The sequence below is a fragment of the Clostridium sp. DFI.1.208 genome, assembly GCF_024463855.1.
Taxonomy (GTDB): domain Bacteria; phylum Bacillota_I; class Bacilli_A; order Erysipelotrichales; family Erysipelotrichaceae; genus Clostridium_AQ.
Genome location: NZ_JANGCA010000027.1, coordinates 1 through 57,671, shown reverse-complemented (window position 1 = coordinate 57,671; position 57,671 = coordinate 1). Strand labels below are relative to the sequence as shown.

Annotated in this window: 49 protein-coding genes, 1 CRISPR repeat array and 1 other annotated feature (1 of these 51 running past the window's edge); of the genes, 10 read left to right on the top strand and 39 right to left on the bottom strand. The window is 45.5% G+C overall.

Going from position 1 to position 57,671, the window contains the following annotated elements; all coding sequences use genetic code 11:
- Nucleotides 1-261, bottom strand: partial view of an aminotransferase class I/II-fold pyridoxal phosphate-dependent enzyme gene (locus NE665_RS14360; RefSeq protein WP_117442452.1) — the 5' end (the start) only. It extends 909 nt beyond the left edge of the window; the window shows 261 of its 1,170 coding nt (coding positions 1-261); it begins with the start codon at nt 259-261; the stop codon falls past the left edge of the window.
- A gap of 364 nt (nt 262-625) precedes the next feature.
- A CRISPR array of direct repeats spans nt 626-1,818; the repeat unit is 34 nt; unit sequence GTCAAGCTCTTTCGCGGAGCTTGTGGATCTAAAT.
- A gap of 116 nt (nt 1,819-1,934) precedes the next feature.
- On the opposite strand from NE665_RS14360, the gene NE665_RS14355 reads away from it, so the two are divergent.
- Entirely contained in the window at nt 1,935-3,335 is a 1,401-nt protein-coding gene (locus tag NE665_RS14355; protein ID WP_117442451.1) for a glutamate synthase-related protein, read from the top strand.
- Between the two features lie 95 nt (nt 3,336-3,430).
- Here NE665_RS14355 and NE665_RS14350 read toward each other — a convergent pair whose 3' ends face one another.
- The 14 genes from NE665_RS14350 to NE665_RS14285 form a co-directional block, all read right to left on the bottom strand.
- The gene (locus tag NE665_RS14350) at nt 3,431-5,437 is read right to left on the bottom strand and encodes a S9 family peptidase (protein ID WP_117442450.1); all 2,007 of its coding nucleotides are present in this window, start codon (nt 5,435-5,437) and stop codon (nt 3,431-3,433) included.
- A 293-nt stretch (nt 5,438-5,730) separates the two neighbouring features.
- Entirely contained in the window at nt 5,731-6,663 is a 933-nt protein-coding gene (locus tag NE665_RS14345) for a hypothetical protein (RefSeq protein ID WP_233104829.1), read from the bottom strand.
- 741 nt (nt 6,664-7,404) lie between these two features.
- Entirely contained in the window at nt 7,405-9,723 is a 2,319-nt protein-coding gene (locus tag NE665_RS14340) for an EAL domain-containing protein (RefSeq protein WP_233104730.1), read from the bottom strand.
- A gap of 697 nt (nt 9,724-10,420) precedes the next feature.
- Complete coding sequence (gene rlmD, locus NE665_RS14335) at nt 10,421-11,731, bottom strand: 23S rRNA (uracil(1939)-C(5))-methyltransferase RlmD (RefSeq protein WP_117442448.1); 1,311 nt, start codon at nt 11,729-11,731, stop codon at nt 10,421-10,423.
- Between the two features lie 22 nt (nt 11,732-11,753).
- Nucleotides 11,754-12,572 (bottom strand): YhjD/YihY/BrkB family envelope integrity protein, encoded by an 819-nt coding sequence (locus NE665_RS14330; RefSeq protein WP_117442447.1) that lies wholly within the window; start codon nt 12,570-12,572, stop codon nt 11,754-11,756.
- Between the two features lie 53 nt (nt 12,573-12,625).
- Entirely contained in the window at nt 12,626-13,111 is a 486-nt protein-coding gene (locus tag NE665_RS14325) for a DUF4358 domain-containing protein (protein WP_117442446.1), read from the bottom strand.
- A 277-nt stretch (nt 13,112-13,388) separates the two neighbouring features.
- Entirely contained in the window at nt 13,389-13,778 is a 390-nt protein-coding gene (locus tag NE665_RS14320) for an inorganic diphosphatase (RefSeq protein WP_002608173.1), read from the bottom strand.
- A gap of 17 nt (nt 13,779-13,795) precedes the next feature.
- The gene (locus NE665_RS14315; protein ID WP_117442445.1) at nt 13,796-14,821 is read right to left on the bottom strand and encodes an alpha-hydroxy-acid oxidizing protein; all 1,026 of its coding nucleotides are present in this window, start codon (nt 14,819-14,821) and stop codon (nt 13,796-13,798) included.
- Between the two features lie 329 nt (nt 14,822-15,150).
- Nucleotides 15,151-15,588: a bacteriocin gene (locus NE665_RS14310; RefSeq protein WP_117442444.1), complete on the bottom strand. Its 438-nt coding sequence runs from the start codon at nt 15,586-15,588 to the stop codon at nt 15,151-15,153.
- A gap of 210 nt (nt 15,589-15,798) precedes the next feature.
- On the bottom strand, nt 15,799-18,399 hold the full coding sequence (locus tag NE665_RS14305) for a heavy metal translocating P-type ATPase (RefSeq protein WP_117442443.1): 2,601 nt from the start codon (nt 18,397-18,399) through the stop codon (nt 15,799-15,801).
- A 66-nt stretch (nt 18,400-18,465) separates the two neighbouring features.
- Nucleotides 18,466-19,140 (bottom strand): class I SAM-dependent methyltransferase, encoded by a 675-nt coding sequence (locus NE665_RS14300; RefSeq protein WP_117442442.1) that lies wholly within the window; start codon nt 19,138-19,140, stop codon nt 18,466-18,468.
- A gap of 1 nt (nt 19,141) precedes the next feature.
- Nucleotides 19,142-19,501 carry a metalloregulator ArsR/SmtB family transcription factor gene (locus NE665_RS14295; protein WP_117442441.1) on the bottom strand — a complete coding sequence of 120 codons (360 nt, stop codon included), beginning with the start codon at nt 19,499-19,501 and terminating at the stop codon, nt 19,142-19,144.
- Nucleotides 19,502-19,721: 220 nt separating this feature from the next.
- A complete protein-coding gene (locus NE665_RS14290; protein ID WP_233104729.1) occupies nt 19,722-20,876 on the bottom strand; it encodes a glycerate kinase in 1,155 nt (384 codons plus the stop codon).
- On the bottom strand, nt 20,877-22,223 hold the full coding sequence (locus NE665_RS14285) for a sodium:alanine symporter family protein (RefSeq protein WP_117442439.1): 1,347 nt from the start codon (nt 22,221-22,223) through the stop codon (nt 20,877-20,879).
- A gap of 112 nt (nt 22,224-22,335) precedes the next feature.
- On the opposite strand from NE665_RS14285, the gene NE665_RS14280 reads away from it, so the two are divergent.
- Complete coding sequence (locus NE665_RS14280; protein ID WP_117442438.1) at nt 22,336-22,869, top strand: DJ-1 family glyoxalase III; 534 nt, start codon at nt 22,336-22,338, stop codon at nt 22,867-22,869.
- A gap of 324 nt (nt 22,870-23,193) precedes the next feature.
- Here the strand turns inward: NE665_RS14280 and NE665_RS14275 are convergent, their stop codons facing one another.
- The gene (locus NE665_RS14275; RefSeq protein WP_117442437.1) at nt 23,194-24,081 is read right to left on the bottom strand and encodes a GNAT family N-acetyltransferase; all 888 of its coding nucleotides are present in this window, start codon (nt 24,079-24,081) and stop codon (nt 23,194-23,196) included.
- 225 nt (nt 24,082-24,306) lie between these two features.
- On the opposite strand from NE665_RS14275, the gene NE665_RS14270 reads away from it, so the two are divergent.
- Together NE665_RS14270 and NE665_RS14265 are read left to right on the top strand one after the other, a co-directional pair.
- Nucleotides 24,307-25,251, top strand: coding sequence for a magnesium transporter CorA family protein (locus NE665_RS14270; RefSeq protein WP_117442436.1), 945 nt, complete (start codon nt 24,307-24,309; stop codon nt 25,249-25,251).
- A 277-nt stretch (nt 25,252-25,528) separates the two neighbouring features.
- The gene (locus NE665_RS14265) at nt 25,529-25,984 is read left to right on the top strand and encodes a hypothetical protein (RefSeq protein ID WP_147324005.1); all 456 of its coding nucleotides are present in this window, start codon (nt 25,529-25,531) and stop codon (nt 25,982-25,984) included.
- 279 nt (nt 25,985-26,263) lie between these two features.
- Here the strand turns inward: NE665_RS14265 and NE665_RS14260 are convergent, their stop codons facing one another.
- The 16 genes from NE665_RS14260 to NE665_RS14185 form a co-directional block, all read right to left on the bottom strand.
- Entirely contained in the window at nt 26,264-27,142 is an 879-nt protein-coding gene (locus NE665_RS14260) for an AraC family transcriptional regulator (protein ID WP_117442434.1), read from the bottom strand.
- 115 nt (nt 27,143-27,257) lie between these two features.
- Nucleotides 27,258-27,878 (bottom strand): DUF308 domain-containing protein, encoded by a 621-nt coding sequence (locus NE665_RS14255; protein ID WP_117442433.1) that lies wholly within the window; start codon nt 27,876-27,878, stop codon nt 27,258-27,260.
- Between the two features lie 145 nt (nt 27,879-28,023).
- Nucleotides 28,024-29,061: a YeiH family protein gene (locus NE665_RS14250; protein ID WP_117442432.1), complete on the bottom strand. Its 1,038-nt coding sequence runs from the start codon at nt 29,059-29,061 to the stop codon at nt 28,024-28,026.
- Between the two features lie 207 nt (nt 29,062-29,268).
- Complete coding sequence (locus tag NE665_RS14245) at nt 29,269-30,120, bottom strand: helix-turn-helix domain-containing protein (RefSeq protein WP_117442485.1); 852 nt, start codon at nt 30,118-30,120, stop codon at nt 29,269-29,271.
- Between the two features lie 165 nt (nt 30,121-30,285).
- Entirely contained in the window at nt 30,286-30,609 is a 324-nt protein-coding gene (gene hisE / locus NE665_RS14240) for a phosphoribosyl-ATP diphosphatase (protein WP_117442431.1), read from the bottom strand.
- The gene (hisI, locus tag NE665_RS14235; protein ID WP_117442430.1) at nt 30,606-30,932 is read right to left on the bottom strand and encodes a phosphoribosyl-AMP cyclohydrolase; all 327 of its coding nucleotides are present in this window, start codon (nt 30,930-30,932) and stop codon (nt 30,606-30,608) included. Before hisI ends, hisE begins: the two co-directional genes overlap by 4 nt.
- Nucleotides 30,929-31,690: an imidazole glycerol phosphate synthase subunit HisF gene (gene hisF / locus NE665_RS14230; RefSeq protein ID WP_117442429.1), complete on the bottom strand. Its 762-nt coding sequence runs from the start codon at nt 31,688-31,690 to the stop codon at nt 30,929-30,931. Before hisF ends, hisI begins: the two co-directional genes overlap by 4 nt.
- Nucleotides 31,690-32,409, bottom strand: a complete 720-nt coding sequence (gene hisA, locus NE665_RS14225) for a 1-(5-phosphoribosyl)-5-[(5-phosphoribosylamino)methylideneamino]imidazole-4-carboxamide isomerase (protein ID WP_117442428.1) — start codon at nt 32,407-32,409, stop codon at nt 31,690-31,692. The genes hisF and hisA overlap by 1 nt, the downstream gene beginning before the upstream one ends.
- The gene (gene hisH / locus NE665_RS14220; protein ID WP_117442427.1) at nt 32,406-33,029 is read right to left on the bottom strand and encodes an imidazole glycerol phosphate synthase subunit HisH; all 624 of its coding nucleotides are present in this window, start codon (nt 33,027-33,029) and stop codon (nt 32,406-32,408) included. The genes hisA and hisH overlap by 4 nt, the downstream gene beginning before the upstream one ends.
- Before the next feature lies 1 nt (nt 33,030).
- Nucleotides 33,031-33,615 (bottom strand): imidazoleglycerol-phosphate dehydratase HisB, encoded by a 585-nt coding sequence (hisB, locus tag NE665_RS14215; RefSeq protein WP_347285929.1) that lies wholly within the window; start codon nt 33,613-33,615, stop codon nt 33,031-33,033.
- Between the two features lie 23 nt (nt 33,616-33,638).
- On the bottom strand, nt 33,639-34,673 hold the full coding sequence (gene hisC, locus NE665_RS14210) for a histidinol-phosphate transaminase (RefSeq protein WP_117442425.1): 1,035 nt from the start codon (nt 34,671-34,673) through the stop codon (nt 33,639-33,641).
- Entirely contained in the window at nt 34,670-35,953 is a 1,284-nt protein-coding gene (gene hisD / locus NE665_RS14205; protein ID WP_117442424.1) for a histidinol dehydrogenase, read from the bottom strand. The genes hisC and hisD overlap by 4 nt, the downstream gene beginning before the upstream one ends.
- Nucleotides 35,947-36,579, bottom strand: coding sequence for an ATP phosphoribosyltransferase (hisG, locus tag NE665_RS14200; protein ID WP_117442423.1), 633 nt, complete (start codon nt 36,577-36,579; stop codon nt 35,947-35,949). The genes hisD and hisG overlap by 7 nt, the downstream gene beginning before the upstream one ends.
- Nucleotides 36,576-37,700 (bottom strand): ATP phosphoribosyltransferase regulatory subunit, encoded by a 1,125-nt coding sequence (hisZ, locus tag NE665_RS14195; RefSeq protein WP_117442422.1) that lies wholly within the window; start codon nt 37,698-37,700, stop codon nt 36,576-36,578. Before hisZ ends, hisG begins: the two co-directional genes overlap by 4 nt.
- Nucleotides 37,701-37,745: 45 nt before the next feature.
- Nucleotides 37,746-37,983 (bottom strand) — a binding site (T-box leader).
- A 617-nt stretch (nt 37,984-38,600) separates the two neighbouring features.
- The gene (locus NE665_RS14190; protein ID WP_233104728.1) at nt 38,601-38,762 is read right to left on the bottom strand and encodes a hypothetical protein; all 162 of its coding nucleotides are present in this window, start codon (nt 38,760-38,762) and stop codon (nt 38,601-38,603) included.
- Between the two features lie 204 nt (nt 38,763-38,966).
- Entirely contained in the window at nt 38,967-39,323 is a 357-nt protein-coding gene (locus NE665_RS14185; RefSeq protein WP_117442421.1) for a helix-turn-helix transcriptional regulator, read from the bottom strand.
- 197 nt (nt 39,324-39,520) lie between these two features.
- On the opposite strand from NE665_RS14185, the gene NE665_RS14180 reads away from it, so the two are divergent.
- Nucleotides 39,521-40,249, top strand: coding sequence for an SIS domain-containing protein (locus NE665_RS14180; RefSeq protein ID WP_117442420.1), 729 nt, complete (start codon nt 39,521-39,523; stop codon nt 40,247-40,249).
- 311 nt (nt 40,250-40,560) lie between these two features.
- On the opposite strand, the gene NE665_RS14175 is transcribed toward NE665_RS14180, so the two are convergent.
- From NE665_RS14175 to NE665_RS14165, 3 genes are all read right to left on the bottom strand, one after another.
- Complete coding sequence (locus NE665_RS14175) at nt 40,561-41,886, bottom strand: replication-associated recombination protein A (protein ID WP_117442418.1); 1,326 nt, start codon at nt 41,884-41,886, stop codon at nt 40,561-40,563.
- A 17-nt stretch (nt 41,887-41,903) separates the two neighbouring features.
- Nucleotides 41,904-42,719, bottom strand: a complete 816-nt coding sequence (locus NE665_RS14170) for a purine-nucleoside phosphorylase (protein WP_117442417.1) — start codon at nt 42,717-42,719, stop codon at nt 41,904-41,906.
- A gap of 323 nt (nt 42,720-43,042) precedes the next feature.
- Nucleotides 43,043-43,654, bottom strand: coding sequence for a sugar O-acetyltransferase (locus tag NE665_RS14165; RefSeq protein ID WP_117442416.1), 612 nt, complete (start codon nt 43,652-43,654; stop codon nt 43,043-43,045).
- Nucleotides 43,655-44,098: 444 nt separating this feature from the next.
- Here NE665_RS14165 and NE665_RS14160 point away from each other — a divergent pair, with 444 nt between their 5' ends.
- Together NE665_RS14160 and NE665_RS14155 are read left to right on the top strand one after the other, a co-directional pair.
- Nucleotides 44,099-46,003: an acyl-CoA dehydrogenase family protein gene (locus tag NE665_RS14160; RefSeq protein WP_117442415.1), complete on the top strand. Its 1,905-nt coding sequence runs from the start codon at nt 44,099-44,101 to the stop codon at nt 46,001-46,003.
- A 22-nt stretch (nt 46,004-46,025) separates the two neighbouring features.
- A complete protein-coding gene (locus NE665_RS14155) occupies nt 46,026-47,231 on the top strand; it encodes an FprA family A-type flavoprotein (RefSeq protein WP_117442414.1) in 1,206 nt (401 codons plus the stop codon).
- A gap of 584 nt (nt 47,232-47,815) precedes the next feature.
- On the opposite strand, the gene gnpA is transcribed toward NE665_RS14155, so the two are convergent.
- A complete protein-coding gene (gene gnpA, locus NE665_RS14150; protein WP_117442413.1) occupies nt 47,816-49,990 on the bottom strand; it encodes a 1,3-beta-galactosyl-N-acetylhexosamine phosphorylase in 2,175 nt (724 codons plus the stop codon).
- 263 nt (nt 49,991-50,253) lie between these two features.
- On the opposite strand from gnpA, the gene NE665_RS14145 reads away from it, so the two are divergent.
- Nucleotides 50,254-51,117, top strand: a complete 864-nt coding sequence (locus NE665_RS14145; protein WP_178760214.1) for a helix-turn-helix domain-containing protein — start codon at nt 50,254-50,256, stop codon at nt 51,115-51,117.
- Between the two features lie 619 nt (nt 51,118-51,736).
- On the opposite strand, the gene NE665_RS14140 is transcribed toward NE665_RS14145, so the two are convergent.
- The 3 genes from NE665_RS14140 to NE665_RS14130 form a co-directional block, all read right to left on the bottom strand.
- Nucleotides 51,737-52,891, bottom strand: coding sequence for a D-alanine--D-alanine ligase family protein (locus NE665_RS14140; RefSeq protein ID WP_117442411.1), 1,155 nt, complete (start codon nt 52,889-52,891; stop codon nt 51,737-51,739).
- Between the two features lie 72 nt (nt 52,892-52,963).
- Entirely contained in the window at nt 52,964-54,466 is a 1,503-nt protein-coding gene (gene murF, locus NE665_RS14135) for a UDP-N-acetylmuramoyl-tripeptide--D-alanyl-D-alanine ligase (RefSeq protein ID WP_233104727.1), read from the bottom strand.
- Between the two features lie 65 nt (nt 54,467-54,531).
- Nucleotides 54,532-55,242 (bottom strand): alpha/beta hydrolase, encoded by a 711-nt coding sequence (locus NE665_RS14130; protein ID WP_117442409.1) that lies wholly within the window; start codon nt 55,240-55,242, stop codon nt 54,532-54,534.
- Nucleotides 55,243-55,378: 136 nt separating this feature from the next.
- Here NE665_RS14130 and NE665_RS14125 point away from each other — a divergent pair, with 136 nt between their 5' ends.
- Together NE665_RS14125 and NE665_RS14120 are read left to right on the top strand one after the other, a co-directional pair.
- Nucleotides 55,379-56,899, top strand: coding sequence for an FAD-dependent oxidoreductase (locus NE665_RS14125; protein ID WP_233104726.1), 1,521 nt, complete (start codon nt 55,379-55,381; stop codon nt 56,897-56,899).
- A 536-nt stretch (nt 56,900-57,435) separates the two neighbouring features.
- The coding region (locus tag NE665_RS14120; protein ID WP_256302559.1) for a hypothetical protein at nt 57,436-57,671 on the top strand (236 nt) is incomplete at its 3' end.

Below are 57,671 nucleotides of genomic sequence, written 5' to 3'. Positions count from 1 at the left end.
TTCTACCTGATATCGTTTTCTGTACCAGGCTTGTATCGTTTCTTTTAATTCTTTTGTATCATGAAGTGAATACATATAGCTTTCAGGCTGCTGTGCAGCAGTGATTAGTGCATCCATGACTTCTTTACTTGGTGCTATGTTAGGAGATCCTATCGTAAAGTCATACACTGCTTTCCCATCAGCCAGCATGTTTTGTTTTTCTTCATCAAGTCTGCTGAAAACACCTTCTGCAAGTAAATCCATTCGCTTGGAAAATTTCATATTCTCCCTCTTTCCTGATATTTCATATTTCTCTCATTATAAAAGAAAAGACCGTTCCCTTCAATAGCTGATGGGTGAATTTTACAACCTTCGTATGGTTTACACGAACAGATTCTAAAAACTGACCTCAATTACATTTTTTTTAGCACTTTGTAAAGTTTCTGTTATAATAAAAGTAGAGATGTCATATCCACTCACATGTTCTTTGCGCGAACCCCTAGCTCACATGATTTTCCAGGAAGGTTCGCGCCACATAATTGTGTTTTTAGACATAATGTAACAATTTTCAGCAAAAGCACAGTAAATAATAAAATGTAAATAATGTTTTTTGTTACATTTGGAGTGGTTTATCACAAATCTCACGGTCAAGCTCTTTCGCGGAGCTTGTGGATCTAAATTGTCTACGTCCATCGCTTATAGTTGTGGTACGATCGTCAAGCTCTTTCGCGGAGCTTGTGGATCTAAATTCGGTTGAAACACGAAAAGTATTTAAGGAATGGGTCAAGCTCTTTCGCGGAGCTTGTGGATCTAAATAGCTTTTTAAGCGTGGTTGTATAATCAGCAGCATGTCAAGCTCTTTCGCGGAGCTTGTGGATCTAAATATAGCAGTGACCGTCGATTGAGCATTTCTTTTCCAGCGTCAAGCTCTTTCGCGGAGCTTGTGGATCTAAATAACCGGTTGGCAAACACAGAGGAAGAGGACTGGGTCAAGCTCTTTCGCGGAGCTTGTGGATCTAAATGATCTGGAATGATGACGACCTTTATACGATTCAGTCAAGCTCTTTCGCGGAGCTTGTGGATCTAAATGGTAGTGGAATAATCTTCGCTTAAATGATCGTTGTCAAGCTCTTTCGCGGAGCTTGTGGATCTAAATTGGCTTATATACTGATGATATGAAAAAAGGAATTGATGTCAAGCTCTTTCGCGGAGCTTGTGGATCTAAATCAATTGGTGCCATCGTGGTATTACAAAAATGTAAAGTCAAGCTCTTTCGCGGAGCTTGTGGATCTAAATATGTATACTGGGATGCGTCCGATGGAACTAATTGGTCAAGCTCTTTCGCGGAGCTTGTGGATCTAAATTGCCTACACTCGATTTATAGACTGTTGTTTCAGTCAAGCTCTTTCGCGGAGCTTGTGGATCTAAATATCATCATAATCTGAAACATCGATGAACTTATTCCGTCAAGCTCTTTCGCGGAGCTTGTGGATCTAAATTCTATATTGGCCATAAATTCACGGACTGCATAAGTCAAGCTCTTTCGCGGAGCTTGTGGATCTAAATAAGCTCGTTTATGATTGCATATGCTGTGTCCTTGGTCAAGCTCTTTCGCGGAGCTTGTGGATCTAAATAAAGACTAGCGGGTGGTATCGTAAATGGTCTGATGGTCAAGCTCTTTCGCGGAGCTTGTGGATCTAAATAAGTAATTCGCAATATCCATGATGCACCTCTCGGTCAAGCTCTTTCGCGGAGCTTGTGGATCTAAATCTTTAGTAGAAATGAAGTTAGAAAGAAAAGATAATGTCAAGCTCTTTCGCGGAGCTTGTCGATCAAACATCTCAGTATTTTGCATCCCTCCACACTACTTCCCATCCAATACTATTTGCAATCCTCTTCCAAACAGCGTACAATAAACACATAAAGTAAACGCTTACAGGAAGGAGATTTTTTATATGAAATATGTATGCGAAATATGTGGCTACATGTATGATGAAGCAGTTGAAGGCACCCTCTGGATCAACCTTGATAGCACATGGAAATGCCCGCTATGCACCGCACCAAAGGAATGCTTTAAAAAAGAAGCCTTGGAGGAATCCGCATCAGTAGCATCTGCTGAAAATGATGTCGCCTCACTTGCCATACAGAGAAATGCCAAAAAGGAAGACACTCTGGAACCCAGCATGTCGCTCATCCATGAAATGGCTATCCACAACGCCAGCCGTATCGAAGCGATGCGCACACACAAATCCGTACCCGGATGGGATGACATTCTCCTATTAGGAGGTCAACTTGCCCACCCGCCACTTGCTGATCAAGCGAATATTGATACAACGACCATCATCGGTAAAAACGCACGCAAGCCAATGGTTCTTGATCATGCCGTCTACGTATCCCACATGTCCTTCGGCGCCCTCTCCAAAGAAGCAAAAACCGCACTGGCAAAAGGCACAGCAGCTGTACATACCGCGCAATGCAGTGGAGAAGGCGGCATCCTTCCGGATGAAATCGATCATGCCTACAAATACATTTTTGAATATGTCCCTAACAAATACAGTGTGACGGATGAGAACCTGAAGCGCAGTGATGCTATCGAAATCAAAATCGGTCAGGGATCAAAACCAGGCATGGGCGGTCATCTTCCTGCAGAAAAAGTCACGGAAGAAATATCCGCCATACGTGGAAAGCCACTGCATCAGGACATCATTTCCCCATCGAAATTTGAAGAAATCAAAACAAAGGACGATTTAAAGCAACTGGTCACCTCTCTTAGAGAACGCAGTGATGGACGGCCGATCGGCATAAAAATAGCAGCCGGGCATATCGAAGCAGATCTGGAATGGATAGCATATGCACAGCCTGACTTCATTACCATAGACGGTCGAGGTGGCGCAACCGGAGCATCTCCAAAATACCTGAAAGACAATTCTACAGTGCCTACCGTATATGCTCTGGCCCGTGCCCGCGCATATATGGATCAGCACCACATGACACAGGAGCTCATCATTACCGGAGGCTTTCGTACAAGTGGTGAAATGATCAAGGCACTTGCAATGGGTGCGGATGCCATCGCAATAGCAAGTGCTGCTATGATAGCAATCGGCTGTCAGCAGTACCGCATCTGCCACAACGGAAAATGCCCGATGGGCATTGCCACGCAAGATCCAAAGCTGCGCAAGAATTTTTCCATAGACAAAGGAGCAAAGCGCCTGGAAAACTATCTGCATGTACTACGGGAGGAATTGAAATCCTTTGCAAGAATCAGCGGGCATGCCTGTATTCACGATCTCAGCAGGGATGATCTATGTACAACCAGCTCAGAAATATCCAATCATACCGACATTCCACACTGCTAAACCGCAGTATTTCCCTTTCTTATGTAACATCCAGACCACAAAGAAACGAGCAGACTTCGTATCCTAACAACTACAGCCTGCTCGCTTTTTCTATTCTATTTTGTATGCTCCAGCAGATAGGTATCCATCCATGCTGTGATTTCCTTTAGACGCTTAACTCTGTGTCTTGGCTTTCCACTTCTGGACAACTCATGATTCTCTCCCTTGAACATGCACAAACGTGTCGCAACACCATGCTCACACAAGGCACTGTACATCTGCAGTCCCTCACTATATGGACAACGGAAATCCTCATCACTGTGAATAAACAGGGTTGGAGTCGTACACTGATTCGCATATTTCAAAGGCGAGTGCCACCACAGCTTATCTACATTCCTCCATGTATCTGCCCCCTGCTGATCAGCTCCGAACATTTCACCGATATCGGACGTGTGCGCAAAGCTTACCCAGTTGGAGATAGAACGCTGACTTGCCGCAGCCTTAAACCGATCTGTATGTCCGATGATCCAGTTTGTCATAAATCCCCCATAGCTCCCCCCTGTCACACCGACACGATTTGCGTCAATCGCCGGATATTTCTTCAGCACCTCATCTGTGAATTTCATCAAATCCTCATAATCAATCGTACCATATTTACCGCGGATGTCCGCAAAGCGATTCCCTCTGCCATCCCCTCCGCGTGGATTCATAAAAAACACAAAATATCCCTGATTAGCCCAAACCTGCATTTCATGATAATAGACCTCACCATACACCGTCTTCGGTCCGCCATGGATATCCAGAATTGCCGGATATGATTTCTTTGGATCATACCCCTTTGGCTCCAGCACCCAGCCATACAGCTCCATACCATCCTGTGTGAAATTGCATGGAACACACGGGCGTATATCCTTTCCTGCAAAGAATTCCTCATTAAACCCGGTCAACTGCCGGCGATTTTCCCCGTGAATATCACAAACATACAGCTCCTGTAAACGCATATCCTGCATACCTGCAAAGAACAAACGATTCTTCGCCAATCCAATGACATCCACACTTCCCTCTCTGTCATATACAGGTGTGATGCTTCCATCACTATGCAATGCATATACACTGCTTCTATTAAACAGCGTTGTAATAAAATATACCGTATCCTTATACAGACAAATGCTCTTTCCACTGCCATAACGACAGTCACTACCTACGCTGGAGCCGATTGCATCCTCATAGGAGGCGAACAGCTCCACCGCTCCGCTTTTTGGATCCAGCTGATAAAACATTCCATTTTCATTCAAACCGTAGCACTGCTGATCACTCGCCAGCATCAAAATGTTGTCGTTCCATGGCAGAATCTTTCCAATCGACCACTGTCTTGCAGGAAGAATTTCGCGATGCTGTCCGGTTTTACGGTGATATGCATATACCCCTTCCTTATTTATGGGTTTGCACGCATAGCTCTCACCTGTGTAATACACAACCTCATGATTATCCGAAAGCTCTACGTCATATACATTGCAGATGTCTTCACTGATGCGTATAATTTCTGCATTATGCTCCCGATACAGAAACAGGCTGTTGCGCTTCTTATTCGTATACCCCCTGCCATTTCCATAAAAGGGCAGCTCATCCAGAACCTCATAGTCCTGCATGTCCTTCTTTTCCTGAAGGATTTTTTCCTTCTCTTCGGCATCCATTTCATACATACGGGAATACGCTAAATGATAATCCGCACAGAATATATATTCTCCATCTGCTGCCTTTCTGATGGAAGTCACCTGCAACGGTATGGTAAATGCCTTTACAGCCTCTCCCCCATGAATGCTGATGCGATAGAAGCAGGTTCTCTCCTCTCCGTTTTCAACAGCCTTGCGATCCTCCTCATCCCGCATATTGGCGAACAGAACAGTCTCATTATCATCCCATAGATACAGCTGTTCCTGTCCATGGCTGGTCAGCTGCCGCACGGTATCGCCATCCGTCAGATACAGCATCATCTGATAGCTGTTATCCTTCTCCACACATTTGCTGCCGACAAAAACACCATGCTCCTCATCCGGCGCAAAGGACAGATTACTCAGATATGTAAAATCCAGAAAATCCTTCAAGTTGATCGTTTCTTTCATAATACCCTCCTCTTATGTTCTTCCTTTATTCTAGTACAAATCCCCTGAAATAAAAAGCTTTTTAGAGAAATCCGTTCCCCTTTCCCAAGACATGCGCAGGAAGCTGAAAGAACCGATTCTTTTTATTTTATCATTTTGACTATTTTCCCTAAACGATATTATATAAAAACAACTATACAATACCTGTTTCATCGAAAAAAAGGAAGCATATCTTTCCTCCTTATAAGGGGGCAGCTATGCTATCCTATCGTTACGTGATTGCTTTCAATCTGCCTTGCAGAAAAGAAAGACCATCAACATACAGCGTTGCCTGTTTCTTCTGCAAATGTCTCATACAGCATCAGCTTCTGCATGGTAACACTGCTCTTCCACCAGTTTGCACTCAGGCGATATGCGCTCTCATACTCCTGCCATACCCAATTGATATCCCAGCATCCGTCGGCATCTCTGGTTTCCATAAGCCGCTGGACTTCCAGCTTCAGAAGCTCTCTGTATTCCGGATATAGGGGATGAAGACGGTCGTGTATGAAAAAAGACGGGGTAATGCAGTATGCAGTCCAAGTATCAGGGTTTACTTCAATCAATCCCCGCATCAGCTGGATTCCATGCGCAGTGGCAGCGTCTTCCAGCTGTCCACAAGAGCTGTCTGTTTTCTGCAGCTCACGCAGTAGAAACATCATAGACTCCAGAGAATGCGGTTCAACCTCGTTCTGTGAAAGGAACAAATTCAGCATACGCTGTACCATCGATACTGCTCTGTCATACAGCGGACTGTCTTTTTGTGCAAATTTTAAAATGAACCAGCATATATCTGCATTCGGCATATAGACATCAAACGTTTTTCTATCTGTCTTCGTCCACCATGGAGCATGTGGATACTGGTTATTGGAGGGCAGGATGCTAACCCAGAAGCCATCCACCATATCCTTACCGCTCTCTAGATAGCGCAGCATATTCTGTATCACCGGATGTGTAGTATCCTGATATGCAAGCTCATGAAGAATATGTATCGCATAAAACATCTGGGATGGGGCAGAGGCAGGATTCCAGCAGTCTGCCTCCAAAGCATGACCGAATCCGCCATCTATATTTTGATAATATTGTAATTCGTCAATCACAGACTCTGCATCACCGCCCTCAAAATAAAAACGCCATTTTGCCAGCTCCAATCCTCTGGCATTGCGATGTATCCATCGGCCTGTATTTGTTATATCCAATTTTGTCATTGTCTAATCCGCGCAGTGCTTTTTCTGCTGCGCTTCCTTTCCTTTATATAAAATATCATATACCCTGCTCGAAGGATTGTAAGAACAGGACATGGTTTTCTTATCCTGATATGCTGCTCAATCACAGACTCCGGTTTCCCCAGAACAAGGGTACACAGGCAAGCAGTGCGTTACGCTCCTGTTTATCTGTGCTTGAAACAAGACATTATGTAAGTCTTCGCGATACTATACGGATATATTGAAAGAAAATCCTTGCGTACAAAGCACATAACCTATACACGTGATCAGTAAGTCTTCCCTAAATCAAACGGATATATTAAAGGAAAATCCTTGCGTACAAAGTACATATCCTATACACGTGATCAGTAATTCTTCCCTAAATCAAACGGATATATTAAAGGAAAATCCTTGCGTACAAAGTACATATCCTATACACGTGATCGGTAAGTCTTCCCTAAATCAAACGAATATATTGAAAGAAAATCCTTGTGTACAAAGCACATATCCTATACACGTGAATTGAACTCTGAAAACAGGCTAAAGAAAAAGAGGAATCAACTGTGAGAAGCTGCATTGCCTCATATTCCTCTTGTGCCTGTTCTTGCACCCATGATTCATGCGCAGGTCTTTATCGATTCCATCTTTTCATAGCCTTAGTTTTTATGTGTGATGCTTACGTCCATATGACGCAAAAGCCGGTTTTCAGAAGGATAGCCTTGCTGTTTGATGCAGCTGCTTTATTTATCCGTTTGAATCTTGCCCCGCCTTGCCTGATTCAGATTTCTCTTCCGCCGTTGTTCTTTTCGCTGAAAACGCCAGAATTTCAAAATTCTCAATCGACAGTGGTTTGGAGAATACATACCCCTGTACCATATCACAATCTGCATTCCGCAAAAACTCTACCTGCGTAAAGGTTTCCACACCCTCAGCAACGGTCTTCATCCCTAGTTTTCTTGCAAGCTCAATAGCGGTTTCCACAACATCATTTCCTCTTGGATCACCTTCCTTATCAAAGAATGCACCATCCAGCTTCAATATATCTACCGGTATTTCCTTTAATACATTCAGGGAGGAATAGCCGCTTCCAAAATCATCCATCGAGCACTGAAAGCCTGCCGCATGAATCTGTTCAATAACATTTTTCAACAGCTCCAGATTTTCAAAGACTACTGTTTCCGTAAGCTCAAATTCCAGCAGACACGAAGCAATGCCATATTTCTTCTGAATCGCCTCATACCTCTTTAAAAACTGCGGATCCAAAAGATGATTTCTTGAAAGATTTACAGAAATCGGTATCGGAGCAATTCCCCGTCTTTCCCAATCCTGTAAAAGACGGCAAACACAATCAAACACATACAGATCCAGCTTGACAATGAAGCCGTTCTTCTCAAAGAATGGAATAAATTCTCCAGGTGAAATCAGGCCATCCTGTGAATTCCAGCGAACCAGTGCCTCTGCACCGACAATTTCACTCTTCTCAAGATTGATTTTCGGCTGCAGATATACGATAAATTCCCCATTCTCAAGAGCCTGCTGCATGGAATTTTCCATTTTCTTTTCTTTCAGCATCTGCACGCGGTCAAGATCATCATAGAACACACAGGAGCACATATGCCGTCCGATCAGATCCTTGTTGTTTTTTCTGGCAGTGTTCGCACGATTGCGTATATTGACAATATCAATCCTGCTGTCCGTCACAATATAGATGCCGCAATCCAATGGCAGATAATAGGTCTGTTCCTTACTCTGGTTATAGGAATTCACCTTGTCCGTCATCGCTTCCAGACGATTGCGTATCTCTGCCGTATCCGTCGTCAACAATACCAGATTATATGTATCTGATGAGATTCTGGCGAGAAATTCACGCTCCTTCAAAAAGGACTGCAAGCATACATGCACATACCGTAATACCCGGTCTCCGTCCCGACTGCCAAAGGAATCATTGATCAGCTTAAATTTACGAATATCCATGGATACGAAGGCAAAGGGCTGAAAATCATTCAGAATTTCCTGCAGCTGCTTTTCAAACCGCGGTGCAGTAAAGCCTTTCGTTACCGGATCCACATAGGCGACTCGGTAGATTTCCTTATTGAATTTATTATTGGAAAATAGGATATAGAGAATAAGGATGCCGAAGACCAGAAAGATAAATACATTGATCATAACGGAGAAATTCGTGTAATCCTGTATATTTTCCGCATAGATCATGCTTGGCGCAATTGACAACAGATACCAGTTTCCCTCCTGCAGCGGTGTATAGTACAAAGTCCGCTCCTCCGATTCTCCCCGAACATCCGGATGCACCGTATAATGCATGGTTCCGCTTTTTCTGGAATGGATATCTGTCTTCATTTTGGAAAGTGAGCTTCCGCTGTTGATATCTGCCACATCCTGGATACTCTCATAAAACCCATTTTCCTGAAACACAGCATATGGATTACTGGAATGCATAATAAAATCGCCGTCCTGCGAAATTATGTAGCTGAAGCCAACGCCGTTGAAGGTATCGGTATCTGAAAGCAGCTGCAGTTTATCCGTGTTGCTCCAGGCAACCATTGCACCCTCCATATGGCCCTTTACCGGGAAGGGGACAGCGTACAGGATTCCCGTTTCCCCGTACAGTGTTTCCAGCTGCTTACTCACTCCGCTTTTTTGTTCATGAAGTGCATCCAGCACAACCGCAAGCTTTCCGACGGGGACTGTTTTATGATTTTTAACATGTAAAAGACCTTCCATATCCACATAGCCGATCCAGGAGAAGTCATTTTCCTTTAGAACACTGTCTATAATAGTCTGCCCGATCGCATCGGATGTGGCAAGCTCTGACAGATTTGCGCTGACCTCTCGCAGCTGTGCAATATTTTTTGTGATGTTTTGATCTACTCTGATTGAGGTCTGTTTTGATAATTCAGAAAGATAACGCTGTGTTTCATTCATTATCAGCGATTTGCTCTGTCGAATCATAAGTGAACTCAACCCGGTCATCGTTACAATCATGAGAAACAGAATACCAATGGTCAGCTTTGCATGCATTTTCTGCTTTTTTCCCAGGGAATACATATGCGCCCCCCTCTCAACATTCAATTATAGGTATTATACTATAGATTGTTGAAAAGAGGAACTCTCTTTGAGGTAAAGTGCTGTAAAACAGAAGCGAAAGCCGTATACTTTACAAATTGTTAGATGGAATAGGTAAGGCTGCATGTATAGGATTCATCTGTCCGCTATATTTGTCCCCATGGTGAACAACGCCAGACGCATACTGCCTTATGTATTCGAGAATTCTAAGAGATGGCTTTGTCTATTCCATATCATGTAGCTTACCTCTGCTTGCATCAGGCTGAGCATCAGATAATTTGCAAAATGGATTATATAAACCAAAAACAGCAATGTACAGTTTTATCATACTTGCTTCCACTCTTTGTATACATTGCCATATGACTCATCCATCATACGTTCCAGTGTCTTTATTATACTCGATTTTATCTTGTTTTTATCTATTTCCGTGGGTTGCACTCTTACATAAGATGGATACCAGCTTATATCCTTATTTTTTTGCATTTCAAATACTTTCTCTTTCTAAATAAACTCCATCACCTGTCAGTGCATCTATTTCTGTTCGCATGACAAATGAATTCAATATGAATCATCACCGTTTCATTCACAATTTTTATAGTATATCAGCTTGCCCCTGATTTTGTATAAAAATAAAGGAAGAGGCCATATAGATAGCATGACCTCACTCTAAATCTTTCAATTATTTTCTACATAACAATGCGATTGCTTCTGTATGTGGAGTATGAGGAAACATATCGATCGGCTGAATCCTGTCCACGTTATAACGTGAACTTAGCACAGCCAGATTCTTTCCAAGCGTTGCCGGATTGCAGGAAACATAAATGATGCTTTTAATTTTACTTCGCAGAATGCAATCCAGCATAGCATCGTCCAAACCGCTTCTTGGTGGATCCACAACCAGCACATCAATACTGCGCTTCTTTGACAGATAGGTCAGCTTATTCGCCGCATCGTCACACAGAAAGGAAACATGCTCACAGCCATTCAGCGCCGCATTTTGATTGGCATTTACGACCGCATCCTTAATGCTTTCAATTCCGATAATTTCCTTCGCCTTATCCTTCAGATACAAGGAAATTGCACCGATTCCACTGTAGGCCTCGACAATCAGCTCATTATCCTCCTTCACCATGGATGCAATCGTTCGATACAGCTGTACCGCCTGTTTGCTGTTCAGCTGAAAGAATGACCGTGGTGAAATTCGTAGCTTTAAGCCGTCCAGCTCCATTGCCAGACTGGTTTCTCCTGCCAGATGTATCATTTTATTTCCAAACACCTCCGGTGTCTTTTTAATGGTATGTATGCTCTGCCACAGACTCGTAAGCCCTTTTATCCGCATCAAATCAGAAATCAGGCGTTCATCAAGCTCATCATTTCCTGTAACAAGCGTGCACTGATAGCGATTGTCAAAGCCTCGAACGACCAGATTACGGATTCCTTTTTTATCATGCGGATTATAGGATTCACAGCCATGTGTATTCAACACACGCATAATATCCATACGGATCCGTTCCAGACCATCCTCATGTATCCAGCATTTCTTTACATCGATAAAGTAATTGGAATTCGGCATAAACAAGCCGCTGACCAGACGTCCTTCCTCCATGGCACAGGGCAGCTTAAATTGATTCCGGTAACCGAACACATCCTCACTCGCCTTTACACGGGCAACCTTTCTGGGATCGATTTGCGCATATTTTATCAGAGACTGCTTCAATAGATCCTGCTTGTATTCCAGCTGTGCCGGATAACGGGCAATCATCAGTGGGCAGGCACCGCAGGTATTCTGAATAAAACATTTCGGACGGATGCGGTTCTTACTGCTTTTAACCACCCGCAATAGCTCCGCTGTCGCATAGCGCTTTTGTTTATCCACTATGCGGATTTCCACTTCCTCCCCAATCAGCGCCTGCGGTACAAATACAGGCATACGATCAATATAACCGATTCCTTCCCCGTTGATTCCTGTTTTCTTTATTGTTACTTTCATAAAATTCTTCCTCTTTCTTCTTCTAAAAACGGCTGCGTATTCTCTTCGTCAGCTCACTGCATAATATGAAAAATCTCTCATTCTTTAACGGTAGTGCTTCCTCTCTGCCATAATCCTCCTCACAAATCAGATTCAGACAGAATCCCAGATAAATGATGCAGGATATCAGATAAATGGCCAGCAGCAGAGTAACCAGAGATGCAAGAGGGCCGTAAACATCCTTATAGGATGTAAAATGACTGACAATCGTTACAAATAAAGCAGCCAGACCCAGGATACAGATGGTCGAAAACATCGCACCGATGATGCCGAAGGACCAGTTGCGCTTCCGAAAGCTCAATGCCCGATACATCATGGTGAACAGCAGCAGCATGATAACCGCAGATACGATTGGCAAAAACTCATTCAGCCTTGTCGCTATGAATATGGATAAGACCAGCAGCAGAACAAGGGATACAAACAGCACCACTGACTTAATGCGAATCGACCACTTGGGCACCTCAACACTCTCATGAGAGGCACTGATCAGCAGAAAGGAGAAAATACTTCTGCTTGCCAGATAAAAGGAAACACACATCGTCACGATAAAGGAGGTAATGTTGTAGTTCTGATTTGCAAAGAACTGAAATACTTGATCCAGACCGTCCATACTCATATCCGGCATAAAGCTGATCAAAAATTTCATAATGATATCCATCGGCAGATACGCAAAGCGAAACAGCATCGCAATCAGCAGCAGACTGGGAGCTAGTGCCAGCAGCAGAGAAAAAGACAGGGAGTATTTGAAGAGACTCCCTTCAAAGGATGTAAATTCCCGATACAGATCCATGATCCACTTCATACCTTCACCTGCCTTGCTTCATTAACTGCTCTACTATACCATAAATACATGCATTATGCATCCATCTTCTGCATATAGTTTACCACCTTTTCACTGTCTGAACCAAGAACAAAGTAATAATACTGTCCAATTCTGCCCTCTTTCGCCTGATACAGCAAATCTGCCGCCTCCGGGACATAAGCGCCCCATTGTTTTTTCAATGCTTCCTTACGGCTTTTGATCGCCTTCTTCACTTCCCCCTCATTCTCCTTCTTCACCTTAAACAATGCGATTTCTCCAAGCTGTGCCTGTACAGCAGCGGTTTTCACCATACATCCATCTATTTTCGTCATATCCAGATGATAGAGCGTCTCCACTTCCCGCTCACTCAGCGCGTTATCCTTTAACAACGCAATCGAAAAAGCTCCATCAGCAATCTGTTCATTGATATCCGAAAATACGCTGGAAAGATTTTTATCCCCTTGGGCAAAGGTTCCGTTGTTCTCTCTGCAGCCACACAGCAGACATAGCAGTATTCCTATAAGCAATCGTTTTTTCATGCAAAGACCTCCTTTTCTACTGTATGGAAAAAAAGAGGAATTCATGCATGGTACGATTCAAAAAAACAGTCTGTCCTATATAACTTATGAGTATCTCAGGGAAGCTCTATCGCATACAAAAAGGCTTCCTGCAAGGTGTCAAACCAAAAATAGCCTGTCCTACATACCATACAAGAAGCCGCAGGGAGGCTCTATCCACATACAAAAAAGGATCCTTTTCTATATTGACAGGTAACGCAAAGCCGCTGTTGCACAAAAAAAGCTGAATTTCTTCAGCCTAATCGTTCTGTGCCCATTCCGGAACTTCATTTCCGCGACGGATCAAAACCGCCTTCTGAAATTCTGTCTGATTCAGAAATTCCAGAATATCATTTTCGTCTTCCTCTGTACAGCCAACCAGCAATTTGACCTCGCAGTCCTTTTTCAAAATATCTGCACTGATTACAACGGACTGTACGAGATTGCTTTTTTCACTGCCTCTGAACACATCGATCGGTGCCTGATCAGAGCCTGTGGTGTCATTCAGGTATCCGTAATCTACCGGATATACCAGGTTGCTGTATTTGTAATGACAGGTATTTCTGGGTCTGTCGATTACGAGCTTGCTCGATAAAAACAAAGTATCCAGCTTCTGCCAGAAAAATGCATTGTTCTCAAAAGAATTCATAATGATCATCTCCTCCTTTAGAATTTTACGCTGACGCAATCTCTGGTTATATCCTGAATCGTCTTACAACCAGCCATTGCCATCGCCTCTTTTAACTCCAGTCTGATTTTTTCCAAATAGGTCACAAGACCGTCACTGCCATCTCCAATAACCGCCTGGGAAACCGGCCTGCCAATCAGTACGCCGTCTGCCCCCAGTGCAAGTGCTTTGAAAACGTCATTTCCTGTGCGGAATGCGCCATCCACAAAAATTTTCATACGCCCGTCTACTACCTTCACGATGTCCTCCAGTACCTCAATACCGGACAGACAGTCATCCAGAACACGGCCGCCATGATTGCTTACAATAATACCGGATGCTCCTGCTTCCAGCGCCTTGCGGGCACCCTTCACGCTGAGTATCCCTTTTAGAATAAAAGGAACCTCTCCACAGATTTCCGTAATTTCCTTTAGCTCCTCAACATTTTTGAATCCGACTGGTGTAATGCTTGTTCTCAAATTTGTCAAACCGCTGGCATCAATATCACTGGCAATCGCCAACGCATGTCCTTCTTTTGCCAGTTCGATTCGCCAGGCCATATGCTCCCTGCTCCACGGCTTGATCGTTGGTACACCACAGCCGTCATGCTGCTGAACGACAGACATCGGACCTTTGAACATTTCATCATGCATACCATCTCCGGTAAAGGCCAATGTTCCCGCACGCCGACAGCCTTCCACAAGTGCTCTGGTATAGCTCATATCATCCAGCTCTGCTCCATAATTCTGCAATATCCCGCTAATCGGTGCCGCATAAACCGGCAAGGATACCTTATGTCCAAAAAATTCGGAAGCCGTATCGATTTCCGTATTGTCACTGATTGTATCCATGGTAATGAATACCTTTTTCAGCATTTCAGCATTTCTTACAAATGCACTCCCACTGCCCTTTCCTCCGGGACCGGGTGTTTCGCCCCGACATGCCAATCCATTGCATACCGGACAGCATCTGCATTTTGCGCACAGAGTTTTTGCGTTTGCATAAACCTCCTGCCACGTCTTCATATCAACACATCACTTTCTTCAACTTTCGTAAAAAGCCTTCCACTCACTTTACTATTATAGCGGTTATGAAAAAAATTATCAATCCTTTTAAAAGATTTTCATAAGTTTTTTCATTTTGCATCATTCCACTGTCATAAAAAACATGCCAGCGTCATAAAATAAGAGAATACACTGTTTCTGATGATACTCAAAAAAGGATTAGAATCATACTTATGAGCAGCAAAAGGAATCAATTTCATTTTGTTAAATCAATGAAACTGATTCCTTATTCTCCTATTGCTTCTATACTACCTTACAGCGCGTAACCTTACCTTATCATTCTCCTGCTTTTATTTCAGAGTTTCAATGTTATGCTCTTTCACCCAGTCCCAGAATTCCAGCGGATTTTCTTCGTCGAAGCCGGTGATGTCATCCTTGACCACCCCATCCTTAATATAATAAACATGCGGTGTAGTGCCTGGCTTTTTCAGTCTGGTTTTCAACAGGTCGTTATCCGCATACAGATTTTCAGTTGTGGAATCATCCATTTTTACATTATAGATGATCGTAGGATGATCTTCTATCGTATCCTCCAGCATCTTGTGCATCAGCTGGCAGTAATAGCATTTATCTCTTGTAATCATAAGCAGAAACGTCTCTTTTTTATCCATCTTGGAAAAAGCATCCTCGATTCCAATCTGTTGAACCTTTCCCTTTTCCTGCTCCTTGTCACTGCAGCCGGTAAGCAGAAGCATACAACAGAACATAGACAGTATAAATTTTTTCATAATATCACCTCATCCTTCCGGAATATTCCCTATTATACCCATTTCCCTTAAATTATTCAACTACAAACAAACACCTGCAGACATAGCAACACTTCCTGGCAGCGAATTAGCTGAGCGATAAGCAGAAAATGCCGTGTTTCCTGAAGAAAAGAAGAGCAGCTCCCGTTTTTAAAAGCTACCCTTCCTGTGTAGAAATGCAATACATCTAAATTATCGTATCTTCAAAGCCCGCATGGAATTCAGAATGGCAATCAGAGTCACACCGACATCCGCAAAGACACCCATCCACATATTCGCCATACCAAATGCTGTCAGGATTAGGATAATAGCCTTAATTCCCAAAGAGAATACAATATTCTGCCATAATATCTGCATGGTTTTTCTTGCGATATGAATTGCCGCACTCAGTGCAGAGGGATCATCCTTCATCAATACGACATCTGCCGCCTCGATTGCTGCATCACTTCCGATGCCCCCCATTGCGACACCGATATCCGCTCTTGCCAGTACCGGCGCATCATTGATACCATCACCGACAAAGGCCAGCTTGCCATGCTCACTCTCCTGCTTCAAAAGCTCCTCGACCTTTTCCACCTTATCTGCGGGAAGCAGCTGCATGTGAACCTCATCTAATCCCAGAACAGCTGCAACATGCTCTCCTACCTTATAGCGGTCACCACTCAGCATAACGCACTTCTTAACACCACTGCGTTTCAGTGAAGCAATAGCCTCCTTACTTGTTTCCTTAATTTCATCATCAATAACGATATAGCCCTCATACGCACCATCCATCGCGATATGCACAATAGTACCCAGTGCTTCACTTTCCTCATAAGGAATAGCATTTGCCTGCATCAGCTTATAATTTCCCACCAGCAGCTCGTGCTGATCCAGCTGTACATGGATTCCATTTCCGGCAACCTCTTCATATCGGCTCAATCTTTCCGCATCGATTGGCTTTGCATACGCCTTGCGAATGGAAAGTGCGATTGGATGCGTTGAGTAATTCTCTGCATAGGCAGCCATTTCCAGCAGCTCTTCCTCACTGCGTGCAGCAGCATGTATTTGTGTTACGGTAAAGACTCCCTTTGTCAGAGTACCGGTTTTATCAAACACAACGGTGTCTATATCCTTTAATGCCTCCAGATAGTTACCGCCCTTGATCAGAATACCGGATTTACTGGCTGCTCCGATTCCTGCAAACATTCCCAGCGGTACACTGATTACCAGTGCACACGGACAGGACACAACAAGGAAGGTCAATGCCCGATACAGCCATTCGGAAAAGACGGCATCCGGGACAAACAGCATTGGCAGCACGGCCAGTGCGATGGCCAGAAATACAACCGTTGGCGTATACACCTTCGCAAAACGGGTGATAAATTTTTCCATCGGCGCCTTTTTACTGCTTGCATTCTCGACCAGCTCCAGAATACGGGACACGGTAGATTCCCCATACTCCTTGCTGACCTCTACCTTCAGCACACCACTCAGATTGACAACTCCTGCAAGTACCTCATCCTGCTGTTCGACATCCCTTGGCAGGGATTCTCCGGTCAATGCAGAGGTATCAAGAGAACTGCTTCCCTCCACAATTACACCGTCCAGCGGCACACGCTCTCCCGGCTTAATCACAATCATATCATGAAGTCCAACCGCTTCCGGTGATACCCTTACCTCTTTTCCGTCCTTCAACAAATTGGCATAATCCGCACGGATATTCATTAAAGAGGAAATTGATTTTCTGGAACGATTCACTGCATAGGACTGAAACATTTCTCCGATTTCATAAAAGATCATAACAGCAACCGCTTCCTTATAGGAGCCAGTAGCCAGTGCTCCGATTGTCGCAACACTCATCAGGAAGTTTTCATCAAAAACCTCTCCCTTGCATATATTGCGCAGAGCAACATAAACTACCTTGCCACCGGCCATCAAATAGGCAGCCAGAAACAGCCATACAGACCAGTCCTGCGCTTCAAATACAATAGCAGCTGCAAACAGAAGTATTCCCAGATACAAGCGTGCATTCTCCTGAAAGGAAAACATGCGGGCGGGCTTTTCCTCTTCTGTAGATTTCTCCATTTCAACTGTCACACCATCCTCCAGCGTCGGTATAACCGCCATAATCGCTTCGATGGTTTCCTCACTGCGGGCTGCATCCTGCAGCTCTACAAATAGAACCCCCTGTGAGAAGTTCATGCTGGCATCCCTTATATTCTCCATTTTGCGAACATACGCTTCGATTTTATTGGCACAGTTTGCACAATCGAGATTTTTAACATACAGCTTGATTGCGCCCTGAATTTCACGATCCTCATGTGCTTCATGAGCGTGGTCATGCCCGCAGGCGCAGTCTTCATGATGGTGATGGCCACCGTGCTTCTGCACGCCGTCTTCCTGCATAGGTCCTTCCATGCAGCCGCAGTGATCGTGGTGTGCATGTGCAGCCGTGTGTGCACAGCCGCAGCCCTCATGGTCATGAGCATGCACTTCCCCACAATCACAGCCCCCCTGTGTATGCGCGTGCTCATGTACCTCATGGAGATGATCGGATTTTCGTCCTTCCTCCTGCTTTGCCTCTTTTGCTTTTTTAGCATCCCTGCGGCGCATAATTACATCCGGCTCAACCGCCTGTACAGTTTCTCTGATCGCAGCCTCTATTCCCTCATGCTCCATATCTACAAGCATTCGCTTGCTTACAAAATCCACGGAGCATTCCTTTACACCCTTGATTTTACTTACATGCTTTTCAATCTTCATTGCACAGTTTGCACAATCAAGCTCATCCAATATATACATTCGTTCCATATGCTGCCTCCTTACCTTATAATTACTTGCGTTATTGCTTGCTCTGCATCAAATCGTACAGCGGCTTTATTTTCCACGTTCCCGCGCATCCCCGCGCTTTGCACGAATACAATAGGATTTTTTCTTTTTCACCACATGAATCTCAATAGACGTATATCCGTTCCGCTTCAATGCCGCCTTCACATCCATTGGCTCGTACAGCTGAAAGCCGTATTCATTTAAGGGAAGGCGCGACATAAAAGATGGTTCATAGAAGGCCAATAGCAGTGTCCCTCCCGGCCTGAGTATACGCGCTATCTCATGTAAGCCCATATCCAGTGTTTTCCAGAAATAAATCGTATTGATGCTGTATACCGTATCCATATAGGCATCTGCATATGGCAAAGACTCTGCACGGCCCATAGCAAGCTTCAGATATCCCTTCTGCAGGCTGGGCAGCAGCTTCCCTTCCACCGCTGTCATACAGCTATCACTGATTTCCGTCCCATAAACACTGCGACAGCCCTTATTCAACACGCGCTGCAGCATTTTCCCGTTTCCAAATCCAATATCCAGAATACGCCCCTGCAGCGGCAGCTCTTTTAGGACCTGCTTATACTGTGCACGATTCATGAAATTCATGATTCGCGTCGCTAGGCGTCCGCCAAAGCCTTCCGGCCTGCGAAACTGCGACACGATCCTACACGGAAACAAGGCTCCAGAGGCCATACGCTGTGCCATCCTGAACCACAACCTTTTCATATCAGTCCTCCATGATATGTGATAAGCCTGCATCAAATATGAGCTGAATATGCTGATCATCCAGAGAATAATAGATATTCTTCCCGCTTCTGCGGTATTTTATCAGGCGATTCTGCCGAAGAACACTCAGCTGATGGGAAACCGCGGAGTGTGTCATTTCCAGCAGCTCCGACAAATCACATACACATAATTCTTCCTGAAACAACGCACTCAGTATTTTCAGTCTAGTCGGGTCCGAGAACATTTTAAACAGGGTCCCCAGATGTTGAAACTGTTCCTGCGTCAGCAGTGTATCCTTTACTCTTGCCACGGTATCCGCATGCACCTCAGTTACTTCACATTCCATTGCTTCCTTTGTCATTCGCAATCCCTCATTCCTTTAACATATGAACATCTGTTCATATGTATTATATGTGATAGATTGCCATTTGTAAATAGAAAATTAAAAATCTTCTCATACTTCGTAAAAAAGTCCCCAACCAACAAAAAATATCATACGAAATCACAGGATACTGTCGGGCACATACGATGCCTGCAAATCCTGACTGGATTCGCTGCTCGAAGAACAAAAAAAGAACAGATCATCCTCTGTTCCCGTTTATGCGATTCATATAATACATGACTGTCTTCATAATCCCATAGGTCGTGGCAGTCAGCTTTTCCGGAGCATGATCCAATGCCTGCTGGAACGTCATTGCACGATCTGCAATACTGTATATCCCGATAAATCCAAGATCATAGAGCTCCTGATATCCGATTCCCAAGGCGCCGCTGATACAGATACATGGTTTCTCATAGCGGTTGGCAACCTTCAAAATTCCCACCGGCACCTTCCCAAACATCGTCTGCCGATCACTTTGTCCTTCTCCGGTAATCACAAGATCACAATCCTTTACCTGCTCCTCCATATCACTGAAGGACAGCAACAGCTCAATCCCGGGAATCATAGTCGCATGCAGAATCCCAATGAGTACAGCACCGATTCCTCCTGCCGCTCCCCCACCTTCAAAGGAATCGATATCCACATGCAGATACCGCCGCACCTGATTGCGGAAATTCTCCATTCCCAAATCAATTTTACGAATCTGATTCGGGAAGAAGCCCTTTTGTTTTCCAAATACATAGGTTGCCCCGTTTTCTCCCAGCAGATGATTCTTCACATCACAGGCCGCAATCAATTCGATTCCCTCCAGCTTGTTCAGCCGATTAAAATCAATATAGCGAACCTTGTCCAGATTCATCGCCTGCGGTGAAAGATATTTATGGGAGCTGTCATAAAAACGACACCCCAGCGCCTGCAAAAGTCCCATACCGCCATCATTGGTGGTACTTCCACCCAATCCGATAATGATTTTTTCGCAGCCCTGTGCAGCCGCATCCAACAGGACCGTGCCCACACCGAAGCTGCTGCCGAAAAACGGTGCACGCTTGTCACGCTCATGCATATTGAGCCCTATGATATTTGCTACCTCAATCACTGCTGTTTTCCCATTATCAATAATCGTATACTCACTCATGATTTTCTTTCCATAAGCATCCGTGGTACTTACCGGCTGTTTTCTTCCGTGACAGGTCTCATGAAATGCCTCTACGGTCCCTTCCCCGCCGTCACCGATGACATAGGACGTCGTAATAACAGCATCGTCCACCTGCCGAATTCCCATTTCAATACGCCCGGCAACCTCTCTTGAAGTCATACAGCCTTTGTAAGAATCACAGGCAATTACAACCTTCATCTAATCACTCCCATGTTCTTCCATATACTCTTTCGTTAATTTTACCACAACTCGACATAAAATTACCAGAGAAATCAGGTTGGGTATCGCCATGAGTCCGTTCAGCGTATCCGCAACATCCCATACAAAGGTCAGCTGCAGCTGTGCTCCAAAAACCAGCAGTACCAGAAAAATCCCCTGATAGATATATAGCATTAGGTTTCCCTTAAACAGATACCGTAAACACTCCCGTGCATAATAATACCAGCCGAGAATGGAGGGAATCGCAAAGGCGACGATGGAGCAGGAAAAAATTATGCCGCCGAGCGGACCGAAGCCGGAGGTGAAGCAGGCAACCGTCAATGCCACACCCTCCATCCCGCTGTCGAGCAGTCCACTGGTCAAAATCATCAGACCGGTAATCGTACAGACGACAATCGTATCGAAGAACACCTCAAAGATTCCCCAGAAGCCCTGCTCGATTGCATTGGCATGAGAAACACAGGCATGGGAGATCGGTGAGCTTCCCATCCCCGCTTCATTGGAAAATACACCTCTGGATATACCGAAATGCATCGCTCGGCTGATGGCAAAGCCTCCGATACCGCCAACCCCGGCCATAGGACGCATAGCATCCTCCCATACAAGCCGCAGCGCATGCGGCAGTGCATCGGCATGCAGCAAAATCAGATACAGACAGGCACCGATATACAGGATGGAAATCACAGGAATCGTAATCTCATTGAACCGCATGATAAGATTTCCCTTTCCGAATATGATCCAGGCGATGAAAACGGCCATGATGAGTCCGATGATCCAGGAGGGAATGAAAATATAAGATGTAATCGTATGTGCTATCGTATTCGCCGGTGTGACATTTCCAATGCCGAAGGACGCAAATATGCAAAGCACGGCAAATACAATACCGAGAAAGCCCATATGACAGCCGTTCTCCAGTGTCGTCATCGGTCCGCCGATAAAGGTACCGTCTTTTTCCTTACTGCGATAATGGATGGCAAGGACGACCTCTCCGTATTTGGTCATCATGCCGAAGATAGCACTGATACACATCCAGAGCAGTGCACCCGGTCCTCCCATCGTCAAAGCCGTCGTGACCCCCACAACACTGCCGACTCCCAGTGTCCCTGCCAGTGCAGTCGCTACTGCCTGAAAGGGGGTAACCCCATCTCCCTTACTGCTTTTTCCCAGTGAGCCCAATGTTTTGCGCAGAATCAGCCGTGCATGGGTAAAGGGAAGGAATCTGGTACGCAGCATAAGCCAGAAGCCTGTAAACAATAAAAAAAAGATCATGTACTTTCCCCATACGACCGCATTGATTTGATCATTCATCAGCATCAGTTTATCCATAACCTCACACTCCTGTTATACTATATTCTTATACCTCTATAAAAAGAATGAAATACAGAGAAGTGAGCAGGAAAAAGGTGATATAATGGTGTCGTTAAGGAGGGCTTGTATTATGAATGTTATGTGTATACTAACGGATGGCTTTGAAGAACTGGAGGCAGTCGGTACGATTGCATTGCTTCGCAGAGCGGGCATCAGAATAGATGTCTATGCGCTTGATCATACAGTGGCAACAGGACGCTTTGATATCACAATCGATAAGCTGGCGGATATAAAGGATGTGAATACAGCAGACTATGATATGCTGTTTCTGCCGGGCGGACCGCACTATCAGAAGCTGGAAGCCGATGACCGTGTGCTTTCCATATTGAAAGAATTCATGGAGCAAAGAAAGCTGGTCAGTGCTATCTGTGCAGCTCCGACGATTTTAGGAAGACAGGGCTATCTCAAGGACAAGAAGTACACCTGCTTTACAAGCATGAATGAGGATTTCGGCGGAACGTATGTGAATCAGTATGTGGTGAGTGATGGAACAATCATCACCGGAAGGAGTGCGGCCGCTGTGATTGATTTTGCTTTCGCCATCATTGAAAAGCTGGAGGGAAGCAAAAAAGCAGAGGAAGTTAAGGCATCGATTTATTATTAACAGCGTGCAGATAAAAAGAAGCCTGTGAAATGCAAGGCTGCAAACAACATAGGAAATGTCAAAAAATGGGAGAACTATGAAAATAGCTTCCCATTTTTTTAAATATATGGCAATGGTGTTGATTTCATCCATTTGTTTGTGTGGATATAGAATAATGGTGAGCACGTATAAGATATGATTTTCAAAACCTAAAAACGCTTCTACTTTTTAAGCGGTCTTTGAAATGCGGCTTCTTTACTTTATCTATTGGCTTTTTGGTTATGCTCCGCTATACCTTCCTTCCAGACCCGACTGGATTCTTTTTAAAAGATACTATCCGGCAAGCTAGTGCTTCTCTGCAATGTACTTCACCATGAGCTGACACGGATTCCATTCATCCCACAGCGGCAGAACCTCCAGCGGACAGAATCCACAGTTTTCATAAAAGGCATAGGTTTTCAGATAACTGGGATCCTGCACCTTTGGAGACAGCGTTTTCACCTGCAGATACTGCATTGCCGCATGTTTCGCCTCCTGCTCTGCCATACGCATCAGCTGGGTACCGATTCCCATACGATGCAGCTGCGGCAGAATGCCCATAACATAAACCTCCATCGCCTGCGGACTGGTCTTTTTGAGTGACAGAAACCCGACCATATCCTCCTTGAAGAAACAGCGGATGGTTTTCATATCCCTGCTTTCTTGTACATACTCCTCCAAGGACTCGGGAAGTCCAAACCAATCCGGAAGTGCCTTCAAAATTGCACGGGAGCGCTCAGGCTCACAGCCATCGCAAATCTCATAGCGCAGACAGCTTTTTACCACCATATGGAGAAGGAGCGGCTGAATTGCAGGATATGTCCAAGCCTTTGGTAATGCTGTCATGCACCTTACCTCCGCAATCTCACTCTCCAGCAGCTCTTTGAAAGCGCAAGCCTCTGTCCGATACAGCATGCCAAAGCTTTCCTCCCCTGTTTCATTCACCCTTGTTTTGCCTTCAACCGAATACACACAGACACGCTCCATACGGGCATCCGCAATTCCCGTTTCCTCAAGCAGCTCTCTTTGCGCACAGGCATCAATGCTTTCTCCGGCCTCCCGATGTCCCCCGGGCAGCTCCCATGTATCGCGTTCCCTGTGGCGAACAAACAGCCATCCACTCCTGCACCAGACAGCAATCACGGCAAATTTCAGCTTTGCATCCGGTACAGAATCATAAAATCGAACCTTCATATCCTATCCATCTCCTCATTTATCCCTATTGTACCATATTTCTGTCAAATTTCTGTTTTTTCCTTCCCGCACACACTCCCACAATCCCATTTTTATGATATAATAGCTAAGTTGAGAAAGAAGGTGTTTGTATGTCTCCTGAGCCCGAAAGTCCATGTCGAAGTTGTATAAATCATAATACAGGAGGCGTATCTACATCCCTCCTGTAAGAAGGAGGTCTTTTTTATGTTGGAATTTTACAAGACATATGGAACTGTCACAAAAAAACTGGAACAGCCGGAACCAGGATGCTGGATCAGCGCTGTTGCGCCTACACAGGAAGATATTGATTTCCTGACAAATAAAATCGGTGTGCTGCCGGAGTTTATCAAATCCTCACTGGATGAAGAGGAAAGCTCCCATATCGATTATGACGATGATGAAAACCAGACCCTGGTTATTGTCGATTACCCGAGTGCGGAGGAAGATGACAATCTGGATGAAAATACCCTGCTGTATACCACGCTGCCGTTGGGTGTTGTTATCATGAAGGGATATGTGATTACGATTTCCCTATATGAGAATCTCAGCATCGAGGATATGGCAAATGGCAGAATCAAGGGGATGAATACCGATATGAAAACCCGTTTTCTGTTGTTGCTGCTGCTACGTATTTCCCAGCGCTTCCTGATATATCTACGTCAAATTGACCGGATTTCCTCCCGCACCGAGCAGCGTCTTCATCAGTCAATGAAAAACAAGGAGCTGATTCAGATGCTGGGGCTGGAAAAATCGCTGGTATATTTCAGCACCTCACTGAAAACCGATGAGGTTACCTTAAATAAAATCATGCGCGGAAAGCTAATCAAGCTGTATGAGGAGGATCAGGATATTCTGGAGGATGTACTGATTGAAATCCATCAGGCGATTGAGATGTGTAACATTTACTCCAACATCCTTTCCGGAACGATGGATGCCTTTGCTTCCGTTATTTCCAATAACCTGAATATCGTAATGAAAATACTGACTGTCATCACAATCGTCATGGCGATACCGAACATCATCTTCAGCTTCTATGGTATGAATGTCAGCGGATTGCCTTATCCGGAATGGTGGTTTCCAACGGCAGTTGCAGCTATCTGCTGTATCATCGCAACGCTTATTTTCAAGAAAAAGGATATGTTTCACTAACAGAACATCACGTTCTGTTTTTTTGTATTCTCGCATTATGTACTTACAATATACAAAACGAGGAGATAACTTATGAACAATCCATGAAACGATATCGAACTACAGACATAGGAAGCACATATACAGCGAGAGAGTGTTCAGCAGCTGCAGACACTGGATAGCATTATGGAAGAACAATTCGCTTTATGCGATGCAAAACAGGTTATGATTTTGGAAAGTCGCAGGAGGAAACGGCCTGCGGCATTTGAAGACACATGCCTTTCAAGCGGTGTATGGAGTGGATATAAACTCCGCATATCTGCAGGAATGCCAGCGGTGCTATCCTGAATGGAAAGAGGTTTTTATTCCCATAGAGGCGGATCTTCTGGATGAACGGATACAGCTGCCACATTGCGATCTTTTAATTGCAAATCTCTTGATGGAATATATCGGCTATACAAGATTTCAAACGCTGGCGAAACAGAGCAGCGCAGTATGGATCCGTGTTGTTATCCAGCAGGATTTTGCGGAAGGCTTTGTATCCGACTTCCCCGATTTGCCATCCTTTGTTGCATTAAACACCATACATGAACAGCTGCAGGAAGTGAAGCTAACACGCAGTATGCTGTCCATCGATTATTCTCTGTCAAAACGCACGCTATCCCCCCTGCCAAATGGAAAAGCGCTGCTCAGACTGGATTATACGTATGGATTGTCGATTGACGAAGTAAATGCTACCATAAGGAGCCTGTAGGGCACCGCAGCTGATTTCTGCATCAAAGTCTGAAGCTCTTTTCCTTCATTTTTATCATGTGGTTTTACATATACAACAAAAAAACTACAGGACATACTGGCTCTTACATTCGGATAAAAATAAAAAAGCGAAAATAGAAGAAGTGAATTCCTATGACTCAAAAGCTCACGTTCTTCTTTTTTCAGCTGCATACTACCCTCTTTACAAATAAAAACCGGCATCCTCTGCTTCTTCTGCAGACATTTTTATTTCATACGTTATGCAGACAAAAACATATGCCTATTCCTTCTCTATCTTCCTTTTCACCGGAATCCATATCTCACTTCTATAATCAGCACCATCACAATCTGCATCCAGTGTATACCATTCGATATTCAAATTTGCCGCAATATCATATTCCTGATTTTCCGGCAGCCATTCAGCGAAAATCTTTGTATTTACGGCCTGCAAAGCACCGGGCAGCGGTCCAACACAGGTGAATTTTGCCCAGGTAAGCTCTGGTATTGTTAGGACATGCATCTGAGCAGGTACCTCCATTCCCTGATAGGTGCCGGCAATCATACACTGAAAGCAGCCCTCTTTTCCTTCATCGTCAATACAGACACCAAATCGTCCGATATCCGGAATCGACTGCATACAGGCTGTATGCCCATGACAATACTGCTCCTGAAATTCCTTCCAGAATTGCGGGATTTCCTGATATGCATGCTCATACTGTACTTCCTTCTTCAATCCGACTACCTGAAAGCTGTCCATGTGCTCAATTACATAATCCATTTCTATTCCTCCTTGTATGGTGATCCTGATATTCAGAGGCAAAAATGGACAGATATGCTCCGCATGCGCACGGATTCGATTCGGTGTAATCCCATGAAAGCGATAAAAAGCTTTGGTAAAGCTTTCCGGTGTCTGATATCCGTATTTGAAAGCCAGATCAATGATTTTCGTCTCACTGTCAACCGCCTCCAGTGCAGCCAGATACAATCTGCGGTTACGGACATATTCCATCAGACTGTAGCCCGTCAGAATCGAAAATCCCTTTTGCAGATAGAATGGAGAAACATGCACGGCCTCCGCGATATCCTCAGGATGAATATCCTCAAGCAGATGCTGCTCCATATATCTGATTGTCTTCTGTAAACAAGCCATCCATTCCATTATTCGCACCTCCTATGTACAGTATACCGTCTGTAAATCTTTCCATCTCGTCAATCTCTGCTTTCCTTTGTCCGATCTCCGCATTGAAAAAAAGCGATGCTTCCACCGCTTCTTATCATACCATATGATCTTTCCCGTCAATCACCTCATGTGCAGCGGCTTCCTGATTGGAAATATCCAGAATTTGTTCACTGTGGCGCCCATAGCGTCTGGCAACACCGCGATAATACAAAATCGTATAGAAATTCGCAATCGCATCCAGTATCAGCAGAAAGCTGAATAGATTATGCAGTGTCTTTTCCTCAAAGGATACCAGGATCAGCACCATTCCCATAAGCAGCGGGACAACGGCAAGTGCCAGGTGAATCTTCCACTGCGCATCCTCCAAACGAAACAGATTCATAGAATACTGCAAACGCAGTGTCGCGTCCAAAACCACAAGACTGGAAATAACAATGGGATAATTGTCTACGATCAGATATGGCTTTGTGGCAACGATCAGCCCTGCTATGCAATATAATACACCAAAGGAAAAGCTGAATTCATTTGGCTTCATATATTCCTTTTTAAAAAAATAAACAAGAATCTGGAACAAGCCTACCAAAATAATCACGATTCCTGCTATCTGGAAGAAATTCAGGAATTTTTCCTTTTCAATCGTATAAGATAAGATAGAAAATATCATATAAAAAATGGAAAGAATCAAAAGCTTCCAGTTTTCAATTTTCAAATTCATACAACGGCCTCCTCATATAGCTGTACTTATCATATCATATTTTTCCAGTATTATCCGCAAGAACATGAATTTCCTACCTTTCAAATGAACAAAGCTGCCTGTATGAGCTGATGAGGAAGACTGTTCAACAGCTCATCATAATCCCTCACCAGATTCCCAGCACCTTCTGCATGAGCAGGGATACCACCGTGATACCGACCCAGCAGCAAAACCCCATAAAGATAGGCTTCCCACCGTTTTTTACCAGCTTTACAATATCGGTATGCAGGCCAACTGCCCCCATTGCCATAATGATAAAGAATTTGCTCAACTCCTTTAAAGGCAGGAAGATATCTGCGGATATATGAAATACATTGGTAGAGATCGTCGTTATGACGGAGGCCATAAGGAAGTAGAGAATAAATACCGGAAATATCTGTTTCCATGCAACCTTTTTTCCCTCCCGTTTCTCCTCCTGCTCCTCTTTTCGCATTCTTTGAACGCCCAGAAACAGGGTGATTGGAATAATTGCAAGAGTGCGTGTCAGCTTGACTGTAACCGCCTTATCCAGCGTTGCTGATCCCAAATGAAACATGCTGTCCCAGGTTGCTGCGGTTGCTGTTACAGAGGAGGTGTCGTTTACCGCAGTTCCTGCAAATACGCCGAAGCCCTCACTGCCATGAAAATGCAGAAGCGTTCCCAGCCAGGGAAACAGCATAGCCGCCAGAATATTAAATAGAAATATAACAGAAATCGCCTGAGCTACCTCCTCGTCATCTGCCGCAATGACCGGGGCAGTCGCCGCGATCGCAGAGCCTCCGCAAATGGAAGAGCCAACACCTACCAGTGTGGAGATGTTGGTCGGCATGTGAAGTCCGCGCTTCAAAACAAACGCAATAACGAGAGATGTTGTGATTGTCGCCAGAATGATTGGAAGTGACTGCTGTCCTGTTTTGGCAATGACAGACAGATTTAAGCCAAACCCAAGCAATATGACTGCATACTGTAAAATTTTCTTTGATGTGAAGGTGATGCCGGCCTGCAGACTTTTCACTTCCTTTATGCGAAATGCCAGCAGCATTCCGATGAGAATTGCAAATACCGGCCCTCCAATGATGGGAACCCATTGTCCCAGCAGCAGGGCAACAGCTGCTATACCAAAGCATACCAGCAGTCCCCTTCCCTTTTCTTTTATAAAAATCATACATTTCTCCTTTTCTCATTTTCTGTATGCTTGCCCTACAGCCGTAATGCAAGGCAGCTATGTCAGTATACGATACCTTTTCCAAAAAATGAAATTATAAATATTTATGTCTACATAACGCCGTGTTATCCTGCTTTTCGATGCTGTAGGAATACAAAAAAACGCTCTGTGACAGCAGTCTCAGACAGCGTTTTCATTTCTCTTTCTTTATTTTAATATTGGTATACAGTATTCGATACCGGCAACCCCCTGTGCAGTTTCCTCTCCGTATTTCACGATATCCATACAGCAGTCCGCTCGAAGCCGGTACGCGCTTTTGGGCAGCCAGTTTTGGTAAATATCCTGTGCGAACGGTTCCATGGAGGTCTTGGGATCAGCGAAGAAGGAAAACACAAGATAGGTTCCCTCCGGCAGGATGATATGCTTCAGCTTCTGCTTGCGCACCTGTTCAACTGCAACACCTGCAAAATACTGAAAGTAGGGCTGCTCAGCATCCAGATCGGCATCCGTATAATCATGAATCCCATACACCACAGATGTCTTTTGCGGATATGCTTTCCGATACCGGTTGCATTTCCGGTGACATTTGCCTATCACATGAAAGCCCTGTCTGGTATCCGCATGATAGCCCTCCAGCTGTATTTCTCCCCAATGCTGTATCTCCATATCCATGTGCATGTGATTTATATTCGGCTCCTGATGAAGCTGCAGCGGCTCCTGCAGCACATAGGCGGTCTTCTTTTTCCGAAAGGCATCCGGCGTTGTGCGGTACAGCTGCAAAAAGGCCTTATGGAAAGCCTGCTGTGAAAGATAGCCGCAGGCAAAGGCGATTTCCGCAATACTGAGATCGCTGTGTACAAGAAGCGATGCCCCTTTGGATACCTGTCTGCGCCGTACATAGGCATGCAGCGGCATACCGCAGATTGCTGTAAACATTTTATGCAGATGGTAGGGGGAATATCCCGTATAGGCAGCGATAGCATCCAGCGTCAGCGATGCATCCAAATGCTCCTCGATATAGCACAGCACAGATTGCATAATATCTTGATTTGTCTTCATATGATTCACCTCGTATATAGTATACCAGAAGTGCTCTTCAATCACGTTCATCATTCTTGGCATTCGTAAGCTCACATCCGCTACAAGCATATATCATCTCTGTCATACCCTATATGACACTTTGTGGATCAGAACCAAAGCAAAAAGAAAAGCCGACTGCTCGGCTTACAAATGTTCAATCGGCTTTCGCTCCGCCTTCAGGTTATGCGTTTTTTGTGCACGACGCGTTAGCTCCGCATTGACATCGTCCATCGAAATTCCCTTTTCAACCATCAGTACGGTAAGATGATACAGCAGATCACTGATTTCATTGATCTGATCCTGTTTCGTCTGTGTCAAAGAGGCAATCACTACCTCGGTACATTCCTCTCCGACCTTTTTCAGAATTTTCTCCAGACCCTTTTCAAACAAATAGGTGGTATAGCTTCCCTCCTCTTTGTTTTCCTTGCGATCCTTGATTGTCTCATATAATGCATCCAGTTCCTTCATACTTCCACTCCCTCCATATTTCGGTAAAAACAGCTGGTATGTCCGGTATGGCAGGCTGCACCAACCTGCTCCACCAGAAGAAGAATCGTATCCGCATCACAGTCGATGCGCATATCCTTCACATACTGGTAATGACCGCTTGTTTCCCCTTTGATCCATAATTCCTGACGGCTTCGGCTGTAATAGGTTGCACGGCCGGTATCCATCGTCATGCGAAGACTTTCTTCATTCATATATGCCAGCATGAGGACAGCCTTGGTATGCACATCCTGCACAATGACCGGAACGAGTCCGTTTCCTTTATCAAAATTCACCGTTATCATATACGTACTGCAATTCCTTTCTCCTTTAGATACTCCTTCACCTGAGGAATCGTCACCTCTTTGTAGTGGAACATGCTTGCCGCAAGCGCCGCATCACTGGCATCCTCTTCAAATACCTGAGCAAAATGCTCCAGCGTACCGCAGCCGCCCGATGCAATCACCGGCACATCGACCAGCGCATGCACGGCCTTGCACAATTCAATATCGAAGCCCTGCTTGGTACCATCCGCATCCATACTGGTAAGCAGAATTTCCCCTGCGCCAAGACGAACACCCTCCTGTACCCATTCCAGTAAATCCAGACCGGTATCCTCACGGCCGCCGGCAACATATACATTCCAGCCGCTGCCATCCGCACGGCGCTTTCCATCCACCGCCAATACGATGCACTGGTTCCCGAACATTTTTGCGCCCTCACGGATCAGCTCCTTATTACGGACAGCCGCAGAGTTCAGCGATACCTTGTCAGCACCTGCCAGCAGCATGTTTCGTATGTCCTCCACACTGCGGATGCCACCGCCGACCGTAAAGGGGATGAAAATTTCTCTGGCTACGCGCTCAACAACCTGAACCATCGTATCCCGCTGTTCATGCGTTGCTGTAATATCCAGAAATACCAGCTCATCGGCTCCCTGCTCATAATAGGCTCTTGCCAGATCGACTGGATCGCCGACCTCCTTCAATCCGACAAAATTGATTCCCTTGACGACCTTGCCGTCCTTTACATCCAGACACGGGATGATTCGCTTCGTATGCATCAGGATTCCCTGCACAGTGCGATTGCCTGCGGCAGAGACAATGTTTCGGCATACATCGCCTTCCCTGTAATCGCTCCGTAGATGTCCAGATGCTTCAGTGCCTGTATGTGCGTAATGTCACGGATACCGCCGGAAGCTATGATATTGATCGATACGGTTTTCTTTAGCTCTGCCAGCATCTCCGTGTTTGGACCAGCCATGGTCCCATCCTTGGAAATATCTGTCACAATGATCGTCTTTACCCCCATGGCCTCCATCTGAATGGCAAAATCAATATATTGCAGCTCACTTTCCTGCAGCCAGCCATGACCGCAGACCATACCGTTCTTACAATCGATACCAACTGCGATTTTTTCTTTATACTGTGCAAGCGCCTCCCGCAAAAACTCCGGATTTTCTATGGCTGCCGTTCCCAGGATCACACGTGCAATACCATGCTCCAGATAGAAGCGGACATCCTCCATGCTGCGGATGCCACCGCCGACCTCAACCGGAATATGCAGTCCTTGCGCCGTCTTCACGATGATGTCCTGATTGATTTTCTTTCCCTCTTTTGCACCGTTGAGATCAACCATATGCACATATTCCGCACCCTGCTGTTCAAATGCTTTGGCAATCTCCTCAATGCTTTCTCCGACACACTCCTTTTGTTCATAATCCCCCTGATACAGCCGCACCGGCTGTTGATCCAGTATATCGATTGCAGGTAAAATAATCATACAAACTCCTCCTTAAACCACCGCAGAATCTGCAGTCCGTCCTCTCCGCTTTTTTCAGGATGAAACTGAGCGCCAACCACATTGTCCTTACGGACAAGACCTGGAATACGCATGTCTCCATAACCGCTGTCTGCCAGCAAATCCTCCTGTGCATAATTCTGTGCATAGTAGGAATGCACATAATACACAAAGGGACGCTCACTCAGCCGTTGGAATACACTGGATTCCTGACGCTGTTCCAAAAGATTCCAGCCGATATGCGGAATGCGCACCCTGTTTTCTGCGGTATCCGTCATTTTCACAATGTTGCCCTTCAAAAAGCCAAGTCCCTTGGTATAGCCGTTTTCCTCGCTGTCTTCAAACAATGCCTGCATCCCCAGACAGATACCAAGCAGCGGTTTTTTCTTCTCTTGCACCTCTTCCCGTAAAGCCTCAATCAGACCGCGTTCCTGCAAGTGCTTCATACAGTCCGCAAACGCTCCGACACCGGGCAGAATCAACTGATCCGCACACTGCATGTCTTCCTTTTTATCCGTTACACAGCAGGTACAGCCGATATGCTTCAGGGCATTTTCCACACTGTGCAGATTTCCCATTCCATAATCAAGTATCGCTATCATCTTACAGCTTCCCTTTCGTACTCGGCAGCGTATCGCCGCTCACATAAACCGCCGTTTTTACGGCACGGCCCAGCGCCTTGAAAATCGCTTCCACCTTGTGATGATCATTGGTTCCATATAAAACGTTCACGTGTAGCGTGATACCGGCCTGAAAGGCAAAGGCACGCAGGAATTCTTCGACCATCTCACAGGAGAATGTACCGATCGTATCCCGCTTCAGCTCACAATTATACACCAGAAAGCTTCTTCCACTGATATCCAGCACGACCTGTGCCAGCACCTCATCCATCGGCAGAAGCATACTGCCATAGCGCTCGATTCCTCTTTTATCCTGCAGAGCCTCTTTCAGACAGGCTCCCATCGCAATACCGCAGTCCTCTACCGTGTGGTGATCGCACACCTGTAAATCGCCGTTTGCATGCAGCGTAAGATCGATACCGGAATGAAAGGAGAACAGCGTCAGCATGTGATCGAAAAATCCGATGCCTGTCTGGATAGCACTGGTTCCTGTACCATCCAGATTCATCGTGCAGCTGATGCTCGTTTCTTTCGTGTCCCGGCTAAGGCTGGCCGTTCTTGCTCCAATGCCGGTTCTCTCTGCAGCCATCTTCATACCGTAACCGCCTTTCTGTCAAATTCCTGTAAAACGGATAGCACGATGGCATTTTCACGCGGAGAGCCAACCGTGATGCGGAAGCTGTCAGCTCCTTCATAATTACGAATGACGATGCCTTCTTTTTCCATTGCCTCCAACAGCTCCTGCTTATAGTTGCTTCTTCCATACAGATAATTCGCCTGACTTGGATAGAAGGTAACGTTTTGTAGCTGCTTCAGCTTATGATACAGCATATCCCGCTCCAACTGCACCTCTTCCACCAGCAGCTCATATTCTGCCGCATGACGCAATACGATCACCCCGGCCTTTTGCGCCAGAGAGCTGATATTATAAGGAACCAGCATCGGCTTCAGGTCTGCGATATTGGCTGGATTACTCAGCAGAAAGCCCAGCCGTGCCCCTGCAAAGCCGAAGGCCTTTGAAAGCGTTCTGGTCACATACAGATTTCCATAGGTATCCAGATACTCCAGCATGCTCTCCCTTGCGAATTCCCCATAGGCCTCATCGATGATGATCGGAATGCGAGGAAACGCCTCCACGATTTTACATAGCTCACGATTGCTTACAAAATGCCCGGTTGGATTGTTCGGATTGGAAAACAATACCATATCCACATGGTGCTCCCGACCGAATTCTATAAAATCCGCCGCAATAAAGGAACCGTCTTCAGCACATGGAAATTTCACAACCTCACTCTCATGCAGGGATGCATAGTAATCATACATAGAGAAGTCCGGAGATAAGGTCAGTAATTTCTTACCTTTTCCCAGGAAATAGCCAATCATGAGCCCCAGCATTTCATCGCTTCCATTGCCTGCGAGCAGATGATCTGAGGATATCCCTTTCACTTGTGCATAGGCATGAATCAGCTCACTGCTGGATTCATCTGGATAGCGGTTCAATGCCAGATCCGCAATCGCCGCCTGCAGCTCCTTCACGATTTCCGCACTGATATTTTTATAGCATTCATTTGCATTCAGCATGATTGCGCCGTTTGTCCGCGCCGCATAGCTTTCGATATTCTTCATGATTTCAGCCTCACTTTCACGGCATTGGCATGAGCCTGCAGCTCTTCCTGCTCTGCCATTTCGATGATGTTTGCGCCATAGGCTTGCAGCGCCTGTGCACTATAGTGCAGATAGCTGCTCTTTTTGACAAAGCTGTCCACCCCCAGCGCACTGGAGAAGCGTGCCGTTCCGCTTGTCGGTAATACGTGATTACAGCCGCCGAAATAATCACCGACACTTTCACAGGTGTGATAGCCCAGGAAGACACTGCCGGCATGACGCACCATCCCCAGATATTCCATCGCGTTTTCCACCATCAGCTCCAGATGCTCCGGAGCCACTGCATTGGATACTGCCAGACAATCCTCCATGCTCTCACACAGAATTGCTGTTCCATAAGACTGTAAGGACTGTTTGACGATTTCCTTTTTCGGTAGAAGGGCAGTTTGCTTTTCTAGCTCCTCTTCCACAGCCGTTATCAGGGCTTCACTTGTTGTCACCAGAATAGCACTGGCCATCGGATCATGCTCTGCCTGAGACAGCAAATCTGCCGCAACACTTTTCGCAGGTGCCCCCGCATCCGCTATGACCAAAATCTCACTTGGTCCGGCAATCATATCGATATCCACCTTCCCAAATACCAGCTTCTTCGCAGCCGCAACATACACATTTCCCGGTCCGACGATTTTATCCACCGATGCAATGCTCTGCGTGCCATAGGCCAGTGCCGCAATTCCCTGTGCGCCGCCAACCTTATAGATTTCATCCACGCCGGCAATGCGTGCCGCCGCGGCAATGTTGGGATGCAGACTGCCGTCCTTTGCCGGCGGGGTAATCATGACAATGCGCTTGACACCCGCAATACGGGCAGGAATCGCATTCATCAGCACACTGCTGGGATACTGGGCACGCCCTCCCGGCACATAGATGCCGACGCTATCCAAGGGAAGCACGCGCTGTCCCAGATAGATGCCTAGCTCCTTCTGTAGCAGATAGCCGTTTTGCTTCTGTGCATTGTGATAATACGCGATATTTTCCTTCGCCTTCTTCATGCTTTCCACAAAGAAGGTGTCAGCTCTGGCTGCTGCAGTCTCTACCTCTTCACGTGCAACCCGCAGCTCGTCCATCACAATCCCGTCAAAGCGCTGTGTATAGTCCTTTACTGCTTCATCCTTACGGGTTTTCACATCCTGCAGGATGGTACTGACCTTAGCGATAATATCGCAGTCTATATCCTCTGTTCTGCTTTCCAGATACGCAGCCAGCTGCTGTGTATCGGATGCACACATTCGTTTCAGCATGTTTCCAGTCCTTTCTTCATATCCTCCAGGATAGCTAATATCTCCGCTCGCTTCAGCTTAAAGCTCGCTTTGTTTACAATCACTCTGGCACTGATATCGCAGACCGTATCAAATACCACCAGACCGTTTTCCTTCAGCGTCGTTCCCGTTTCCATGATATCTACGATTCCATCGCACAGTCCCAGTATCGGTGCCAGCTCCACAGACCCGTCAATTTTAATACATTCCACATCCATCCCCTTTTCCAGAAAATACTGCTTTGCAATATTGGGATACTTGGTTCCTATTTTCACATGCCCCACCTTGTCAAACAGATTATGTTCCCGCAGGCCGGCAACGATGAATTTGCATTTTCCAATTCCTAAATCAAGCATTTCATAGTACTCCTTGCCACCCTCCAGCAGCGTATCCTTTCCAACCACACCGATATCCGCAACACCATGCTGCACATAGGTAATACAGTCGTTGGATTTCACGAGAAAGTAGCGAATATCCTTTTTGGAATCCTGAAACACCAGAGCTCTCCCCTTATCCTTCAGGCATTCAATTCCATATCCGCGCTCCTCCAGCAGCTTCACGGTTGCCTTTTCCAGACGTCCCTTCGTCAATGCAATGGATATACTCATGCGTTGTTCTCCCCTTTCACGATAATATCATCATACGCTCCACACAGCAGCTCCACCCGTGCAGTTTTTCTCAGCTCCTTTGCCTTACGCAGGGCTTCCACTTTACGCGCATATGGATAGCACAGCGTCAGCGTTGCTTCCTTCTGTTTTAGATGCAATACCGGAAGCACAGCATCCAGCTTTACAGAAAACCCGATGGCAGGCAGCGGCTCCCCGAATTTCTCCAGCAGGGAATCATAGCGGCCTCCACTCAATACACTGGTGCCGATCCCGGGCACAAAGCCCTCAAAGAGGATTCCGCTGTAATAGTTCAGATGCGGCAGCTTTCCCAGATCAAAGGTGATGCGGTTTTCATAGCCAAGCTCGCGCAGCTGCTCATACAGCTGCTGCAGGTTTTCCACAATGCGCTGCAGCCGTTCATCAAAGCAGCAGTCCAGCGCCTCCTGCAGCATATCTGCACTTCCACACAGCCAAGGCAGCTGCAGAAAAAATTGTTTATCCTCAGCTTTAAGGTTTAGTGTATTCAGATATTCCTTCAGCTCTGTCAAGCTCTTACGATCAATCAGATCAGCCAATGTTTCGGTTTCATCCTTTGTCAGTCCCAGCAGCTTGACCGCCGTATGGAAGAAATTCACATTGCCGATTTCCAGTGTAAACGGCTCCTGCTCCATACACTCCATAACCTCCAGGGCACACACCAGAATTTCCAAATCACTCTGCTCTTCGTTCAATCCCAGCAGCTCGATTCCGCAGTCTGTCACCTCATTGCGCTTTCCGGCAAACGACTCCTTTACCTTATATACATTCGCACAATAGCGAAACCGAAACGGCGGCTGCTGATCCTTGAATTTGGTTGCCGCAACGCGGGCAATCGGCACCGTCATATCCATACGCAGTGTCAGAATGCTTCCGTTATGGTCAAAAAACTTGTACATCGCTTCCTCCTGAACCTGTTCAAAGCCTGTCTGATAGGTCTGATAGAATTCAATGCTCGGTGTTACGATTTCCTTATAGCCATAGCTGTCAAACACCTGCTCAATCGCAGCCTGCAATCGTTTTTTTGCAGTGCATTCTCCCAAAATCAGATCCCGGGTCCCTTCCGGTATAGCAAATTTCTTCATAAGTTCTTATCCTCCCGTATTCTCTTATACAAAAAAAGCTTCCATCCAAAGGACGAAAGTTACCTTACGTGATTCCACCTTATTTTATTGATACCTCACGATATCAATCTCTTCGAGTACCAGCATACTCTAGCACGGTAACGGATGCAGGAATCCGGCAGAAGCTACTGGTTTCACCTCTGCTGCTCGGGGATGTGTTCCGCATACTTCGCATATCTTCTTCCACCAGCCGAAGACTCTCTGTCATGTCCATATCCATACTATTTCCCGTCAGCGCATTTCATATATTACTATAGTACAATCCAATGATGAAAAAGTCAATCATTTTGTGAAATATTTTCATGAAATAATTATGTAAGAAAATCACCATGCACCCAAAAACAACTATCAGTGGTGTACACAGGCTATCCTTATTATGGCAGCGATGAACCGTGATGTTCAAATCTGTTTCTTCCTTTAAAATCGTCTTCTTTCATTACACATCACAGGATATTCTATGGTGAATGGTAAGCATAAGAGATCGCTCGTTTCCCACAATGCAGAGACAATACCATAAGAGAGCTGTAGAATCAGGCAATGGATACCATGTCTTTGCTAGTGATACGTTTGCTTACCGCTCAAAGGCAGCAGAATGCAGAAGTCTGCTTCTATGATGAAGGTACAGCAGAAAAGGACCTTGCGGTCCTTTTCCGGTTTCTTTGAAGGAGTATGTATGCTTCGCTGTTAGGATCAGAAGCTTCCTGAAAGCTATGCAATGCAACTATAGCAGCGTACCGTGCTGTATCCTGCGCCGTAAGGACAGCACGATATGTTTAGCATCCATCAGTCTTCGCGTTTTCAAGCTGATCCCTACAGGAAAAAGAATGCGCTCCCTGAACCATGCACACCAACGCCTTTGCCTTACTCTGGAATCGCAGTCGTATCATCCTGTTGATTCAACAGCATATCCAGTGTTTGCACAAGGTCAAAAAACTTCTGCTTGCGCTCCTCACTCAGCTGGCGATAAAAGCTCAACAGCTCATACTCATCATGATTCAGCTCACAAGTATGCATATCTTCCATATGCCTCCTCTCTCTCCCTTTTACCTCTATAGTATATATAATGAAAAAGTTTTCTTCCATAAGGATTCTGTGCAAAAAATAAAAAAACACCGATAAATCCGGCATTTTCTCCTTAAAATAAAAATTTTCTAAAATTCTCTATTTGTCATTTATCATAAGAATCATGTTATTTCCTATGTTATGTAACTGTTACATTTATATACCCTACTCCAGGTGAAAGCTGAGGATGCTTTTCATCAGCTTGGTAAAGGTCATTCGCCGTTCCTCCGGTACCTGATCAAACACTTTCATGAATTCCAGCTCGATGGGATCATGCAGCATACGACCGGGAAAATTGAAATCCGGTATTTGCAGTATCTGATTCATATTGATTTCCAGTATGCGGCAGATCAGAGACAGAATATCAAGCGGAGGCTGTGCATTCCCATTGATATATGAAGAAATCGAACGCTGCGTGGAACCAACCAGTGCAGCAAGTTCCTTTTGCGTCATCCCCTTTCGTTGAAGCCCTTTTCGTATAGCATCTCCCACTCTTAAATTGATTTCCGTTACTTTTTTCATTCCGTCCACTCCAGTTTTTGTAATTATTATAATGGAAAAATTTTCCTATATTAGCAGAATAGAATAATTAAAAGTGTTTTGTGTAAAAACAATAGTTAAATTACGTATTTTGTATAAATTGTTATAACTTTATATCCAGTTATAGATTTTACATATAATCATGGTATACTGAAATCATAAGAAAGTGAGGAATGATTATGGCATTTATTGATACGTATTTCAACGAAGTGGAACAGCGTTTTGCAGTGATGAAAAAGGAGCAGGATGCGATTGAACAGGCGGCACGTCTGTTGCTTGAGGCAGAGAAGGAACATCATACCATTTACACCTTCGGCAGCGGACACTCCCATATGATCGGACAGGATATCTATGCCAGAGCCGGCGGCTATGCAAAGGTATATCCCATCAATGAAATCGAAATGACGCTGGCTACGCATCCGACAAAGAGTACAACGCTGGAGCGTACGGCTTCCTATGCCGATGTACTGGATGCGATTTATACGATTGAGGCAGGAGATGTTCTGCTTGTCACCAGCAATTCCGGAAGAAATCCGCTGGTTATCGAATATACGATGAGAGCCAGAGAAAAAGGTGCTCACATTATTGTCATCACCTCGTTATCGCATAGTAAAACCATCGCTTCCCGGCATGAAAGCGGTCTGCGTCTGTTTGAGCTTGCGGATGTGATTCTGGACAATCATGCACCGTATGGAGATGCGACAACACAGATTGACGAAACCTGCAGTATGGGACCTGTCAGCACTCTGACCGGCTGCTTTCTTGCACAGTGTGTGATGGGAAGATTTGTTGAGCTGTTGAAGGAGCATGGTATGGAGGCTCCGGTATTCGCCTCCAGCAATATGGACGGTGCCGATGAACGTAATCGTGAGCTGTTCAATAAATATGTCATCAAGACAGTAAAATAAGAAACAAAAAAACGGCCGTTTATAAACGAAGCCGATTCCTTGCACAATATCAGGTAATCAAAAAGGAGAATTCCATAGAAAGGGTTCTTTCCTACGTTTGAGTGGTTGTAAAAAAAGGATTTCAACGCTATTGAAGAATACAATAGTGTTGAAATCTTTTATTTTTATTTGCCCAAAACCGAGTAAGCACCCCGGAAAGGCAGATTCTTTTTTATACCTATGAACGTCAGAAAGAACTGCAAACATCGTTCACGTCTTTTCCCATGCAGGAATAGCGGAAAGAACCATATGCTTCCCCCTTCTGCATGCTTCTATTTTTTCTGATGCTGTCGTTTCCATTCCTTGATATCCTGCAAACGCTTGCTCACCCTTGCTTCACTTCCCTGCATCGTCGGATGATAATACTCCCTTCCCCGCAAGGAATCCGGCATGCATTCCATGCTTGTCAGCTTTTCCTGCGTATCGTGAGCATACTGGTAGCCTTCTCCGTAATGCAAATCCTTCATGAGGGAGGTTGGTGCATTTCGTATTTGCAAGGGTACCGGCTCACTCAGCATATGCATGGCATCCGCCTTTGCTGCACCATACGCCATATACAGTGCATTGGATTTTGGAGAAAGAGAGAGGTAGGTAACCGCATGCGTCAGATGAACATTACACTCCGGCATACCGAGAAAATGACATGCCTGATATGCCGCAACACAGATTTCCAATGCACGGCTGTCCGCCATTCCGATATCCTCACTCGCAAAGCGAACAAGGCGTCTTGCCACATACAATGGATCCTCACCTGCCTCCAGCATTCTCGCAAGCCAGTAAATCGCTGCATCTACATCGGAATTGCGCATGGATTTATGCAGTGCACTGATCAGATTATAGTGCTCCTCTCCCTGCCGGTCATACAGCAGGGATTTCTGGGAGGTACACTGCTCCAGCACTTCCTTTGTAATGACGATTCCAGCTTCTGAGCTTTCGCCGTTTAAAACAACCATTTCCAGTGTGTTCAGTGCTGTTCTGGCATCTCCGTTGGCAAACATGGCAAGCATATGCAGCTGCTCCTTCGTCATGAGAATCTTCTGTTTACCAAAGCCTCGCTCATCCTGCAGGGCATGCTGCAGCAGCTCCACCAGATCCGATACCTCCAGTGCCTTCAGCACAAACACCTTGCAGCGGGAAAGAAGTGCGGCATTTACTTCAAATGACGGATTTTCCGTTGTAGCACCGATCAATATGATACTGCCCTTCTCCACATAGGGCAGAAAGGCATCCTGCTGGGCTTTGTTAAACCGATGAATTTCATCTACAAATACAATCGTCTTTCTCCCATACAGACGCGCATCCTCCGCCTCCTTCATCACTGCCTTGATTTCCCGAATTCCGCTTGTGACCGCACTGAAATTGATAAAATGCGCCTGTGTCTGTTTGGCGATGATTCTAGCCAATGTTGTTTTCCCAACACCCGGCGGCCCCCAGAAAATCATAGAGGAAACCATATCCTTTTCAATCAGATTATACAGAATCTTTCCTTTTCCAAGCAGATGCTTCTGTCCGACATAATCCTTTAGCGTGGCTGGACGCAGTCTGGCGGCAAGAGGGTCCTTATCGAAATCATTTTGAAACAGCGATTCCTGCTCCATGAAGCATCACCCTCCTTTTACCACTCCTTCAACAGCGCTTCGATCCATGTACAAAGCTGGGCACTGCTCTTATTTGCCATTTTCACAACCTCTTCATGCGAATGCTTTTCCTTCGCAATACCGGTTGCCATATTGGTGATGCATGCAATTCCCAACACGCGAATCCCAAGATAATTTGCTGCTATGGTTTCCGGTACAGTGGACATTCCAATCGCATCACTGCCTGCTCTGGCATACATACGAATTTCTGCCGCTGTTTCATAATACGGCCCCTGAAACAACGTATAGACGCCATGACGGTAAGGAATACCCAGACGATCTGCCACCTGCTTTGCCTTTTCGCGCAGCTCTGTGGAATATGGCTCTGACATATCCGGAAAGCGCACACCGAAACGCTCGTCATTATCTCCAATCAAGGGATTTACATCCAGCGTATTGATAAAATCATCAATGATCATCAAATCTCCGGGTTGATAATTCTCATTGATTCCGCCACAAGCATTGGTCACAATCAAATCCTGAACTCCCAGCAGCTTCATCACATACAGCGGATAGGTGACCTCCTTCATCGTAAAGCCCTCATAATAATGAAATCTTCCCTGCATAACTACCAGATGCTGATCTTTCAGTTTGCCAAACACCAGATTTCCTGCATGACCTTCCACCTTGGATTGAGGGAAATGAGGAATATCCCGATACGAAATCACCTCTTTATCCTCCATCATATCCACCAATGAGCCGAGTCCGCTTCCTAAAATGATGCCAATCACCGGCTCTGTTTTCACGTGCCTGCGAATATATTGCACGGATTCTTCTACTTTATCATAAAACATAGCTTCCTACCTCCTGCTGTATCCTTATTATATCATAGCCATACCCGCTGCAAAGAATTACATTCAAATAATTTCTCTGTTTCCAATCATCATGTACGAGCATCAAATTGCACTCTCAACAGCTTCGTTTTAGACGTATAGATTGAAAGGCTCATTCATCTCCCCTATGCTTATCAGCTTGTTTACTTCTTTATCCCCTATTGTTCTGCTGGATCCGCCTGTACATGCAGCTACACCTTTCTGATTGAAATACATATCGCGTATGCAATATCAACGAAAGCTTTGCCCTTTCCCTTCGCGTATACAAGCGAGTTACCGGTGATTTACTGTTCTTCCCTATCCCCCTCTGTTTGCACACGGTATTTTTTTCGATCCTCTTTTGTAATAAGGCGGATCACCCTGCAGGGAACCCCTGCCGCAAGTACATGTGGAGGAATATCTCTGTTCACAACACTGCCTGCACCAATCACCGAGCCTTCACCAATCGTAACGCCTGCCAGCACCTGAACGCCTGCCCCAATCCATACATTACTTTCCACATGAATAGGAAAGGCATACTCCAGCCCCTGCCTGCGCTGTTCTACATCCAGTGGATGTCCTGCTGTATAAAAGCCGCAGTTTGGCGCGATATAGACATAATCACCAAAGGTAATCTCTGCCCCATCCAGAATGACACCGTTATGGTTCATAAAGAATTCATTTCCAATACTGATATTATAGCCATAATCACACCAGAACGGTGGTTCTATAGATACATGCTTCCCCATCTGCTTGAACAGCCTGCGATAAATCTGATTGCGTGCTTCCATATCACTTGGACGCAGTTGATTGCATGCATGACACTGATCCTTGCACCAGGCGCGCTCATCCAGCAGTGCTGAGCTGTAATTCGCATTGTATAAAAAGCCTTCCGCCGCCTTTTTCTTTTCTGACATATAACCCCTCCTTTTAATTGCATTCCACTAGATACAGTATAGCATACGGCTGTCCATATGTCCGCAGGCTGACAACAAAAAAGCCGTGTGGAATATGGCTGCGCATTCCTTGTTGAAGTGAAGCATACAGCGGTATTGCGTATGACAGAAAATGCGCAGTACCCCCTGCTATAGCTTCAGCCTTCAAAAAACCAACAAAAAGCACAAAGCTTCAGGAATTTCATTTCTTCTCTACATAGGAAAGGGAATAGATGCCTCTTTCCGCATGGAAAAGATTCAAAAACTAGAAAAGGAAAATTCTGTGAGCATATCCTTCGACTTATTGTAAGCGCTATGATATCATCAGAGTGTAAAGTGATTTATATTCTTAAAATGATTCTCATATTAAGAAAAATCATGAAAGCAGAAGGAATATCATAGAGATAAGTGAGGAGGACGTAAACTATGCTATTTACAACGACACAGCAGCAGGAGGAAATCCGCAAGACGGTACGAGAATTTGCGGAAACCGAAATCAAACCGATTGCCTTTATGCTCGATAAGGAAAATGAATTTCCGAGTGAGGCGATTGCAAAGTTTGGAAAGATGGGTCTGATGGGGATTCCCTATCCGAAGGAATATGGCGGAGCCGGACTGGATGTACTAAGCTATGCCATTGCCGTAGAAGAATTATCCCGCGTTGACGGAGGTACAGGAGTTATCCTATCCGCACATGTCTCCTTGGGAAGCTACCCGATTTTTGCATTTGGAACCGAGGAGCAGAAGCAGAAATATCTGGTACCGCTGGCAAGCGGTGAAAAAATCGGAGCCTTTGGATTAACGGAGCCGAATGCAGGAAGTGATGCGGCAGGTACGGAAACAACGGCCGTTTTAGAGGGTGATCATTATATTCTGAACGGTGGAAAGATTTTTATCACAAATGCAGATAAGGCTGACACGTATGTCGTCTTTGCATCCACAAATCCGGATATGGGAACCAGAGGAATATCCGCATTCATCGTTGAAAAGGGCTGGGACGGCTTTACCTTTGGTGATCATTACGATAAGATGGGAATCCGTTCCTCCTCAACAGCGGAATTGATTTTCAATGATGTAAAGGTACCGAAGGAAAATCTGCTTGGCAAGGAAGGTCAGGGCTTTAAGATTGCCATGGCAACACTGGATGGCGGCCGCATCGGAATCGCTGCACAGGCACTGGGAATTGCACAGGGTGCATATGAAAATGCGCTGGAATACGCGAAGGAGCGTGTGCAGTTTGGCAAACCGATTGCTCAGCAGCAGGTCATCAGCTTTAAGCTTGCCGATATGGCAACCAAGCTTCGCTGTGCCAGAATGCTGATTTACTCTTCTGCAGAGCTCAAGGAGCACCATGAACCATATGGAATGGAATCTGCGATGGCAAAGCAGTACGCAAGTGATGTTGCTCTGGAAATCTGCAACGATGCCTTACAGATATTCGGCGGAAGCGGTTATCTGAAGGGGATGGAAGTGGAGCGCGCTTATCGTGATGCTAAAATCACAACGATTTATGAAGGAACAAACGAAATACAGAGAGTTGTTATTGCTTCTCATATCATAGGAAAAGCCCCAAAGGATGGCGGTGTCCGTAAGAAAAAAGGCGCAATCACCGGAGAACGTAAGAAACAGATTTTCAAGGAAGGCCCTGCACAGGAACGTGTAAATGCACTCGTGGAAGCCTTACAGAAGGATGGCTATGACTTTACAGTCGGTATCCCGATGGATACACCGATCGTGAATGCAGAGCGTGTGGTATCTGCCGGTAAGGGAATCGGTGAAAAGAAGAACATGAAGCTGATTGAGGATTTAGCACGAAGCGCAGGAGCAGCCATCGGAAGCTCCCGTCCAGTCGCAGAAACTTTAAAATATGTGCCGATCAACCGCTATGTCGGTATGTCCGGTCAGAAATTCACCGGTAATCTGTATATCGCATGCGGTATCTCCGGTGCGGGACAGCATTTAAAGGGAATCAAGGATGCTACAACCATCGTTGCCATCAATACAAACGCCAACGCGCCGATCTTTAAAAATGCCGATTACGGTATTGTCGGTGATGTTATGGAAATACTGCCGCTGTTAAGCAAGGCTCTGGATACCGGAGAAAAGAAGCCGGCTCCGCCAATGAAGAAAATGAAGCGCCCGTTTATCAAAAAGGAAGCTCCTTCCTATATGCGTCATGTCTGCAATGGCTGCGGCTATGAATATGATCAGATGCTGGGAGATCCGGAAAATGATATTGCTCCGGGTACACCGTTTGAAAAGCTGCCTGAAGAATGGATCTGTCCGGAATGCGGAGAAGCAAAGGATCAGTTCATTGAGACATTGGATTAAATAAAGAGAAGGAGGATGTAGTATGTACTGTGTAAGAAAAGTAGTTGACGATTTGTACTGGGTGGGAGGAAATGATCACCGTCTTGCCCTGTTTGAAAATATTCACCCGATTCCAAATGGCGTATCCTATAATTCCTATTTGCTGCTGGATAAGAAAACGGTATTGTTTGATACAGTGGACTGGGATGCCTGCCGTCAGTTTTTGGAAAATGTAGAGCATGTTTTGGACGGGCGTGAGCTGGATTATCTGGTAATCAATCATATGGAGCCGGATCATGGTGCCAGCATTGAAGAAATTTTACTTCGCTATCCGAAGGTGAAAATCATCTCTACTGAAAAAAGCTTTCTGCTGATGCACCAGTTCGGCTTTCACGTTGACGGGCGTACAGAGGAAGTCAAGGAAGGCGATACCAAATGCTTTGGTAAGCACACCATCACCTTTGTAGAGGCTCCGATGGTGCACTGGCCAGAAGCGATGGTCAGCTTCGATGTGACAAACGGAGTTCTGTTTTCCGCAGATGCCTTTGGAAGCTTTGGAGCACTGGATGGCAAGCTGTTTAATGATGAAGTTAATTTTGACCGCGACTGGCTGGATGATGCCCGTCGTTACTATACCAATATTGTAGGAAAATACGGACCGCATGTACAGGCACTGCTGAAAAAGGCGGGAACGATCGATATCAAGGTCATCTGTCCGCTGCATGGACCGGTATGGAGAAATGATTTCGGTTACCTGCTTGATAAATATGATAAGTGGAGCCGCTATGAGCCGGAGGAAACCGGTGTGCTGATCGCCTATGCTTCCATGTATGGAAATACAGAATCCGCTGCGCAGGTACTGGCTGCCAAGCTGGTGGAAAAGGGCGTTAAAAATGTTGTTGTTCATGATGTATCCAATACCCATGTATCCTACCTGATCAGCGATGCCTTCAAATACAGTCACATCGTACTGGCTTCGGTGACCTATAATCTGGGAATCTATCCTGTCATGCATGATTTCCTCATGCATATGAAGGCACTCAACATGCAGAAGCGTACCATCGGCATTATTGAGAATGGTTCCTGGGCACCGAAATCCGGTTCCCTTATGAAGGACTTCCTGGATAATCAGATGAAGCAGATGAGTATTCTGAATTCTGAAGTATCCATGATCAGTGCCTTGAATGATAATAATAAATCTGAAATGGATAATCTGGTAGATAGTATCATTGATTCCATGGAAGCATAATCGGTAAGGATTCTCAGTTGAGAATCCTTTTTTCTAATATCCCGGAAACGATTGCTTCTAAACAGCGCTCAGGCTTGCGTTCCACGAAATATAAGATAATAACGTAGGGGAAGCTCATAGGCTTTTGCTGTGCATTTTATATCTTCCCCTCTGCACACGTCCCTTATGCACCTCCAGCTCCTGCAGTGGGTGCCTGGAATATCACACTGAACTATCGCAAGTATCCAGTAAACGAATATGCCATAGAAAACGAATCCACCCCTGTTGCCTTATCATCCCCTTATGCAGCTTTCTTTTATCTTTAAACGATTCGCATACAGAAATAAGGCGGTTCATATAGTGAAAACAGACAGAAGCACGATCCTTTTCCTGTGCATCCCAATCACCTTTCCCCCAGAATCCCCTGTGCTGTCGTACAGCTATTCATATTTTTTACCACATGCAGCCTTGCTTCTTCCTTCTGCTTCCTTTATAACGAAATAACCCGCAAGCTTCGCAGGCAGTGCAGCCTTTTCCTGCACATAAAGCTGTCCTTTCCATCCTCGGTATAGAAAAAATGCAGCATTTCTACCGCATTTTCTTCTCTATTCTTTTTCCTCGCTGATGGAAAACCAGCGAATTTCATTTGCCTGTAGCTGAATATCAAAAGCATCCTGATCCGTATAAATGCGGGTATCCTGCTTTTCATATGTATTGTTTACCACACAATAGCTGTTTGTATTCGGATATACATTTACCTCCACCTTGCAGTTTTCACTATACCATTTTTTAATATCCGCTTCCCTTCCTGCTGCATAAAACAAACAGCGGTACAGCAGACGCGCGTTTTCAAAGCTGAACGGCAGTCCGCTCAGATATACACTTTTCCCTTTTCCATAGGTATTGGTCGCAAAACGAATATTCTGATTCTCGTTAATCAAAACCGTCGTATCGCGCAGTGCATAGATATTGCGTATTTCTTCTCCAAGCTGTAAAGCTTCAGGAAGCTCATCTTTCAGGAAATGCGGCTGCTCCTCCCAGTTATATTTATCCTGTGACAGAGAAAAGCCAACCTCCTTATCCACGCCCAGCACATCATACAGCTGGAAGAAATGTCCTTCCTTTTGTGCTGCACTCGGTTCACCGACGCCGATCAAGCCACCGCCCTCAAATACAAATTTACGAAGAGCGCTCACGATGCGTGCATCCTTCCAGTAATCTCCACCGCTAAAGGCCGTATAGGCATCCCCAGCATTGATAATAACACCGGCATCATCCAGCACCCCCGGATTTTCCAGTATATCGTCAAAGCTGATAAACTGCACATCAAAGGGCATACCACTCAGAGCTTCCAGAACACCCGAATAGGAATAAATCTGCTTATACCACAGAGCATGCGCGACCATTTCCGCTCCCCAGCCACGAAGCGCTCCCCAGCTGTTCAGAATCGTTACCTTAAATGGCATACACATGGGCTGTGCGGACTGTACATGGGCATACAGCTCACGAAATTCATTGCATACCTCTTCGATATAATCCACAAAATCCGGGAATTTCAATGCAAGCTTCAAATACCCGCCGTATCCGATTCGATCCAATGGTGAGCGAAGGATTGCACGCCTTGCCGTCACCCAGTTTACCTTGGCCTCCTGAACGGGATCGCCTCCCTCATGAAATACGTCGGGGAAGAAATACGGTAGAAACCGTCCTTCGGTATACTTCACTCCCTTGATATCGGAAATCAGACGCAAGGTACGTCCATCCCCAACAGAGCCCACGACGGCATCCAGACCCAGCTCCTGAAAATAAGGTCCAAACGGCTCTGTCGCAATCCAGTGATCTCCCAGAAACATCATCGCTTCCTTTCCGGCTTCATGTGTGATATCCACAAATTTCTTCACCAGCTTAGCTACCTCACGCATCTGGAAATCCATGAAATCTCGGTATTCCTTCGTAGGAACGCAGAAGGTGGAATTATGATATCCCTGATTGATGATATATTCCGGACGAAACCGGTATCCGACCTCCTGCTCGAACTGTTCGAGAATATAGGGGGATACACTGGCACTGTAACCGAACCAGTCTACGAACTTTTCCCGTGCCATCTCATCAAACATGAGCGTAAACTGATGAAAGAATGTCGTAAAGCGAATAACATCCACCTCCGGATGCTCAGCAATCCAGCGACGCAGCTTATCCAGAACATATGCCTGTGTCTTCGGCTGTCGTACATCGTAGGTCATCTGATGCTCCTCATGCTTCCATTCATTGGTCAATGCATTGTACATATGCACCGGATCCCAGATTACAAATGCCAGAAAGCTTACCGTATAAGCATGAAAAGGTACACACTCCGAAAGGATGACTGCCTCCCTTTTTGCATCATATTCCCACAGGCTTGTGGCAACCACCTCACCGCTCGTACGATCGATAACCTCCCACCACCGCTTCATATCATCAATCGTATTGACCTTCAGCTGGTCTTTATAATAATGCTTCATCAACGGTATGCTCAGCGTTTGCGCACTGGCTGTCACCATATCGCTCATCAGATACATCTGCTGTATCTCCTGTGGATTTGCATTTGCCCAGGCATTATCCTTCCTCGTCGTATAATAGGTCGCATACTGCTTCACATCCAGCTCACGCAGCTGCTCTGGCATGCTGGTGCCATCACAGTCCCGGATTGCATCCGCCCCCCATCGTTCCATGATGTTCAAGGTTTCCTCAATTACATCAACATCGGTCGGCACTGTTACGCGCCCCTTTTTCAGATTCATGTCAATTTCCTCCTGATTGATCGTTAGCTTCATTTTATGGGCTTATGAATAGCTTGTCAAACGACTCGATTCCACCGCCACTGAAAAACCCGGCAAGATATCTAAAAAAGTGATTTCAGCAGTTCCTTTTTATTCGATAAACACACGCCCCGTATTTCTTTTTTTAGAGATATTGGCTACTTTTACTTTTTGCCAATAAATATAATTCTTGTCAACTACAGCTGTGTCTATTATAATGAAAGCAGATATAAGGATGTGATTTGATGAGTATACAAAGATATCAGCTGAAGAACCGTAAGCTGGATAAAATGAGCTTCCACCTTCTCTATATTTCAACGAGCCGTTATGAGGGTGACTGGCACAGTACCCCGCATGCCCATCACTGTACAGAACTATTTTACGTATCCAGCGGCAAGGGAAGCTTTCTGGTAAATGATGATGTCTTCGATGTAAAGGCGGATGATCTGATCATAGTAAATCCCAATGTTCCGCATACGGAAATGAGCAGGGATGAATCCCCTCTGGAATACATCGTACTCGGTATCGAGGGACTGCAGTTTACCAGCTTTACCAATCATATGGAGTATGAGGACTACAGTGTTCACAACTATTATGAATTCAAGCATGAGATTCTGTTTTATCTGAAGACACTGGTACAGGAGATGGCACAGCAGGATGATGATTACGAGGCGGTATGTCAGAATCTGCTGGAGGTGCTGATCATCAACATGGTACGCAGAACAAAGGCCAACCTGATCGTAGCGCCATCCCAGAAAATAACCAAGGAATGTCATTTTGTGGAGCAGTATATCAATAACCATTATCAGGAGGATATCACGCTGGAGCTGTTAAGTGAAAAAACCTATATGAGTAAGTTTTATCTGGTGCATGCCTTTAAGCAGTACAAGGGTGTCTCTCCTATCAATTATCTCATCCGATTGCGTGTACAGCAGGCAAAGGAGCTGCTGGAGACCACAAATTACTCCATAGCTCAGATTTCCGATTCTTGTGGCTTCTCCTCTCAGTCCTATTTTTCACAGGTCTTTAAAAAAGCATGTGGAATGACACCGAATGCCTATCGCAAAAGCAGTGATCGAAGCAAGGTCATGGTAAACAATATCCTATAGATTTTAACCCTACTTACGGTATTGAATCGCAGCATAAGTGACTGTACGTTTTCATGAGCTGGAATACTGTGCACTTTCACATTTTTCAAATCTCCAGATGAATAAGATAATAAGGAAGCTTGCCATCCTAGCATTGCATAAAAGGGATGGCGATACTTCCTTTTTTGCGCTTATCCCAAATCAAAAGCCCATACACCTCACAAATACCATTTTCTTGCTTCTTCACCTTGCCGCTGTATCTCTTATAAGCGGTGGCAGGCTTATGAACAAGCGGATATAAGCCTTAGTCTATGTAAGAAATTCACAGGGTAATGTCCGGCTTATGAATACATTGGTTTCGATTCTTTATAAGTCTTCGCATCGGTATGAAATCCACAGGATTGTGTCGGACTTTTGAATGCGTGGTCATCAATGCTTTATAAGCCTTAGGTTATGTGCAAAATCCACTGTGCTCCCCATATCGATTCCCAACAGATTTTAAAATCCTCTCCTACAGAAGAAACCCTTCCCGTTGATTGCTTACAGACTAACAGATGATATGAGAAAGCTATGCGCTCGTTCTCTTCTATGCTTCATCTTCCTGTTAAAAGAAAAGATGCGAAGCATTGTCCGCATTTTTCTACTTCATCAGTTTTCCACTGCCCTTATAATCCCGCAGAATGTTCGTATCATAGCTGAAAATCATCTTCTGCTCCCGCCGTACCCGCTGAAGTGCAAGCGAGATAAGCTCATCGAGCAAGGCCGGGAAGGGCAGACCTTCCTTTTCCCATAAATAGAAGGACAAGGAGCCGGGAATCGTATTGATTTCATTCACATACAGAGCCGCGCTGTCTGCGTGCATCAGAAAATCAATTCGCACGACGCCTGCCGCATTCAGCGCACGGAAGGTATCCATCGCCATCGAACGAATCTCCTCCGCCTGCTCATCGCTTAGCTCTGCCGGCAGCTTGCGGCTGGTGCTGAGCATTCCCTTGGATTTTCCCTGTCCGCTGTACTTGTCGTCATAGGACAGTATTTCATCCTGCTTAACGACTTCTTCCAGCGTACTGCAGCGGCAGCCATCCTCATCCCCCAATACCGATGCGTTGATTTCCCGCAGCGGTTCAATCACCTTTTCAATAACAACCTTGTGGTCATACTGAAAGGCCTCGATCATACTTTTATGAAGCTCTACATCGTTATGGGCAACGGCGATGCCAACACTGCTTCCCAGATTCGCAGGCTTGATGATGAGCGGATAACCAAGGCGTTGTGCCTTTTTGAAAAAGGACTGCTCCATCGGCTGATGCAGTGTCCAGAAAAACCACGGTACAACGGAAAGGCCACTATCCTGCAGCACCTGCTTCATAATCACCTTATCCTGCCCGATTGCTCCTGCCAGAACATTGCAGCCGACATAGGGCACTCCGATCGTTTTCAGATAACCCTGAAAGGTACCATCCTCCCCATTGGTTCCATGCAGTACCGGAAATACCATATCGACTTCCTTATCTCTGCCAAAGATTTTACGCCGCGATGGAATCAAATAGGTATGTGCTTCTCTACGAATTAAAGCGACACTGGTATGATCCGCTATGAATTCCTCAATATGCTGAAAGGTTTCCAGCTCCCGCAATTCCTCCTCACAAAACATCCTGCCATCCTTGGCGATATACAACGGCAGTATTTCATAGCGCTCCTCGTCCAGAGCTGCCATAACCTGCTGGGCCGACAGGACACTGATTTCATGTTCTACACTTCTGCCGCCAAATGCCACGGCAATTTTAAGTTTCATAGCATTCTTCCTTTCCTTACACATTATCAGTGTATGCGAATGCCTAAAACGTGTTCATGCGATTCCGGGGTGCTAGTGATTGAATGCGTCCGGTAAATCATTTTCCAGCAGCACACAATCCTGTGGAGCTGCTTCCTTTTGCACGATTGCCAGCGCTTCCTGAAAGCTGTCGCAAACATGGATTCTCTCTGTCGGAAATCCGCTGTCCGCCAATCCCCTAACGATGCTTTTTGTCTGTATAGCACCTACCAATACTGCCATATCCACACTATCCGCAATTTCCTTGCCGAGTGTATACTGTTCCTCCTCCTGCTGCTCTCCAAGCTCCAGAAAACCGGGCGTGATGATAAAACGCTTATGCTTCATCTGCTTCAATACCTCAAGTGCACAGCGCGCCCCCTCCGGATTGGAATTATAGGCATCATCCAGCAGGGTACAAAAGCTTTTCCGCACCTGCAGCCGATGCTCGACATAGGGCAGCTTTTCGACAGCTAACGCCATTATTTCCCAGGAAACACCAAGTGTATGCGCAACTGCGATGGCACAGGTGATGTTCACGACATTATGTTTTCCTAAAAGTCTTGTATGAAAGGAATGTGACTGATTATCCTGTACCACCGTAAATGACGTCCCTTCCTCGCTGTAGCGGATATCCATACAGCGATAATCTGCATCCTCACACATTCCGAACCCTACGATTTGACAGGTATTTTGAATGCTGTAGCTACGGATATAGGGATTGTCCCGATTCACAAAGCCGATACCGTTGGCAGGAAGACACTCAATCATCTGCATTTTTTCATGAAGAATATTCTCCATGGAGCCAAACGTTGCCAGATGCTGTGGACCGACAGAGGTCACAACCCCGTACTGCGGCTTTACAAACTGCATCAGATCATGAATCTCCTTCACATGATCTGCCCCCATTTCACATAGAAACACCTCATGCAGACGCTCCAGCTTATTGCGTATGGTGAGGGTGATTCCCATTTGATTATTATAGGAGCCGGGCGTCATCAGGGTATAGTAAACATCTGACAAAAGCTCATTGAGGATGGTTTTTACACTCGTTTTTCCATAGCTTCCAGTGATGCCGACGATGGACAGCGCATTGTTGCTTCTTAACAGCTTTGCGGCATCCGCTGCATAATGGTTGCGGATTGCCATTTCCAACGGCTCTAAAATCCATGCGACAGGCAGCACCATCAGCCATGCGGACAGAAAAAGAAACGGCGTCATGAGAATGAGAGCTGCAGCAGACAGGAATTCATGCAGTACACACAGCAGGATGCCATATACTGCATACAGCAGGATGCTCAGGCGATGAATCCGCGCTGTTTTTACCAGTGGCTTGCGATACTCACGTTCTTCCTCCATCTTACAGCTGATGTAGGCATAGATCGCAACCAGCATCAGCAGCAGAACCTCCTGCATGGAAGTCGGCTGCAGAAGAAGAAGGCTGTAGCTCAGCATCAGCGTCAGCAGTATTTTCAAAATCCGCTTCCAGGATAAGCGGATGAAGGACATCAGCCATGTCCGATATCGCCCTCTGTTGTAACGGTTCTGCTGGAACATATGCATAGACTGCTTCAAAGGAACATAAAGAAAAAAAAGATACACCGCCAGAAAACAGAACAGCATCATGGTCTTAAAAAGGCATCCACGATGCGGCAGAACTGTATGCTAAGGTGGAAGTAGGCAAAATGATCCTCCTTCGGCAGAACAACCAGGGCGGCATTTGGCAGTTCCTCCTCCATGACACGGCCCATCCACAGTGGTGTTGCCGTATCCTTTTCTCCCCAGACAAGCAGTGTTTCCGTGGATATATCCTTCAATATTCCCCGAAGATCATCCTCAACACTGGCGACGAGAACCCCTTTCATAATTGGTGAGGCATTCTGATAATCACTGCTTCCCATAGCCGGGGCAGCATGCAGTCTTTTCAGCAGCTTATATGTCTTTACGCGAATATGATAGCCAAGCCCGCGCTTTGCCTGAATGCCCGCAGCACCACTCAGTACCATTTTCTCCACCGGATAGCGGTATGCATATCGCAATGCAATGCGTGCACCAAAGGAATGAGCGATAAAGTTTACACGTGTAATTTGCATATAGGCAAGCAGCTCCTGCAGAAAATCCACATAATCGTCAACACTCCAGACGCGCGGCGGCTCCTCACTCTCTCCAAATCCGGGCAAATCCAGATTGATCACCGTAAAGGTGTCACAGAGATGATCCTGCAGAAACTTCATCATGTACTGATTCTGTCCCCATCCGTGCAACAGAACCACAGCAGGCTCGTTACTCCCTGCGCGTGTAACATTTACTTTTATATTTTGAATGGTAATCATGTTGTTCCTCCTCTTTCAAGTATATGATGCTTATGGAGTGATAGACCCCAACGTTCGACAAAGTTTTCTGCAGGTCTTTCTATTTTATGAGAAAGAAATGCCGGTTTCTGGGTAGTCTGTAGAGGAGGTGAAGAATATGACAGAATCATTCTGGATGAAACGAAACACGAAAACGACGAACTATCCGACTCTGCAAAAGGAGACGGATGCCCATATTGCCATTATCGGCGGCGGCCTTACCGGTATAACCACAGCCTATTATCTCGCACAGGCAGAGGAGGATGCGATTCTCCTTGAAGCAGATTCTCTATGCTTTGGTGCCAGCGGAAGAAATACCGGAAAGCTGACCATGCAGCACGGATTGCTGTATGCAAATTTAATTGAGCATTATGACCGTATCCTTGCCCGCCAGTATTACGAGGCAAATGAGGAAGCATTGAATTCCATAGAAGCAATTATTCAGGAGCATCATATCGCGTGCAGCTTTGAACGTTGTGATGCTATGCTGTTTACCCGTGATGCCGTGCAGGTAGCCAAACTACAGGAGGAATACCAGGCCTATCTGGATCTGCATATTCCCTGCACCTACATAGAAAAAACAGACGCACCGTTTCCTATGGAGGCAGGACTGCGGATGCAGTATCAGGCACGCTTTGACCCCTATGCCTACGGCTGTGCACTCGCTAAAATCGCAAAGGAGGGCGGCATTGATATCTATGAGCATTCTCCTGTCACAGACATGCAGGAGGAAGAACACGGCTATCGTCTGATGGTCAACGGTACGTGCGTACATGCGGATATCGTCATCTTCGCCACGCAGTTTCCGTTTATCGATCAGGGACACTTTTACTTTACGCGTATGTATTGTGATCAGGAAAGCGTAATCAGTGCCAAGATCGAACATGCGATGCCAAAGGATATGATGCTGTCCCTCGATGATCGTGTACAGTCCTATAACACCTGCGAGGATACTCTGCTGTATGCGGGCAACACCTATAAAAGCGGACAGGATAAGGCGATGAATCTGCAGGAATTTGAAAATACCCTGCGTGAGGATTTCATCGTGCAGGAAATCACCGCCGCATGGAGCTCACAGGATTATATGACCTTTGATCAGCTGCCCCTCATCGGTAAGCTGGATAAGCATGAGGATCGCGTATTGTTTGCCAGCGGCTATAACAAATGGGGAAACACCACAAGCTGCATCGCAGGAAAGCTGTTATGCTCCTACGCGCTGCATCGCGGCTCTCCCTATCGCATGATGTTCTCTCCACAGCGCCTGTCCAGCATATTTTCACTGCAGTTTGTCAAAGAAAACCTGAATGTTGTCGGCGCCTTTCTGAAAAGCAAGCTGCAAAAAAGCACCACAGAGTATCCGCATATCGGAGAAGGCACCATTATGGAGCTGGACGATCATCGCTATGGCGTATATCGTGATGAGAACGATGAGCTGTATATCGTTGACATCCTCTGTCCGCATCTTGGCTGTACACTGCGCTTTAATGCGGACGAAAAGACCTGGGACTGCCCTTGCCATGGATCACGATTTTCCTATACCGGGGAAATCATTAAGGGTCCTGCCACCCAAAGACTGCATACCATGCACGAGCCGCATAATTCCATTGATCCTCATATAATGAAGAGTGAGGAGTCCTGATACAGCGGTAGAAATGGATGGATGATAGTTGAAGCGGCTTGACTGCTTTTAAAAACACTGCAAGAAAGCCGCTGTTCCTTTCATGTATGAACCTGTAAACGCAAGTCTTGTATTCGTTTGCTGTCCATACACAAAGCGCTTATTGGATGTGCAGGCTTCTTCCATAAGGCTTGTGCGTGTGATCAGCTGTACCGATTGCGCCTTTTCACTTGCTTACTGCTATTCACGAGATGGTTGGTGTATGCGCAAATTGATAGCATCAGAGCGATGCCCTGTTTTCTTCTGCATAAACCAGTCTTGCTTCCTTCCATTTGCGATGCCGATTATCAGATTCCATTATAAGAATAAAAGCAAATTGTTATGGATATCTAAATTATCGTAGGGATAAGTTAGCCCTCTAAATTATCAGAGGGTCAAGATGAAGGTAAGCTCTAAATTTTGGTAGGGTCAATCTTTTTGTTCATTTATAAAAAAACCTTTCGTTGTATGATGTAATTGTCAAATAACATATCCAACGAAAGGAGTGGTTTTCCACTATGGACATTATAACAGATTTACTCAATCTTCCTCAAGAATCAATTTTAGATGTCTCCTCGCGTATTGAGAATGATATTCTCATTATCCAGCTTACCTTAAAGCCATTTCCCTGCAATTGCCCGATTTGTGGTACACCTTCTTCACGCATAAAAGAATACAAAATCAAACGTATTAAGCACTCCGCATTAAATCATAAAAAGTGTGTGATTGAATACCATGCAAGACGTCTTGTCTG

What these genes read in the sequence shown, in the direction of transcription:
- NE665_RS14355 (WP_117442451.1), top strand. Translation starts at nt 1,935, where the DNA reads ATGAAATATGTATGCGAAATATGTGGCTACATGTATGATGAAGCAGTT.
- NE665_RS14350 (WP_117442450.1), bottom strand. Translation starts at nt 5,437, where the DNA reads ATGAAAGAAACGATCAACTTGAAGGATTTTCTGGATTTTACATATCTG.
- NE665_RS14345 (WP_233104829.1), bottom strand. Translation starts at nt 6,663, where the DNA reads ATGACAAAATTGGATATAACAAATACAGGCCGATGGATACATCGCAAT.
- NE665_RS14340 (WP_233104730.1), bottom strand. Translation starts at nt 9,723, where the DNA reads ATGTATTCCCTGGGAAAAAAGCAGAAAATGCATGCAAAGCTGACCATT.
- rlmD (WP_117442448.1), bottom strand. Translation starts at nt 11,731, where the DNA reads ATGAAAGTAACAATAAAGAAAACAGGAATCAACGGGGAAGGAATCGGT.
- NE665_RS14330 (WP_117442447.1), bottom strand. Translation starts at nt 12,572, where the DNA reads ATGAAGTGGATCATGGATCTGTATCGGGAATTTACATCCTTTGAAGGG.
- NE665_RS14325 (WP_117442446.1), bottom strand. Translation starts at nt 13,111, where the DNA reads ATGAAAAAACGATTGCTTATAGGAATACTGCTATGTCTGCTGTGTGGC.
- NE665_RS14320 (WP_002608173.1), bottom strand. Translation starts at nt 13,778, where the DNA reads ATGAATTCTTTTGAGAACAATGCATTTTTCTGGCAGAAGCTGGATACT.
- NE665_RS14315 (WP_117442445.1), bottom strand. Translation starts at nt 14,821, where the DNA reads ATGAAGACGTGGCAGGAGGTTTATGCAAACGCAAAAACTCTGTGCGCA.
- NE665_RS14310 (WP_117442444.1), bottom strand. Translation starts at nt 15,588, where the DNA reads ATGAAAAAATTTATACTGTCTATGTTCTGTTGTATGCTTCTGCTTACC.
- NE665_RS14305 (WP_117442443.1), bottom strand. Translation starts at nt 18,399, where the DNA reads ATGGAACGAATGTATATATTGGATGAGCTTGATTGTGCAAACTGTGCA.
- NE665_RS14300 (WP_117442442.1), bottom strand. Translation starts at nt 19,140, where the DNA reads ATGAAAAGGTTGTGGTTCAGGATGGCACAGCGTATGGCCTCTGGAGCC.
- NE665_RS14295 (WP_117442441.1), bottom strand. Translation starts at nt 19,501, where the DNA reads ATGACAAAGGAAGCAATGGAATGTGAAGTAACTGAGGTGCATGCGGAT.
- NE665_RS14290 (WP_233104729.1), bottom strand. Translation starts at nt 20,876, where the DNA reads ATGAAGGTTGTAATTGCCTGTGATTCTTACAAAGGCTGTATGACTTCA.
- NE665_RS14285 (WP_117442439.1), bottom strand. Translation starts at nt 22,223, where the DNA reads ATGGATAAACTGATGCTGATGAATGATCAAATCAATGCGGTCGTATGG.
- NE665_RS14280 (WP_117442438.1), top strand. Translation starts at nt 22,336, where the DNA reads ATGAATGTTATGTGTATACTAACGGATGGCTTTGAAGAACTGGAGGCA.
- NE665_RS14275 (WP_117442437.1), bottom strand. Translation starts at nt 24,081, where the DNA reads ATGAAGGTTCGATTTTATGATTCTGTACCGGATGCAAAGCTGAAATTT.
- NE665_RS14270 (WP_117442436.1), top strand. Translation starts at nt 24,307, where the DNA reads ATGTTGGAATTTTACAAGACATATGGAACTGTCACAAAAAAACTGGAA.
- NE665_RS14260 (WP_117442434.1), bottom strand. Translation starts at nt 27,142, where the DNA reads ATGGAATGGATGGCTTGTTTACAGAAGACAATCAGATATATGGAGCAG.
- NE665_RS14255 (WP_117442433.1), bottom strand. Translation starts at nt 27,878, where the DNA reads ATGAATTTGAAAATTGAAAACTGGAAGCTTTTGATTCTTTCCATTTTT.
- NE665_RS14250 (WP_117442432.1), bottom strand. Translation starts at nt 29,061, where the DNA reads ATGATTTTTATAAAAGAAAAGGGAAGGGGACTGCTGGTATGCTTTGGT.
- NE665_RS14245 (WP_117442485.1), bottom strand. Translation starts at nt 30,120, where the DNA reads ATGAAGACAAATCAAGATATTATGCAATCTGTGCTGTGCTATATCGAG.
- hisE (WP_117442431.1), bottom strand. Translation starts at nt 30,609, where the DNA reads ATGAAGGAACTGGATGCATTATATGAGACAATCAAGGATCGCAAGGAA.
- hisI (WP_117442430.1), bottom strand. Translation starts at nt 30,932, where the DNA reads ATGATAACGGTGAATTTTGATAAAGGAAACGGACTCGTTCCGGTCATT.
- hisF (WP_117442429.1), bottom strand. Translation starts at nt 31,690, where the DNA reads ATGCATACGAAGCGAATCATCCCGTGTCTGGATGTAAAGGACGGCAAG.
- hisA (WP_117442428.1), bottom strand. Translation starts at nt 32,409, where the DNA reads ATGATTATTTTACCTGCAATCGATATACTGGATCAACAGCCGGTGCGG.
- hisH (WP_117442427.1), bottom strand. Translation starts at nt 33,029, where the DNA reads ATGATAGCGATACTTGATTATGGAATGGGAAATCTGCACAGTGTGGAA.
- hisC (WP_117442425.1), bottom strand. Translation starts at nt 34,673, where the DNA reads ATGAAGAATATCGAAAGCTATGCGGCGCGGACAAACGGCGCAATCATG.
- hisD (WP_117442424.1), bottom strand. Translation starts at nt 35,953, where the DNA reads ATGCTGAAACGAATGTGTGCATCCGATACACAGCAGCTGGCTGCGTAT.
- hisG (WP_117442423.1), bottom strand. Translation starts at nt 36,579, where the DNA reads ATGAGTATATCCATTGCATTGACGAAGGGACGTCTGGAAAAGGCAACC.
- hisZ (WP_117442422.1), bottom strand. Translation starts at nt 37,700, where the DNA reads ATGAAGAAATTTGCTATACCGGAAGGGACCCGGGATCTGATTTTGGGA.
- NE665_RS14190 (WP_233104728.1), bottom strand. Translation starts at nt 38,762, where the DNA reads ATGGAAGATATGCATACTTGTGAGCTGAATCATGATGAGTATGAGCTG.
- NE665_RS14185 (WP_117442421.1), bottom strand. Translation starts at nt 39,323, where the DNA reads ATGAAAAAAGTAACGGAAATCAATTTAAGAGTGGGAGATGCTATACGA.
- NE665_RS14180 (WP_117442420.1), top strand. Translation starts at nt 39,521, where the DNA reads ATGGCATTTATTGATACGTATTTCAACGAAGTGGAACAGCGTTTTGCA.
- NE665_RS14175 (WP_117442418.1), bottom strand. Translation starts at nt 41,886, where the DNA reads ATGGAGCAGGAATCGCTGTTTCAAAATGATTTCGATAAGGACCCTCTT.
- NE665_RS14170 (WP_117442417.1), bottom strand. Translation starts at nt 42,719, where the DNA reads ATGTTTTATGATAAAGTAGAAGAATCCGTGCAATATATTCGCAGGCAC.
- NE665_RS14165 (WP_117442416.1), bottom strand. Translation starts at nt 43,654, where the DNA reads ATGTCAGAAAAGAAAAAGGCGGCGGAAGGCTTTTTATACAATGCGAAT.
- NE665_RS14160 (WP_117442415.1), top strand. Translation starts at nt 44,099, where the DNA reads ATGCTATTTACAACGACACAGCAGCAGGAGGAAATCCGCAAGACGGTA.
- NE665_RS14155 (WP_117442414.1), top strand. Translation starts at nt 46,026, where the DNA reads ATGTACTGTGTAAGAAAAGTAGTTGACGATTTGTACTGGGTGGGAGGA.
- gnpA (WP_117442413.1), bottom strand. Translation starts at nt 49,990, where the DNA reads ATGAATCTGAAAAAGGGGCGCGTAACAGTGCCGACCGATGTTGATGTA.
- NE665_RS14145 (WP_178760214.1), top strand. Translation starts at nt 50,254, where the DNA reads ATGAGTATACAAAGATATCAGCTGAAGAACCGTAAGCTGGATAAAATG.
- NE665_RS14140 (WP_117442411.1), bottom strand. Translation starts at nt 52,891, where the DNA reads ATGAAACTTAAAATTGCCGTGGCATTTGGCGGCAGAAGTGTAGAACAT.
- murF (WP_233104727.1), bottom strand. Translation starts at nt 54,466, where the DNA reads ATGTTCCAGCAGAACCGTTACAACAGAGGGCGATATCGGACATGGCTG.
- NE665_RS14130 (WP_117442409.1), bottom strand. Translation starts at nt 55,242, where the DNA reads ATGATTACCATTCAAAATATAAAAGTAAATGTTACACGCGCAGGGAGT.
- NE665_RS14125 (WP_233104726.1), top strand. Translation starts at nt 55,379, where the DNA reads ATGACAGAATCATTCTGGATGAAACGAAACACGAAAACGACGAACTAT.